Origin of the sequence: Streptomyces sp. WMMB 322 (assembly GCF_900090145.1) — a bacterium.
Classification (GTDB): Bacteria; Actinomycetota; Actinomycetes; order Streptomycetales; family Streptomycetaceae; genus Streptomyces.
Genome location: NZ_FMHI01000019.1, coordinates 52923 through 110593 on the forward strand (window position 1 = coordinate 52923; position 57671 = coordinate 110593).

Below are 57671 nucleotides of genomic sequence, written 5' to 3' on the forward strand. Positions count from 1 at the left end.
AAGGTCGCCGCTGTCGCGGCTGCCGCCGGTGGTCTGATGTTCGCGGGTGCGGGCATCGCCGCTGCCGACCAGGGCTTGCAGGGGACGACCGGGAGTTCATCCGGCCTGGTCTCCGGCAACAACATCCAGGCCCCGGTCGATGTCTCCGCGAACGTCTGCGGCAACACGGTATCCGTGCTCGGGTGGATGAACCCGGCCGCCGGCAGCGCCTGCACCGGCAACTGAGGTCATCCCTCAACGCATGAGGAAGCGAAGTCCGGCCGGCCGGGCGCGCCGTTCGGCGGCCGCGGTGCCGGCTGGGCTTTCCGGGGGGCGGATACGCGGAATCCACGAATCCAATCCCCCCTTGTGTGCCCTTGTAACACCACTGGCAGATAGCAAGGCAGGGGAATCAGAACCATGCGACAGGTCACAAGAAAAGGCCTGATCACCGTAGCCGCGGCGGGCGGCGTGCTCGCCACGTTCTCGGGAGGAACTGCGTTCGCGGACTCGGCGGTTCAGGGAACCGCCGGGAACTCGGGCGGAGTGCTTTCGGGCAACAACGTCCAGGCGCCCATCAGCGCCCCGATCAACGTGTGCGGGAACACCGTGACCGTCCTCGGGGCTCTCAATTCGGCGTCCGGCACCAGCTGCGGCGGCGGCGGGTCGACCAGCGTCAGCGGCAGCTCCGGGAACTCGGAGGGCATCGGCTCCGGCAACAACATCCAGGCGCCGATCGACGTCCCGGTCAACGTGTGCGGCAACGGCATCAACGCGGTCGGCGAGGGCAGTCCCGCATCGGCCGACTGCGGCGGCGGCGCCGAGACGACGCCGCCCGGCGACGACGGGCCCGACAACCCGGGCCCGGACGACCCGGGGCCGGACAACCCCGGTCCCGACAACCCGGGCCCGGACAACCCCGGCCCGGACAACCCCGGTCCCGACAACCCCGGGGGCTCCGGCGACGACACTCCGACCTCGGACGTGCGGACCCAGTCCGAGCCGATGAGCGAGCTGGCGCAAACCGGCGCCGGCGAGATGATCGGTATCGGCGTGCCGCTCAGCGCGGGCCTGCTGGTCGGCGGCTTCGTCCTCTACCGTCGTGCCGCGCGGCTCGCGCAGCGCTGAGTAGAGACAGCCTGAAAGACAGCGGAGCGGGCACCACACGGGTGGGGCCCGCTCCGCTGCCTTGTCCCGTCGCCTCCTCCGGCCAGGAGGCTCACCAGGTCGCGTGCAGCTGGCGGATGATCCGGCGGCGCAGCCGAACCCTGCGGCTGCCGTCGGGATAGAGCCGTGTACGGGCCAACTCCCAGTGCCCGTACTCGGCATGGTCGGTCAGAAGTCGGGTCGCGGCCTTGCGGGACACCCCGCGAGGAACGTACACATCGCGAAATTCGTATTCCGGCATCTCATCTATTGTGCGGGCAGAGGACCGATCCGGATAGCGTCTGCACTATGTCTGATGCTGAGCAGCCCACCGCTGCCGACGTACGCGCCGCCGCCGAAGCGGTGAAAGCCGCGCTGGACCGGCACCTCGAAGCGGTCGAGCGAAGGGCGGAGGGCGCTGGGAAAGACGCCGGGGACGGCGATTCCGACGGCGCCGTCTACTCCGCCTTCGACGAACTTGCCGCCGCGGGCGAGGCCTACGACGAGCTGCTCTACGAAACCTATGACGAGGTCACTCCATTCGAGATCCCCGGGGGTGACTCGATGCCCGCCTACAAGGGGCCCGAGGTCCCCAGCGCGCTGAGCGTCCTGATCCGGCGCGACTACACCGTCGTCCATCCGCAGCGGCTGCTCTCGCAGGCTCAGCGCGTCACCGACCTCGACCCGGATTCGGCGGACGAGGACACCGCCGCCGCAACGTCGGCGGGCAGCAGCGTGCCCGCCGCGCTCGGCGTCCTCTTCGGGGAGTACGAGGCCGACGAGATCGCCACACGGCACAAGGAATTCGGTCTCGAAGAAGGCGACTCGACGCTGTGGGTGGCCGCGGCAGAGGAACCGGCCGAGCCGGGGGAGTGGCTGACCGCGCCGTTCGAGCAGGCCGACCCCGAAAGGGTGATCTGCCGCTTCGACGTCAGCTCCGTCTTCGACGAGGCCGACATCGAGCTGGACGACGAAGAGTGACGGGGCGGGCGGCGCCGCGGCACGCGGAACGCCGCCGCTCCCGCAGCGCCTGCTCGTGCTGGGGGAGTCCGCGCTACGCCGGGCCGACCTGCGGCTGATCGTCCTGCATGCCGGCCGCGCCCCGTCCCGCCTGGGCGGTCCGGGCGGCTTCCGCCGCGCGGGCGGACTGTGTGAGCAGGGCCCGCAGCCGCGTGGTGCGAGCCGGGGCCGTCACCGAGGCGACGGCCTTCGGGAGCGCGTCCTCCACGCCGTGGACGACGGACAGATGCCTCTCAGCCCTCCCGAAGGCGGTGTAGACCCACTCGCGGGTGAGGTCGCCGGCCGCGTCGCCCGGCAGTACCGCCACCACGGCTGGCCAGTTCATCCCCACCGCCTGATGGGCCGTGACCGCCCAGCCGTGCCGGACCTCGTCTGCGACGCGGTCACGCGCGACGACGACGCGCTCCCCCGTGGACAGGTGCTCCAGCCGCAGCCCCTCCTCCTCTCCGGAGACGACCACTGCCGGCGTCGCACGGCCACGTGAGGGGGTGTGGACGACACGGTCACCCGGGTCGAAGCCGTCGAAGCGCCCGGGGCCGGGATGGAGCCGCTCCTTGAGAGCGGCGTTCAGCGCCCGGGTCCCCGCCGCTCCGCCGTGGCCGGTGGTGATCACCTGGGTGTCGCCGGAGGGGACACCGATCGCCCTGGGTACGGAGTCGGCGACCAGCTGGACGGTGCGGTGCACTGCCTCACCCGCATCCCGCACCGGGACGATGACGACCTCCTTGCCGGGGGCGTCGACCTGGTTCAGCTCGCCGATGCTGATGCCCGAGACGAGCTCGCCGACGGGGCCCGGGTCCGGCGTGCGCGACGCGATGTGCGGACAGGAGCCGGAGGCGAGGACGTCGGCGAAGACCTGGCCCGGCCCGGAGGAGCCGAGCACGTTCGGATCGCCGCTCAGAACCAGCCTGGCCCCGTCCGGCAGGGACTCCACGAGGGCCGCGGCGGTCTCCGCGTCGAGCTGGGGGGCGTCGCAGACGATCAGGAGATCGAGCGCCCAGGCACCCTCCCCGTCCCGGCCGGGTCCCTCGCGGCCGTCGAGCAGCCCGGCGACGGTGACGACCGGGTGGCGTGGCCGCTCGCTCGCGGCGCTCTCCGCACGGTCCGGGTCCGGCATGAGGCGTGCGAGGCGCTCGCGTCCGCCGGCGGTGTGCGCAGCGGCGCAGGCACGGAGCCCCAACTGACCGGCGGCGGTGAGCAGTGCGGCCGGTTCGGCGCGGGCCGCCTCGCCGCCGGTGTGGACGACCAGGGCGTGTCCGGCCACCGCACGGATCAGCTCCGCCGCGGACGCCGAGGGAGCACCGGCAGCGGCGCTCTCCCACTCATCGGGGCCCCTCTCACCCGGCGCGCCGGGCCGGGCCGCGGTACTGATCACTCGCCCCAGCCCGTCCGCGAGGCTCTCCTCCGCCAGCGCACAGTGGTCCAGGCCCAGCAGAATCCGCACGGGACGGGCCTCCCCTGCTTCCTGCTCGTCCTGGCCGGCGGCCGGAAGCGCCCCCTGGGGCATGGTGTCCAACGCGTCCTCGAAGACGAGGACCGCTCCCGCGTCGACGGCCGACCGCACCGCCTCGTCGGGCTCCGGAACCGCGTATCCGGAGAGGCCCTTTGCGAGGGCCGCGGGTTCCAGGGCCGTGTGCCCCGCCAGCGCCGCGCGCTCCAGCAGCCACAACACGAGCGCCCGGGTGCGCCGTTCGTCACCGGGACCGCCCGCCTCGCCCAGCAGTGCGCGGGCGAAGCCGTCCGCCTGTTCGGGCCGCACGCCCGGAACGGCGAGCAGCTGCCACGGGTCGGAGCGCAGCAGGTCGCCTGACCGGTCGCCGAGGACTTCGGCGACGCGGGGAGCCAGCGCCTCGGGTGCGCCGCCCTCTGCAAGCACCTCGCGCAGCCCGTCGGGGACGGCTGCGGGGCCGCGACGGGCGGCGACGTCCGCAGGCGCCGGCCGCGGGGCGGCGGATGGTTCCGGGCGTGGGGCGGCCTGCGGCTTCCCGGGCTCGGTGAAGAAGGACGCGGCGGAGCGCTCGCCGCTCTCCACCGCCCTTACCGCAGCGAGGAGTTCGGCTGCCTTGTCGTCCGTCACAGCTCGCTCCAGTCCTGGTCGGGGTAGCGGTGCACCGGCGCCGAGACATCGTCCAGCGCGCGGCAGATCTCGTCAGGAAGAGTAAGGGCCTCCACTGACAGCGCCTCCGTGAGCTGCGCGGCCGTGCGCGCCCCGACGACCGGCGCCGTGACGCCCGGACGGTCCCGTACCCAGGCCAGGGCGACCTGCAGGGGTGAGACGGCCAGGCCGTCCGCAGCGGTGGTGACGGCGTCGACGATCAGCCCTGCGGTCTCGTCGAGGTACGGGGCGACGAACGGCGCCAGATGCTCGGAGGCTCCGCGGGAGTCCTCCGGCGGCTCGGTGCGGCGGTACTTGCCTGTGAGCACGCCCCTCCCCAGCGGTGAGGAGGGCAGCAGGCCGAGGCCCAAGTCGAGTGCGGCGGGCAGCAGTTCACGCTCCACGCCACGCTGGAGCAGTGAGTACTCCATCTGCGTGCTCGCCAGCCGGGCACGCGCGCCGGGAACCGCGAGCTGCCAGGTGGCGGCCTTGGCGAGCTGCCATCCGCTGAAGTTGGAGATGCCCACGTAGCGGGCGCGGCCCGTGCTGACCGCGATGTCCAGGGCCTGGAGCGTTTCGTCGAGCGGCGTCGCCGGATCGAAGGCGTGCACCTGCCACAGGTCGACGTAGTCGGTGCGCAGCCTCTCCAGGGAGGCGTCGAGGGCGGCGAGCAGATGCCCGCGTGAGCAGTCGAAGCGGCGGTAGGGGTCGGGAACGCTTCCGGCCTTGGTGGCGATCACCATCTCGCGCCGCGGCACGAGCCCTTCCAGCAGCCTGCCCAGGAGATATTCGGCGCCGCCGTCCGCGTAGACGTCGGCCGTGTCGACCAGAGTGCCGCCGGCTTCCCAGAACGTCTTGAGCTGATCTGCCGCGTCCCTCTCGCCGGTGTCCCGGGCCCAGGTGAGGGTGCCGAGGCCGATGCGGGATACGCGCAGGCCGGTACGGCCGAGGTGCCTTGCCTCCATGGGCGTTGAGGTTACTTGCGGGCTCGCGCTAGAGTCCCCGGGACAGTGACGTTACTGATCAGTAAGGGGGCCCGCATGCGGCTCGGTATCAACCTCGGCTACTGGGGTGCGGGGATGGACGCGGACAACCTCGCCGTCGCGCAGGAGGCGGACCGCCTTGGCTACTCCGTGTGCTGGGCCGCCGAGGCCTACGGCTCGGACGCTCCCACCGTCCTGTCATGGGTGGCAGCCCAGACCGAACGCATCGACGTCGGCTCCGGCATCTTCCAGATCCCCGCCCGTACGCCCGCGATGACCGCCATGACGGCGGCCACCCTCGACTCGCTCTCCGGCGGGCGCTTCCGGCTGGGCCTGGGCGTCTCCGGGCCGCAGGTCTCCGAGGGCTGGTACGGCGTGAAGTTCGACAAGCCGCTCTCCCGCACCCGTGAGTACGTGGAGATCATCCGCAAGGCCATGTCCCGCGAGCGACTCAGCCACCAGGGGCGGCACTGGACCCTTCCGCTGCCCGACGGGCCGGGTAAGCCCATCAAGCTCACCGTGCACCCGGTGCGCGAGGAGATCCCGCTCTACATCGCGGCGATCGGCCCCAAGAACCTCGAGCAGACGGGCGAGATCGCCGACGGCGCGCTGCTGATCTTCTACTCGCCCGAGCACGCCGAGGAGACCACTCTGCAGTACCTGCGGGCCGGACGGGAGAAGGCCGGCAAGGGCACCGGCGGGAGCGGGGGGCTCGGGGACTTCGACGTCTGCCCGACCGTCCCGATGGCCGTGGGGGAAGACGTCCGCGCGCTGGCCGACCAGTTCCGCCCGTACACGGCGCTCTACGTCGGCGGGATGGGCAGCCGCAAGCAGAACTTCTACAACCGGCTCGCACAGCGGATGGGATACGAGAAGGAGGCCGCCGAGATCCAGGACAAGTACCTGGCGGGCGAGAAGGACGCGGCGGCAGCGGCGGTCCCGCACGAACTGATCGACTCCACCACCCTCGTGGGCCCCGTCGACCGCATCGCCGACCGGATGCGCGCCTACGCCGAGGCCGGAGTGACCACGCTCTCCCTCGCTCCCGCCGGTTTCGCACTGGAGGAGCGCATCGCGGGGCTGCGGGCGGGAGTCGAGGCGCTGGAGCGGGCGGGAGTGGCTTAGCAGCGGCCTCGTAGCGTCGCCCTGCGGGCATGCCGACGGCCGTGGAGGGGGCTCGGGGGTCTTCCCCGCCACGGCCGCTACGCAGCTCAACGCGCCGCGGGCGCAAGGGTTACGCGGGCGTTTCCTCCCGTGTGAGGGCCGGTGCCGTCCTTGCGGAGCACGAGACGCCCCCGGTCCTCACATCCAGCCGCGGCGCTTGAAGACGCGGTAGAGCAGCAGACATGCGGACAGGATCACCACCAGCACGACCGGGTAGGCCCAGGGATGGCTCAGCTCGGGCATGTGCTCGAAGTTCATCCCGTAGATCCCGGCGATGGCTGTCGGAACGGCGAACATGGCAGCCCAGGCAGAGATCTTCCGCATGTTGTCGTTCTGCCGGACGGACATCTGCGCCAGGTTCGCGTTGAGTATGTCCGACAGCAGCCGGTCGAGGCCGTCCACCTGCTCGTTGACGCGGGTCAGATGGTCGCTCACGTCCCGGAAGAAGGGCCGCGAGTCGTCGTGGACGAACGGGACGCCGGGACGCATCAGCCGCTCCAGAGGTTCGGCGAGCGGACCGGTGGCCCGGCGGAAGCCCAGGACCTGCCGTTTGAAGGTGTAGATGCGGCCGGCGGTGTCCCTGGCCGCCTGAGCCTCCGGAGCGAAGACCTCCTCCTCCAGCCCGTCGAGGCTGACCTGGAGATCGGCCCCCACCTCGACGTACTGGTCCACGATGGCGTCGCTGACCGCGTACATCACGGCGGTCGGACCGTGCTTGAGAACCTCCGGTTCGCGCTCCAGCCGCTCGCGCACCGCACCGAGCGGATTGGTCTCCCCGTGACGTACCGAAACCACGAACGAGTCGCCGACGAACAGCATGAGTTCGCCGGTGGAGAGGGTGGCGGTGGACTGGTCGTAGCGGACGGGCTTCAGAACCAGGAACAGTGAGTCCGCGTAGACCTCGAGCTTGGGGCGCTGGTGCGCGTGGAGCGCGTCCTCGACGGCGAGCGGGTGCAGTCCGAACTGGCTGCTGACGAGGTCGAATTCGGACTCGGTCGGCTCGTGCAGGCCTATCCACAGGAAGGCGTCGCCACTCGTCCTGGCCTCGTCGAGGGCGTCGGAATAGTCGGACGGCCGCTCCATGCGGCGCCCGTCCCGGTAGATGGCGCAGTCCACGATCACGACTGGTCATTGTGCCCCGAAGCCGCCGATGCAACCACCGCCCGGCTCCGTGGAACGCTCACCTACGCTGGCAGGCATGCCCACGCTCATCCTCGTACGGCACGGCCGTTCCACCGCCAACACCTCGGGACTGCTCGCGGGCCGCACCCCGGGAGTGGCCCTCGACGAGCACGGCCGGGCCCAGGCCGGAGAGCTTCCCGGGCGGCTGGACGCCCTGCCGCTGGCGGCCGTCGTCAGCTCTCCCCTGCTCCGGTGCCGCGAGACCGTCGAACCCCTGGCCGAGGCACTGCCGGACCTCCCGGTGCACATGGAGGAGCGCATCTCCGAGTGCGACTACGGAGAGTGGAGCGGCCGCAAACTGGCCGAGCTCTCCGAGGAGCCGCTGATGACGACGGTGCAGCAGCATCCCTCGGCGGCGGCCTTTCCCGGCGGCGAGTCGATGCGGGGCATGCAGGCGCGTGCCGTGGAGGCCGTACGCGAGTGGAACGTGCGCATCGAGGCCGAGCACGGGGCGGACGCGCTGTACGCGATGTGCTCCCACGGGGACATCATCAAGTCGGTCGTGGCGGACGCCCTCGGGATGCATCTGGACCTCTTCCAGCGCATCGCCGTCGGGCCGTGCTCGCTCACGGTCATCCGCTACACGCCGCTGCGGCCCTTTCTGCTGCGGCTGGGCGAGACCGGCGAACTCGGCACCCTCGTACCGCCGGAGCCGCCGTCCGAAGAGGCGGACGGGGCAGACGGGGCAGGCGGTGCCGGCGGGGAAGAAGGACCGGCGGGCCGTGCGGGTGTGCAGGAGGCGGCACCCGGCCACAGCAGCGATGCCACCGTCGGGGGCGGAGCCTGAGCAGGAAGATCGGCACGGGCAGTAGGGTGCCGTAGACCGAATAGACGTCGACGACAACGGAGCAGGACGTGTCCCGTCAGGTGTTCCTCTACGACCCGCCGGACCGATTCATCGCCGGTACCGTCGGGCTGCCAGGGCGGCGCACCTTCTATCTCCAGGCGTCGGCCTCGGGCCGGACCACCAGTGTCGCTCTGGAGAAGGCGCAGGTCGAGGCGCTGGCCGAGCGGATCGACGAACTGCTGGACGAGGTGGTGCGGCGCTCCGGCGGCAACGCACCCGTGCCGGCCGTCGCGCCCTCCGAACTCGACGACACGGAGCCCCTGGAGACCCCCGTCGAGGAAGAGTTCCGCGTCGGCACCATGGCGCTCGCATGGGACGGCGACGGCGAACGGATGGTCGTCGAGGCACAGGCCGTCGTCGAGTTGGAGGCGGACTCCGACGAGGACCTCGCAGACGCCGAGGAACGACTGCTCCAGGACGACGAGAACGGGCCGCCCATGCTGCGCGTACGACTGGAGGGCACCATGGCCCGGTCGTTCGCCAAGCGAGCGCTCGAGGTCGTCAACGCCGGCCGGCCGCCGTGCCCGCTGTGCAGCCTCCCCCTCGACCCGGAGGGCCATGTGTGCCCGCGTCAGAACGGGTACCGGCGCGGCGAATGAACCAGGCAGCCGACTGCGGTCACCCACCGCCGGACGCGGCGGCCCTCGCGCCCGCGGCCGAGGAGACGCGCGCCCTCCTGGAGTCCGGCACGCTCTTGGTGCTCGGGCAGATCCGGCAGGCGTCCAACGCGGTCCTCTTCGGCGAGGTCGAGCACGAGGGACGCCGGGTGCCGTGCGTCTACAAGCCGGTCGCGGGTGAACGCCCGCTGTGGGACTTCCCCGACGGCACGCTCGCACAGCGCGAGGTGGCCGCGTACGAGATCTCCCGCGCCACCGGATGGGACCTGATCCCGGCGACGGTGCTGCGGGAGGGCCCGTACGGAGAGGGGATGTGCCAGGCCTGGGTGGGGCCGTTGCCGGACAGCGAACCCGCCGGCGCAGCCGCGGAGGACGGGGGCGACGCGGATGACGCCGGGGACGCCGAAGCCGGCGCGGGCACCGTGGACGCAGCCGGCACCGGCCGGCCGGACGCGAGCGGCCCGGCCGGCGAGACCTCCGGCCCGGACGGCGGCCACGGCGGCGAGGAACTGCTCGCCATCGTGGACGGCGAGGAGCCTGGGGAGGGCTGGAAGCCCGTCGGGTACGTCGAAACCGGAAGTGCCCGGCCCGCGCTGCTCGTTCACGCCGACGACGACCGGCTGCGCCGCCTTGCCGTCATCGACGCCGTCATCAACAACGGCGACCGCAAGGGCGGCCATCTGCTGACTCTCCCCACCGGTGCGCTGTACGCCATCGACCACGGCGTCTCCTTCCACGTGGACGACAAGCTCCGCACCCTGCTGTGGGGTTGGGCGGGGGAGGAGCTGACTTCGGAGGCGACGGCCGCGCTGCGCGCGCTCGCCACGGCGGTGGCGGAGAGCGCGCCGCTCGCCGGGCGCCTGTCAGAACTGATCACCGCGGCCGAAGTGGAGGCGCTGCGCAAGCGGATCGACGGACTGATCAGCTCCGGCCGCCACCCGCTGCCCGGCGGCGACTGGCCTGCGATCCCGTGGCCTCCCGTCTGACGCACGACAGCACGGCGGTGACCGGTCAGGAGTGCCTGTCGGGCCGTCTCCGCAGGCAAGAGACCGGGTGCGGCAGTCCCGTCCGAACGGCGAATCCCTGGTCGGGTTAGGCTCAAGGAATGCATGCCTGGCCCGCTTCCGAGGTCCCCGCCCTGCCTGGCGAGGGTCGCGACCTCGAGATCCACGACACCGCGAGGGACGGCCGCGCCACTCTGGTCCCCGGCCCCGTCGCCCGCCTGTACGTCTGCGGGATCACCCCGTACGACGCCACCCATCTTGGGCACGCTGCCACTTACAACGCCTTCGACCTGGTGCAGCGCGTGTGGCTCGACAACAAGCGGCAGGTTCACTACATCCAGAACGTCACCGACATCGACGATCCGCTCCTGGAGCGGGCCCGGGCCACCGGCGAGGAGTGGGCGGCGCTCGCGGAGCGCGAGACCTCGCTCTTCCGGGAGGACATGACGGCTCTGCGGATTCTGCCTCCGCGTCAGTTCGTCGGTGCGGTCGAGTCGATTCCGCGCGTGGTCCCGCTCGTCGAGCAACTGCGGGAGCAGGGGGCCGCGTACGAACTGGACGGGGACATCTACTTCTCCGTCGACGCGGACACCCACTTCGGCGAGGTCTCCCGCCTCGACGCGCAGACCATGCGGCACCTGTCCGCCGAGCGCGGCGGCGACCCGGAACGCCCCGGCAAGAAGAGTCCGCTCGACCCGATGCTGTGGCGCGCCGCCCGCGAAGGCGAACCGCACTGGGACGGCGCATCGCTCGGCCCGGGCCGCCCCGGCTGGCACATCGAGTGTGTGGCCATCGCCCTGGAGCACCTGGGCATGGGCTTCGACGTGCAGGGCGGCGGCTCCGATCTGGCCTTCCCGCACCACGAGATGGGCGCCTCGCACGCGCAGGCGCTCACCGGCGAGCACCCCTTCGCGCAGACGTACGTGCACGCCGGGATGGTCGGCCTGGACGGCGAGAAGATGTCGAAGTCCAAGGGCAATCTGGTCTTCGTCTCACAGCTGCGGCGTGAGGGCGTCGACCCCGCCGCGATCCGCCTCACGCTGCTCGCCCACCACTACCGGTCGGACTGGGAGTACACGACGGCCGGTCTCGACGAGGCCCGTGCGAGGCTCGCGCGCTGGCGGGCCGCCGTCTCACGGCCCGACGGGCCGCCGGCCGACGACGTCCTGGAGGAGATCCGTGCCGCACTCGCGGACGATCTCGACTCACCGGCAGCGCTTGCCGCCGTCGACCGCTGGGCGGCTGCGCAGGAAGCCGGAGGCGGCACGGACGAGGGTGCTCCCGGCATGGTCTCGCGAGCGGTCGACGCGCTGCTGGGGGTCGCGCTGTAGGCGCCGCCCCACAGTGCGGGGCGGAAGCGAGCGGCCCGTGCCGCCGCCTCCGCCCCGGCCTTCACGCGCAAGGGCCGCCCTGCCGGATGAGCGGCGGGCGGCCCTTGCCGTGAGTCCGGCGCTCACTCCTCGCCGGTGTCCTTGCTGTTGCCGCTGTTCTTGTCGCTGTTCTCGCCGCCGCTTCTGCGGTCCTTGCCGTCGTTGCGGCTCGGGGCGTCCTTGCCGCTCGCGCCGCCGTCTCCGCTCTCGCCGCGGCCCCCGTCGGCGGACGACTCCGGCTTCCCCTTCTTCGCGTTGCCGCCTTCGCCGTCGCTCTTGGCGTTCCGCTCCTCGTCCTCGTTCCTGGAGGAGTCTGCGGCGGGCTTGCGGCTGCGGCCGGTCCGGCCGGTGCTCCGGGTGCCCTTTTCGGCGCTGGTGCCGCCGCTCCTGCCGCTCGTACTGCTCGTGCTGCTCGAACCGCCCTTGCCGGCTCCGCCCGTGCTGCCGGAGCGGGTGGAGGCGCCGCGGGTGCGCCTGGCAGGCTTCGCAGGCTTGCCGGACCCCGCGCCACCGTCGCCCCCGGCGTCCTCGTCCGTATGTGCGTCCTTGCCCGTGCGCGGGTCCTTGTCCGGATGTGCGTCCTTGTCCGCGTGTGCGTCCTCGCCCGTACCGGCCTCCCTGCCGGTCCCGGCATCCGGGTCTTCCCCGTCCCGCTCGCCCTGCTCTGCGCGCCGAGCCTTGTCGTCCTCGCCGTCGTCCTTCGGGCCCCCGGCGGCGCCGCCCTTGGCAGAGGGCTTTGCCGGGCGGGAGCGTCCGCCGCCCGGACCGCGCCTCGGGGACTCGCCTCCGAAGGCGGGGGGCGAACCCGCCCCGGATTCCCGGGCGCTGCCGCCCAGCCCGGTCCCCGGGCCGTCGTCACGCCGCCGCAGATACCGCTCGAACTCCTTCGCGATGGCCTCTCCGGAGGCCTCCGGCAGCTCGGCCGTGTCCCGTGCCTCCTCCAGCGACTGCACGTACTCCGCCACTTCGCTGTCCTCGGCGGCGAGCTGGTCCACGCCCAGCTGCCAGGCCCGCGCGTCCTCCTGGAGTTCGCCCAGCGGCACGTTCAGACCGAGCAGGTCCTCGAGCCGGTTGATCAGGGCCAGCGTGGCCTTCGGGTTGGGCGGCTGGGAGACGTAGTGCGGCACGGACGCCCACAGGCTCACCGCCGGCACACCGGCGTGGGTGCACGCCTCCTGGAGGATGCCGACGATGCCCGTCGGCCCTTCGTACCTCGACTCCTCGAGGTTCATGGTGCGGGCCAGGTCCGGATCGGACGTCACGCCCGTCACCGGGACGGGCCTGGTGTGCGGGGTGTCGCCCAGCAACGCTCCCAGGACCACCACCATCTCGACGCCCAACTCGTGCGCGAAGCCCAGGATCTCGTTGCAGAAGGAGCGCCAGCGCATGCTCGGCTCGATCCCGCGGACCAGCACCAGGTCACGTGGTCTTCCCTTGCCGCCCGCGTCGTCGACGCGTACGACGGCCAGCCGGGTCGTGGGCCATGTGATCTTGCGCGAGCCGCCGTCCAGCCACACCTGCGGCCGGTTGACCTGGAAGTCGTAGTAGTCCTCCGCGTCCAGCGCCGCGAAGACCTCGCCCTTCCACTCCCGCTCCATGTGCCCGACCGCGGTGGAGGCTGCGTCGCCGGCGTCGTTCCAGCCTTCGAACGCGGCCACCATGACCGGGTCGACCAGCTCGGGAACTCCCTCGAGCTCGATCACCCAGCGCCTCCTTCCGGCCGGGTGGTGTGCGTGGACGCGCACCCGGCTGCCGTTCCGTTCCGTGCGGCAACCAGCCTACGGCGTGAGCCCGCGCGGACCGCAGCCCCGGCCGCACCCGTACGCCCCGAATCAGCGGAAACCCGCCGCTGCGCGGGCCCTCTCCTCGACCTGCGCGGCATTCCTCACGGGGCCGGAGGCGGCAGCCGCCTCGGGCGGACGGCGGCGGTGTACGTACAGTGCCCGTCGGCATGGTCCGCATCCGGACGGACGGGCGGGCCGCCGACTGCGCCGCTTCGTGAGAGGACAACGTGACAGCCCGCACGCTCCGAGAGCCCATCGCAACGACCGACGACTGGTGGCGCGACGCCGTCGTCTACCAGATCTACGTGCCCAGCTTCGCGGACTCCGACGGCGACGGAATGGGCGACCTGCGCGGTGCCGCCGACCGGCTGGGTCACCTGGCGGAGCTCGGCGTCGACGCGGTCTGGCTGACGCCGTTCTACCCCTCGCCGTGGGCGGACGGAGGCTACGACGTCTCCGACTACCGCGGTGTCGACCCGCGGCACGGAACCCTCGACGATTTCCGTGACCTCCTCTCGCGCGCCCACGGGCACGGCCTGAAGGTCATCATCGACATCGTCCCGAACCACTGCTCCGACCAACACCCGTGGTTCGCAGAGGCGTTGGCGTCCCCGCCCGGTTCACCCGCCCGCGACCGCTTCCACTTCCGTGACGGAAGCCGGCCCGACGGCAGTGAGCCGCCCGCGGACTGGCAGTCCAAGTTCGGCGGCCCCGCCTGGACCAGGACCCCGGACGGGCAGTGGTACATGCACATATTCGCCGCCGAACAGCCCGACCTGAACTGGGAGAACCCGGAGGTCGCCGCGGACTTCGAGCGCACACTGCGCTTCTGGCTGGACCTCGGCGTCGACGGCTTCCGCGTCGATGTGGCGCACGGCCTGCGCAAGGACCTCGCACCGCCTCTGCGCCACACCTTCGGCAACGACGCCGCCCCCCTGAACTCCCCGCCGCAGGGCGACGATCACCCCTTCTGGGACCGCGACGAGGTCCACGAGGTCTACCGCTCCTGGCGGAAGATCCTCGACAGCTACGAGCCGCCCCGCATCGCCGTCGCCGAAGCGGGCGTCAGCGCCGCACGGCTGCCGCTCTACACCCGCCCCGACGAACTCCACCAGGCCTTCAACTTCTTCCATCTGCGCTGCCCCTGGGACGCGGAGTCCTTCCGCAGCGTCATCGACGAGTCCCTCCGGGGCGCACGCTCCGTCGGCACTCTGCCGACCTGGGTCCTCTCCAACCACGACGTGGTGCGTCACGCCACCCGTTACGGCCTGCCGGAGGGCACCGACTTCGCCGAGTGGCTGGCCCGTGACGGGCGCGCGCCCGCTGCCGACGTGGAACTCGGCCGGCGCCGCGCCCGCGCGGCCGCCCTGCTCACCCTGGCCCTGCCCGGCACGGCATACCTGTACCAGGGCGAGGAGCTGGGGCTGCCGGAGGTCGCGGACCTGCCCGCCGAAGCGCTGCGCGACCCCATGTGGGAACGCACCGGGCGCACGCAGAAGGGCCGGGACGGCTGCCGCGTACCGCTGCCGTGGTGCCAGGAGGGCCCCTCCTACGGCTTCGGCCCCGGCGGCAGCTGGCTCCCGCAGCCCGAGGGGTGGGGAGCCCACTCGGCCGAGGCGCAGAGCGGCGTGGAGGGCTCCTTCCTCGAGCTGTACCGCACCGCGCTGGAACTGCGCCGCGGCTTCCGCGGCCGGCCGGGTGGCGACCGCCTGGAGTGGCTGGACGCGGCCGAGGGCGAACTCGCCTTCCGCAGGGGCAGGTTGTTCGAGTGCCGGGTCAACCTCTCGGGCCGGCCCGTACCGCTGCCGGAGGGCGCCGTGCCGCTGCTCGCGAGCGACGGCACGGCGGGCGCTCCCGGCCGAGAGGGCCCCCTCCCGCACACCGGCCTGCTCGAACCCGACACCGCGGTCTGGCTCGGACCCGGCGGCGCCGAGGGCTGACCTGCCGGGAAGGGAAGAACGGGAAGGGACGGGCGGGAAGGGACGAGCGGGGGCCGGGCCCGGGGCCGGGGAAGTACGGCGGGCGGGCCCCGCCCTCGGCGTGACCCGCCCGCGTGCGTCCCCGTGCGGTCCCGTCACGGCCGCACGAGGGCGCGCTCCGCCCCCTCTCGCGTGCGGCCCGGTGGCCGCCCCGTCCCGGAGGGTCAGCTGCCGCGCTGCGCGAGCAGCTCCCCGACGCGCTCACGCACCTCTTCGGTGTCCAGACCGCGGATCGTGAGGGTGGTGCGCCGCCGCAGCACGTCGTCCAGGGTCTCCGCCCATTCCCGGTCCCGCGCGTGCACGACCTGGGCCCAGATCTCCGGCCCGTCCGGGTGGATGCGCTCGCCCAGCGACGGGTCCTCGTTGACCCGCCGTGCGATGTCGAAGGAGAGCGAGCCGTAGTGGGTGGCCAGATGACGAGCCGTCATCGGGTCCATGCGCGGCCCCGGTTCACGTTCGCGGTCGACCAGCAGCCGGTGGGCGACCGCGTTCGGGTTGGAGATGCCGGGAAGCGGAGTGCGGCGTACCAGCTCCCGCACCGGTTCCATGTCCTGCCCGATGGAACCTCCGGGCAGCTTTGCCAGCTTGTCCATCACGGCGCGTCCGATGTGCCGGTACGTCGTCCACTTGCCGCCGGCGACCGAGAGCATCCCTCCGATGCCCTCGCTGACGACCGTCTCCCGCTTCGCCGCCGTCACGCCGCCGGGGCCGCCCGGCAGCACGCGCAGACCCGCGAAGGCGTAGCTGATCAGGTCGCGGGAGAGGTGCTCGCCCCGCACCGAGAAGGCGGCCTCGTCGAGGATCTGCTGGATGTCGGCCTCGGTGGCGGCGACGTCACCCGGGTCACCCTCGTAGACCTCGTCGGTGGTGCCCAGCAGCAGCTGGTCCTCCCACGGGAGCGCGAAGGTGATGCGGTACTTGTCGATCGGCGTCGCCATCGCCGCCCGCCAGGGCGCCTTGCGGCGCAGCACCAGGTGCGCGCCCTTGGAGAGCCGGACGCTGGGAGCGGCGCCCTTGTCCTCCAGCCTGCGCAGGTGGTCCACCCACGGGCCGGTCGCGTTGAGGACCAGCCGGGCGTCGACCCCGAACTCGCTGCCGTCGATGCGGTCGCGCAGCTCGGCGCCGGTGACGCGGCCGCAGGTGCGGCGCAGATCCGTGACCTCCGCGTGGTTGAGCACCACGGCACCCGAGTCGACGGCGGCGCGCACCGTCATGACGGCCATGCGGGAGTCGTTCATCTGGTGGTCGCCGTAGACCGCGACCGCCCGCAGGTTCTCCGTGCGCAGCCCGGGATTGTCCGCCGCCGCACGGGACGGCGACACCAGGCGCCCGACGCCGTCACCGAACGCGGAGAGCGCGCTGTAGGCGAAGACGCCGGCGCCCAGCTTCGCCGCACCGTGCGGCCCGCCCTTGTAGACGGGCAGATAGAACTTGAGCGGGTTGACCAGGTGCGGGGCCACGTCCTTGGCCAGCACCCGCCGCTCGTGGTGGTTCTCCGCCACCAGCTTCACCGCTCCGGTCTGCAGATAGCGCAGCCCGCCGTGCACCAGCTTGGAGGAGGCGGAGGAGGTGGCGCCGGCGAAGTCGCCGGCGTCCACCATCGCCACCCGCAGTCCCGACTGCGCGGCGTGCCAGGCCACCGAGGTTCCGAGGATGCCGCCGCCGATCACGAGCAGGTCGTACGTTGCTCCCGCGAGCAGCTCCCTGGTCTCGGCACGGCTGGGATTGCCGCCGGCAGCCGGGTGCGTCCCGAGGGTGGGGACGCTCTGCAGGGTGTTCATGTGGTTCAGTTCTCCTCTTCGATCCAGCCCATGGTCCGCTGGACGGCCTTGAGCCAGTTCTTGTACTCGCGGTCGCGATCGGCCGCTTCCATGTCGGGCGTCCATTCCGCCGCCCGCTTCCAGTTGGCGCGCAGCTCTTCGGTGTCGGACCAGAATCCGACGGCGAGCCCTGCCGCGTACGCCGCGCCGAGGCAGGTGGTCTCCGCGACCATCGGCCGCACGACCGGTGCGTCGAGGAAGTCCGACATCGTCTGCATCAGCAGGTTGTTGGACGTCATGCCGCCGTCGACCTTCAGCGCCGTCAGCTCGACCCCGGAGTCCTTCTGCATCGCGTCGACGATCTCGCGCGTCTGCCATGCGGTCGCCTCCAGGACCGCGCGGGCGAGGTGCGCCTTGGTCACGTACCGGGTGAGGCCGGCGATCACGCCGCGCGCGTCGTCGCGCCAGTACGGTGCGAACAGGCCGGAGAACGCCGGTACGAAGTAGGCGCCGCCGTTGTCCTCGACGGAGCTCGCGAGGGTCTCGATCTCCGCCGCGGTGCTGATGAGGCCCATCTGGTCGCGCATCCACTGCACCAGTGAACCGGTGACGGCGATGGCGCCTTCCAGGGCGTAGACGGGCTGTTCGTCACCGATGCGGTAACCGACCGTCGTCAGCAGCCCGTTGTACGAATTGACCGCCTCGTGGCCGGTGTTGAGCAGGAGGAACGTTCCGGTGCCGTAGGTGGACTTCGCCTCGCCCTCCGAGAAGCAGGTCTGGCCGAACAGCGCTGCCTGCTGGTCGCCGAGGGCCGAGGCCACCGGCACTCCGGCGAGCGCTCCCGTCGCCTCCCCGTACACCTCGGCGGAGGAACGGATTTCGGGCAGCAGCGACATGGGGACACCCATGGAGTCGCAGATCTTCTCGTCCCACTTCATGGAGCGCAGGTTCATCAGCATGGTGCGCGAGGCGTTCGTCACGTCGGTGACGTGACGCCCGCCGTCCGGCCCGCCGGTGAGGTTCCAGATGACCCAGGAATCCATGGTTCCGAAGAGGAGTTCGCCGCGCTCGGCCCGCTCACGCAGTCCGTCGACGTTGTCGAGCAGCCAGCGGATCTTCGGGCCGGAGAAGTAGGAGGCGAGCGGCAGGCCCGTCTCGCGGCGGAAGCGGTCCTGGCCGACGTTGCGGCCCAGTTCGCGGCAGAGCGCGTCCGTGCGGGTGTCCTGCCAGACCAGCGCGTTGTGCACCGGCTCGCCGGTCGCCTTGTCCCACAGCAGCGTCGTCTCGCGCTGGTTGGTGATGCCGAGGGCCACCACGTCGGACTTGGTGATGCCGGCCTGGTCGAGGGCGCCCGTGACCACCTGCTGGACGTTGGTCCAGATCTCGGCGGCGTCGTGCTCGACCCAGCCCGGCTTCGGGAATATCTGCTCGTGTTCCTTCTGGTCGACGGCGACGATGCGGCCGTCCTTGTCGAAGACGATGCAGCGGCTGGAGGTCGTGCCCTGGTCGATGGCGGCGATGAAGGGGCCCTCGCCGTGCGTGGAAGCGCCCGCGGACTGGTTCTCGGTCTCACTCATGTCCTGCTCCAAGGTGTTCTGGGTGGGTTGGGGCTCTCGGCCATCGGGCCGGGGACGTCCCGGGCCGTGCCCGCAGGCTGCCGGGCCGGGCGGCCCGGCAGCAACGGGCTCAGGCGAACGCGACCTGGTGCAGGCCGGCGGCCAGCGCGGCGCCGAGCAGCGGGGCCACGACCGGTATCCAGGAGTAGGACCAGCCGGAGCCGCCCTTGTTGGGCAGCGGCAGCAGGGCGTGCACGATTCGGGGACCGAGGTCACGTGCGGGGTTGATGGCGTATCCCGTCGGCCCGCCGAGCGACAGGCCGATGCCCACGACGACGAGTGCCACGATCAGCACACCCGTGCCGCTGACCCCGACGCCCTTGGTGAGTCCGAGGTTGAGGACCGCGATGACGAGGGCGAACGTGGCGATGGTCTCGGTGACGACGTTCTGCCAGGTGTTCCGGATCTCGGGGGAGGTGAAGAAGACGCCGTGCACTGGGCCGGGGTTCTCACCCTTGCGCTCGGCCATCTCCGGTTCCTTGAGGTCCGCGTGGAACTGGCCGTAGTACGCGAGCCACACCAGCACCGCGCCGATCATGGCGCCGAGCGTCTCGCTGAACCAGTAGAGGGGGACGTCGCCCCACGGGGTCGTTCCCTCGATCGCGAGGGCCAGCGTGACCGCCGGATTGAGGTGGGCACCGGAGACCTGGGCCACGTAGCCGCCGGTCAGGACGCCGAAGCCCCAGCCGAAGGCGATGGCGACCCAGCCGGCGTTGAATGCCTTTGAGCGCTTGAAGGTCACGGCGGCGCAGACGCCGCCGCCGAGCAGGATCAGCAGAGCGGTACCTGTGACTTCGCTGAAGAAGATGTCGGAGCTGGACACCCGCGACTCCTTTGTCTTGTCCAGATGGGGAGGGCGGGTCGGTTCCGTCCATCGTTCGACAATGCCGACCGCCGACTCGGCAGTTTTGTCCCTGGTCGTCGTCCCGTCAAGGGGTGTGACCGAGGACTCCCGCAGTCCCTCTGTGCTGGGGAGATCAACTCCGGGCAGGGGGTGGCGCCGGGTGCCGCGCCGAGACTCCTCGCGGCGCCCGGCGAGCCGGTGCCACCGGACGGGGAGCGCCGCTCAGAACCGGCGGGCGCCCAGATCCCTGGAGACGGCACGGGCGCAGTCGCGTACGGCGGCGACGAGCAGCGGCCTCAGCTCCGGCTCGCCGGCGGGATCGCCGTTTCCGTTGGCGGCGGTCGCGCCCACGCCGACCGCCGCGGCCGTGACGTCCTCGCAGACCCGCTCCACCGCGCCCGTGACGCCGACCGCGCCGACCGGCATGCGGCGGCGGTCGAGGATCGGCGCCGCGATGGACGCCAGTCCCTCCCACGTCTCCTCCACGTCGGCGGCCCAGCCGCGCGCCCGCGTCACCTCCAGTACGCCCTCGAACTCCTCGAGGGAGGTGACCGTGCGCTCCGTGAAGCGCCGTCGCTCGCCGTCCACCGCCTCGCTGTGCGCCACGGGGTCGAACGCGGAGAGCACCTTGCCCAGCGCCGTGCTGTGCAGCGGCTGCATCGCACCCACCTCCAGCACCTGGCGGCTGTTGTCCGGCCGGAAGACGTGATGCACGATCAGCACGCCCTGCTGGTGCAGAACGCCGAGGTAGACGCTCTCCCCGCTGGACCGCGCCAGGTCGTCCGCCCACACCAGGGCCCGGGAGCGCAGCTCGTGCACGTCCAGATAGCTGGTGCCGAGCCGCAGGAGCTCGGCGCCGAGCTGGTACTTGCCGGTGGCCTCGTCCTGCTCGACGAAGCCCTCCTGCTGGAGGGTGCGCAGCAGGCCGTGGGCGGTGCCCTTCGGAAGATCCATGGACGAGGCGACGTCGGACAGGCCGAGCCTGCGTTCACCGCCCGCCAGGAGACGCAGCACGGCTGCAGCGCGCTCGAGGGACTGGATGGTCCGGGCCACCGGGCACCTCCCTGACCTGCTCGCAACGGGCCGCTCTGAATTGGGTTCGACAATGCCGAACGGTATCGCTTGATGTCGACGGACGGTAGCCCGGTCCCACTGCTGGGTGAGCGCTCCGGATGGTCTTCGCGCCCCCGCCAGGCGCTCAGGCCCAGGTAAGGGCCGGTGCCGCCCGGCGTCTCACCGGCCCTTTCGTTCCCGGTCCCCGCCGGCCCCCTCCGGTTGCTGGAAACCGCGTCCCCCGCCCCTTCTCGCCACGTGGAAGGCGCCCCGTCCCGTCCCGCTGCGTGGAATGCCCGGCTGCGCACTTGTGCTCGCCCGATACCCTGATCAGGTGCGCCGCCCTCAGCGGAGTGGCGGGACGCATAGCCGACAGCCGTCGCACTCTAGGGAGAACCCTTCATGGCCTCGCCGAGCAGTACGCCCGAATCCGCCTTCCCGCGGGGAGCAGCTCTTCGCAAGGCGCTCACGGAGCGCGTGATCGTCGCAGACGGCGCGATGGGCACCATGATTCAGGCGCAGGACCCGTCGCTCGACGACTTCCAGCAGCTCGAAGGCTGCAACGAGATCCTCAACGTGACCCGCCCCGACATCGTGCGGTCCGTCCACACCGAGTACTTCGAAGCCGGCGTGGACTGCGTCGAGACCAACACCTTCGGCGCCAACCACGCCGCCCTGGGCGAGTACGACATCACCGACCGCGTCTTCGAGCTGTCCGAGACGGGCGCCCGCATCGCCCGCGACGTCGCGGACAAGTTCGAGGCCGACGGCCGCCCGCGCTGGGTGCTGGGCTCGATGGGCCCCGGCACCAAGCTGCCGACGCTGGGCCACGCCCCCTACGCCACGCTGCGCGACGCATACCAGCAGAACGCCGAAGGCATGATCGCCGGCGGTGCCGACGCACTCCTCGTGGAGACCACGCAGGACCTGCTGCAGACCAAGGCGGCCGTCATCGGCGCCCGCCGTGCCATGGACGTCGCAGGGGCCCACGACCTGCCGCTGATCTGCTCCGTGACCGTCGAGACCACCGGCACGATGCTGCTGGGCTCCGAGATCGGCGCGGCCCTCACGGCGCTGGAGCCGCTGGGCATCGACATGATCGGCCTCAACTGCGCCACCGGTCCCGCCGAGATGAGCGAGCACCTGCGCTACCTCGCGCAGCACGCCCAGGTGCCGATCTCCTGCATGCCCAACGCCGGCCTGCCCGTACTGGGCAAGGACGGCGCCCACTACCCGCTCACGCCCGAAGAGCTGTGCGACGCCCACGAGGGCTTCGTCCGTGACTACGGCCTCTCCCTCGTCGGCGGCTGCTGCGGCACCACGCCCGAACACCTGCGCCAGCTGGTCGAGCGGGTGCGTGGCAAGGAACCCGCGCCGCGCACGCCCCAGCCCGAGCCGGCCGCCGCATCCCTCTACCAGATGATCCCCTTCCGCCAGGACACCTCGTACCTGGCGATCGGTGAGCGTACGAACGCCAACGGTTCGAAGAAGTTCCGCGAGGCGATGCTCGACGGACGCTGGGACGACTGCGTCGAGATGGCCAGGGACCAGATCCGCGAGGGCGCCCACATGCTCGACCTCTGCGTCGACTACGTGGGCCGCGACGGCGTCGCCGACATGCAGGAACTCGCCGGGCGCTTCGCGACGTCCTCCACCCTGCCGCTCGTGCTCGACTCCACCGAAGTCCCGGTGATCCAGGCCGGGTTGGAGAAGCTCGGCGGCCGCGCCGTGATCAACTCCGTCAACTACGAGGACGGGGACGGCCCCGAGTCCCGCTTCGCCCGCGTCGCCACCCTGGCCCGAGAGCACGGCGCGGCCCTGATGGCCCTGACCATCGACGAGGAGGGCCAGGCCCGCACCGCCGAGAACAAGGTCGCCATCGCCGAGCGCATCATCGACGACCTGACCACGAACTACGGCATCGCCGAGTCGAGCATCCTCATCGACTGCCTGACGTTCACCATCTGCACGGGCCAGGAAGAGTCCCGCAAGGACGGCATCAACACCATCGAGGCCATCCGGGAGCTCAAGAAGCGCCGCCCGGACGTGCAGACGACGCTCGGCCTCTCCAACATCTCCTTCGGGCTCAACCCGGCGGCGCGCATCGTCCTCAACTCCGTCTTCCTCGACGAATGCGTCAAGGCGGGCCTGGACTCGGCGATCGTGCACGCCAGCAAGATCCTGCCGATCGCACGTCTGGAGGAGGAGCAGGTCACCACCGCCCTCGACCTGATCTACGACCGGCGCAGCGAGGGCTACGACCCGTTGCAGAAGCTCCTGGAGCTCTTCGAGGGCGTCGACACCAAGGCGATGAAGGCCGGGAAGGCCGAGGAACTGGCCGCCCTGCCCCTGGACGAGCGTCTCCAGCGGCGCATCATCGACGGCGAACGCAACGGCCTGGAAGACGACTTGAACGCGGCGCTGGAGGAGCGGCCCGCACTCGACATCGTCAACGACACGCTCCTCGCCGGAATGAAGGTCGTCGGTGAACTCTTCGGCGCGGGCAAGATGCAGCTGCCGTTCGTGCTCCAGTCGGCAGAGGTGATGAAGACCGCGGTCGCCCATCTCGAACCGCACATGGAGAAGACCGACGACGAGGGCAAGGGCACCATCGTCCTGGCCACGGTCCGCGGCGACGTGCACGACATCGGCAAGAACCTCGTCGACATCATCCTGTCCAACAACGGCTACAACGTGGTCAATCTGGGCATCAAGCAGCCCGTCGGCGCCATCCTCGACGCGGCCGAGGAGAACAAGGCCGACGTCATCGGCATGTCCGGCCTGCTGGTGAAGTCCACGGTGATCATGAAGGAGAACCTGGAGGAGCTGAACCAGCGCCGGATGGCCTCGGACTTCCCGGTCATCCTCGGCGGTGCCGCGCTCACGCGCGCCTACGTCGAGCAGGACCTGCACGAGATCTACGAGGGCGAGGTCCGCTACGCGCGCGATGCCTTCGAGGGCCTTCGTCTGATGGACGCGCTCATCGGCGTCAAACGCGGCGTCCCCGGAGCGGAGCTGCCGCCGCTGAAGCAGCGCCGCGTGCCCAAGCGCCCCTCGTCCGCCGCCGGTGAGGTGCCGGAGGAGGAGGTCAACGACGGGTCGGTGCGCTCCGACGTCGCCACCGACAACCCGGTGCCGACGCCGCCCTTCTGGGGCAGCCGCGTCGTGAAGGGCATCGGTCTGAAGGACTACGCGTCCTGGATCGACGAGGGCGCGCTCTTCAAGGGCCAGTGGGGCCTGAAGGAATCCCGCACCGGCGACGGCCCCTCCTACGAGGAGCTGGTGGAGACCGACGGACGCCCCCGCCTGCGCGGCCTGCTGGACCGGCTGCACACGGACAACATGCTGGAGGCGGCCGTCGTCTACGGCTACTACCCGTGCGTCTCCAAGGGTGACGACCTGATCCTGCTGGGCGAGGACGGCAGCGAGCGCACCCGCTTCACCTTCCCGCGGCAGCGGCGGGGGAGGCGGCTGTGCCTGGCGGACTTCTTCCGCCCGGAGGAGTCCGGCGAGCAGGACGTCGTCGGGCTGCAGGTCGTCACCGTCGGCTCGAAGATCGGCGAGGTCACGGCCGAGCTCTTCGCGAACGACTCCTACCGGGACTACCTGGAGCTGCACGGCCTGTCCGTCCAGCTCGCGGAGGCCCTCGCCGAGTACTGGCACGCCCGTGTCCGTGCCGAGCTGGACATCGCCGCGGAGGACCCGGCCGCGATGGCCGACATGTTCGCCCTGAAGTACCGCGGCGCCCGCTTCAGCCTCGGTTACGGCGCCTGCCCCAATCTGGAGGACCGGGCGAAGATCGCGGACCTGCTGCAGCCCGAGCGCATCGGCGTGGAGCTGTCGGAGGAGTTCCAGCTGCACCCCGAGCAGTCCACGGACGCCATCGTCATCCACCATCCGGAGGCCAAGTACTTCAACGCCCGATAACGGGTCCGGCCGGACCGTCGTAGAATGGTCGATCCGGTACAGGCCGGTCGTTCGCTCCTGTGGGGCGGGCGGCCGGCCTTGTTGTCCCTCACGGAGGTGTACGCGGATGACCAGCTCCATCCCCGCACTCGGCACTCTTACGGCCGAAGGCTCGTCGCTGCAGGCGGTGCTCCTCGACATGGACGGCACCCTGGTCGACACGGAAGGCTTCTGGTGGGACGCCGAGAGTGAGGCATTCGCGGAGCTGGGACACGTACTGAAGGACGAATGGCGTGAGGTCGTCGTGGGCGGCCCGATGACCCGCAGCGCGGGCTTCCTCATCGAGGCGACGAAGGCCGACATCACGGTCGAGGAGCTGACCGTCCTGCTCAACGAGAAGTTCATCGAGCGGCTGCGGCGCGGCGTTCAGCTGGCACCGGGCGCCCGGCGGCTCCTCGCCGAGCTGTCGCTGCACGGTGTGCCCACCGCGCTGGTCTCCGCGTCGCACCGCGAAGTCGTCGACGAAATGCTCGTCTCCCTCGGCAGCGAGCACTTCCACCTCACCGTCGCCGGGGACGAGCTGACCCGAACGAAACCGCACCCCGACCCCTATCTGACGGCTGCGGCGCGCCTGGGCGCCGACCCGGCGCGCTGCGCCGTCATCGAGGACACGGTGACGGGAGTTGCCTCGGCGGAGGCCGCCGGGTGCCGGGTGGTGGCGGTGCCCTCCGTGACCCCGATCGAGGCCGCCGCAGGGCGCACCGTCGTGGAATCGCTCGAAGAAGTGAACCTCGCCTTCCTGCGTTCCCTGGTCCTGATGGCCCACCAGAGCGTCTCCTGAGGCTTCCCGCACGTTCGCGGCCCCAGGGGGCGCGGGCTCGCCCCGCGGCGCCTGTGCGGGGCTTGTGCCGCCGCAGCAACGGAGGTGCAGGTGGCTGCTGTTGATGAATACGTGGCTCCACCCTCTTGACGCGGCGTTACCGGCGCTGTGACATTCACGAGCACTTCGCGTCGGTGCCGGACCACCGGCCTCTGCGGTATGCGGCGGTCTCCGCCGCAGTGCCGTGGCTGCCGCTCCGGCCGCGTCCCCCGGCATCAGGGCCCGGGGGCGCGCCGCGCCGCGCGGTCCGTACGGCGAAACACCGGAGGTGATCCTCATCGGGCTCCAAGTCCGTTGTGGAGGGGGCACGTTCAGGAACTACCGGCCGAGTCCGTTAACGGCCTGTCATTTCCTCCGTGCCGCAACCGGTGCGGCCGGCCGAGAGGACCGTGCCCGATGAAGTTCAGACCCTTGGCGGTGACGGCCGCGGCCGGACTCCTGGCATCCCTGCTCACCGCGTGCGGAGAGGTCACCGGAAGCGACGCCCCGGCCGTCGTCGTCGGCACCACCGACACGTTCACCCTCTCGAAGGGATCGCCCGCGCCGCTGGACCCGGCGGCGGCGTACGACGTCACCTCCTGGAACGTCATGCGCAACGCGTTCCAGACGCTGCTGCGGATGCCGCGCTCCGGCACACGGCCCGTCAGGGACGCGGCGGAGAGCTGCGGATTCACCGACGCGCAGAACGAGCAGTACCGCTGCACCCTGCGCAAGGACCTGACCTTCTCCAACGGGCACAAACTCGACGCCAGGGACGTCGAGTTCTCCATCGCCCGGACCCTGCGCATCCGCTTCGCCAACGGACCCGCCTCGCTGCTCAGCGGGATATCCAAGGTCAAGGCCACCAGCGACCGCGAGATCGTCTTCCAGCTGCGCAAGCCGGACGCCACCTTCCCGTTCAAGATCGCCACCCCGGCCGCCTCGATCGTCGACGAGCAGAGCTATCCCGAGAACGGCCTTGCGAAGGGCTTCAAGACGGTCGGTTCCGGCCCGTTCACGCTCGAAGTCGACGCGGACGCGGGCAAGACCGTCTTCACCCGCAATCCCGACTACAAGGGCGGGCTCAAGGTCCGCAGCGAAAAGGTCGAACTGCGCTCATTCCGCGATTCCGGCGCCATGGAGAAGGCGCTGCGCGCGGGAGACATCGACGTGATGAACCGCACCATCTCCCCGAAGCAGGTGGACAGGCTCGAATCCGCGCCCGAGGACAACATCAGCCTCGTGCAGCAACCGGGCCAGGAGATCCGCTATCTCGTCTTCAACACCGACGACGAGACGGCGGGCCGCCTCGCGGTGCGGCGGGCGATGGCGAAGGTCATCGACCGCGAGTCCCTGGTGCGCGACGTCTACGAACGGACCGCCGAGCCGCTCTACTCCCTGGTGCCCTCGGGCGTGCCCGGGCACCGCAACTCCTTCTTCAACAAGTACGGCGAGGCCGGCACCGACTCCGCACGGCGCACCCTGCGCAACGCGGGCCTCGTGCCGCCGGTGAAGGTCGAGCTCGCCTACACCACCGACCACTACGGCAGCGTCACCGCCAAGGAGTTCCGCCAGCTGAAGAAGCAGCTCGAGGACAGCGGCCTGTTCGCCGTCGAGATGCGGGGCCTTCCGTGGGACACCTACCGGACGGACGCGCTCAAGGGGAAGTACCAGATCTACGGCTACGGCTGGTTCCCCGACTTCCCGGACGCCGACAACTACATTGCGCCCTTCTTCGAACGGAACAACTTCCTCAACACCCCGTACGTCAGTTCCGAGATACGGAACAAGGTGATCCCGCAGACCCGGCAGAAGACCGACCGCATCCGCACCGAGGCCGGCTTCGCCCGCGCGCAGGACATCGTGGCCGACGAGGTGCCGGTGCTGCCGCTGTGGCAGGGCAAGCAGTACATCGCGGCACGGGACGACATCACGGGCGCGGAGTGGGCGCTCAACTCCTCGTCGGTGCTGCAGCTGTGGGAACTGGGCCGCAACGCCGACAGCTGACGGCGATGGGACCGCGGGTGCGGCCCCGCGCGTGAGGTGCCCGCCCCGAGGAGGCGGTGCCCGCCCCGGAGGGGGGCGTGGCGTTCACGCGCCGGGCCGCACCAGCCCGCTCTCGTACGCGTACACCGCGGCCTGCACGCGGTCGCGCAGACCCAGCTTGGTCAGCACGTGCCCGACGTGCGTCTTGACCGTCGTCTCGCTGACGAAGAGATCGGCGGCGATCTCCGAGTTCGACAGGCCGCGCGCCACCAGCTTCAGCACCTCCACCTCACGCTCCGTCAGCTGGTGGAGGGCATCCGGCACGGGCTCCTCGCCCGAGGGGAGCTTCCCCGCGTACTTGTCCAGCAGGCGGCGCGTGACACTCGGAGCCAGCATTGCCTCGCCGGCGGCGACCACGCGGATCGCCTGCACGAGCTCCGGGGCCGGCGCGTCCTTCAGCAGGAAGCCGCTCGCTCCGGCACGCAACGCCTCGACCACGTACTCGTCGAGGTCGAAGGTGGTCAGCACGAGCACCTTCGCGGGCCCGTCCTTCGCCGGTCCGGTGATGCGGCGAGTGGCCTCCACCCCGTCCATCCGCGGCATGCGGATGTCCATCAGCACCACATCGGGCTGCAACGCCCGCACCTGGTCCAGCGCCTGAAGCCCGTCGCCCGCCTCACCGACCACGGCGAGGTCCGCTTCCGCCTCGAGGATCATGCGGAAGCCGGTGCGCAGCAGCGGCTGGTCGTCGACCAACAGGACGCGGATAGCCACGGGATCTCCTCGGACGGGTGGCACGGACAGGCCCCATTCTTGCCTAGTCCCCGGCTGCGGAGCCCCCTGCCCCGTCCTCGCGCTGCTCGGGCAGCCGCGGTTGCACAGTGAGCGGGTAGGGCGGGGGAGAGCCGCCGAATTCCGGGCAGTGCGCCTGGTGGTCGCACCAACCGCAGAGCCTGCCCGGGCTGGGCCGCCAGTCGCCCGTCTCCGTCGCCCTCGTGATGGCCTCCCACAGAGCCAGCAGCTTGCGTTCGACGCGGAGCAGGTCCTCCTCGCCGGGGTCGTAGGTCAGCACGTCTCCGCTGCCCAGGAAGACCAGTTGGAGACGGCGGGGGACGATGCCGCGCAGCCGCCACACCACCAGTGCGTAGAACTTCATCTGGAAGAGCGGCCCGTCGGAGAACTGCGGGGGCGGGGCCTTGCCCGTCTTGTAGTCGACGATCCGCACCTCGCCGGTCGGTGCGACGTCGACGCGGTCGATGATGCCGCGGAGCCGCAGCCCCGAATCCAGCCGTGCCTCGACCATCAACTCCCGCTCCGCGGGCTCCAGACGAGTGGGATCCTCCAGCGAGAACCACCGCTCGACCAGCGCCTCGGCCTCCGCGAGCCAGGCAGCGAGCCGGGTGCCGTCCGGCGCCTCCTGCCCGTCCTCCGCGAACAGCTCCTTCAGCTCCGGCCTCTTGGCCAGCAGGCGCTCCCACTCGCGGGTGACGAGCGACCGGGCGCGCGGCAGGCTGCGCTGATCCGCGGGGGAGTCGAACAGCCGCTCAAGGACGGCGTGTACGACCGTTCCGCGCGTGGCGGCCGCAGAAGGTTTCTCCGGCAGTTTGTCGATCACCCGGAAGCGGTAGAGCAGCGGGCACTGCATGAAGTCGCTGGCGCGGGACGGCGAGAGGGAGTTCGGCGGCGATGCGACGCGGGTGGTCATGACGTACGACCCTAGGGCCCCGCACCGACAACGGACGCATACCATCGAAGACGGCGCACCCGCCCTGCACGCCATCCGGGGAAACGGCAGCGCAGCGGAGTGCGAAGCAGCAGCAGAGGGGAACCCGTGGCGGAGACGGAAAACGGCGGCAGGCCGCGTTGGAGCGGCTCCGGTGATTCCGGAACGGCAGGGGAGGGCACGGCACCTCTCCCGGACCGTCCGGACGCCTCGCCGTACCCGGACGGTCCGCCGGCGGACACCTCCACGCCGGGCGGGACGGAGGACGGCACGCGGACGAAGCCGCAGGACACGACGGACCCCGGACCCGGACAGGAGGCCGGGACGGCCGCCGCCGAGTCGCCCGCACCCGCACCCGGACCTGCAACCAGCGGTGAAGCGGCACCCGCGGACCGTTCCTCCCCCGGCCCCGCCGCGCAGGCGGAGCCCGAGCCGCGCCCCGCCCCCGCCCCCGCCCCCGCGTCCGGCACCGCGGCCGGCGGCGGCCAGGCACCCGACCCGCCCTACGACGCGGCCCCTGACGCCGACTCCGCTCAGGGCCGTGCGCGTACCGGCGTCGCATCCCCCGGTCCGCGCGCCCTGGGCCCCGACAAGCCCCGGCGCGCACGCCCGTTCGGAGGCGGCATCCTGATGGGCCGCCCGTTCGGCGTCCCCGTCTACGTGGCGCCGAGCTGGTTCCTCGTCGCCGCCCTCATCACCTGGGTCTTCGGCGGCCAGCTCGACCGACTCCTGCCTCATCTCGGAGCTGTGCGCTACCTCATCGCGCTCTTCTTCGCCGTCGCCTTCTACGCCTCGGTCCTCGTCCACGAACTCGCCCACACGATCGCCGCGCTGCGCTTCAAGCTGCCCGTGCGGCGCATCCAGCTCCAGTTCTTCGGTGGCGTCTCCGAGATCGAGAAGGAGGCCGAGACCCCCGGCCGTGAGTTCGTCCTCGCCTTCGTCGGGCCGCTGCTCTCCCTCGCGCTCGCCGGGGTCTTCTACGGGGGCATGCAGGCCGTGCAGCCCGGCACCGTTCCGGGGGTGCTGCTGGCCGGGCTGATGTTCTCCAACCTGATCGTGGCGGCCTTCAACCTTCTCCCCGGACTGCCCCTGGACGGCGGCCGGATGCTGCGCGCTCTCGTGTGGAAGCTGAGCGGCCGTCCGATGACGGGCACCGTCTTCGCCGCCTGGATCGGCCGGGCCCTGGCGATCGCCGTCCTGATCGGGCTGCCGCTCGCCACGCATGCGGGCGGATTCACGCAGGAGACGATCGGCGGCGTCGACTCGATCATGGACGCGCTGCTCGCCGCGATCCTTGCCGCCATCATCTGGACCGGCGCCGGCAACAGCCTCCGCATGGCGCGGCTGCGCGAACACCTCCCCGACCTGCGGGCACGCAAGCTCACCAGGCGCGCCGTCCCCGTACCCACCGACACCCCGCTCTCGGAGGCGCTGCGCCGCGCCAACGACGCCGGAGCCCGCGCCCTGGTCGTGGTCGACGGCGCCGGCGGTCCCGTCTCACTCGTGCGCGAGGCCGCCATCGCCGGAGTCCCCTCGCACCGCCGCCCGTGGGTCGCGGTCTCCAGCCTCGCCCAGGAGCTGAGGGAGGGGATGCGCGTCCCCGCGGAGCTGGCGGGCGAGGAGCTGCTGGAGTATCTGCGTGCCACGCCGGCGACGGAGTACCTGGTGGTCGAGGAGACCGGCGAGATCTACGGAGTGCTCTCCGCCGGCGACGTCGAGCGTGCCTTCGTCGCGGCGATGGCCAAGCCCTCGGCGTGAGGCCCTGACCAGACCCGTTAGTCTGTGCACATGTCCGAACCGACCGGTGCAGCCCGCCGTCGCGGGCCCTTCAAGGTCGGGGACCAGGTCCAGCTCACCGATCCCAAGGGACGCCACTACACGTTCACGCTCGAAGAGGGAAAGAGCTTCCACACCCACAAGGGAGCCTTCCCCCACGACGAGCTGATCGGCGCTCCCGAGGGCAGTGTCGTCCGTACCACGGGAAACGTCGCCTACCTCGCGCTGCGCCCCCTGCTCCCCGACTACGTCCTGTCCATGCCGCGCGGCGCCGCCGTCGTCTATCCCAAGGACGCGGGCCAAGTCCTCGCCATGGCCGACATCTTCCCCGGCGCGCGGGTCGTGGAGGCGGGTGTCGGGTCCGGGTCGCTGAGCATGTTCCTGCTGCGCGCCGTCGGCGACAGCGGCATGCTGCACAGCTACGAGCGGCGCGCGGACTTCGCGGACATCGCCCGGCAGAACGTCGAGCGCTACTTCGGACAACCGCACCCCGCCTGGACGCTCACCGTCGGAGACCTCCAGGACCAGCTCACGGACAGCGACGTCGACCGCGTCATCCTCGACATGCTCGCCCCGTGGGAGTGTCTGGAGGCCGTTTCCAAGGCGCTCGTGCCCGGCGGCATCATGTGCAGCTACGTCGCCACCACGACGCAACTGGCCCGCATGGTCGAGTCGATCCGCGAACACGGCACGTTCAACGAGCCGCAGGCGTGGGAGACGATGGTGCGCAACTGGCATGTGGAGGGCCTTGCCGTGCGCCCCGACCACCGCATGATCGGGCACACCGGCTTCCTGCTCACCGCACGCCGGCTCGCGGACGGCGTCGAGCCGCCTCTGCGCCGGCGCCGTCCCGCCAAGGGCGCGTACGGGGAGGACTACACGGGCCCCGGCAGCACCTCGGGCCGTTCCTGAACCGCCCGTTGGGGCCGCCGCGGTCCCGCGCCGCCGCTGTGCGGCATCCGGCCCGAACATGCGCGCAAGGTGCCCGCCCCGTCAGGTACGCCTCAACACCCTGACGGGGCACGCGCGTTGGAGAGTCTTCGCTGACGCCTCGTCAGCGGCCGTGCGCACAACCGCAGTCCCGCCCGTTCCGGTGCGGTGTGACGTGTGGCACCATGCTGGGCACCCCCAAGCACACTTCTCACAGGAGTCACCCGGCGTGACGGAACTGCCGCACACCCGTACCCGCATGGTGCACTGGCTGAGCACCGCCGTGGCCCTCGCCGCCGTCGTCGGAGCCTCGGCCCTCGTCCAGCCCACGGACGCCAGCGCACAGCCCACATCCACCACGGCCGCCCCGGGCCCTGCGCCGGACCCGAAGAAGGCCGACTTCCCCGTCGATTGCGGCAGTCCGTCCGTGCCGGTCGAGGTCGTCGACAAGGGCTCCGCCGACTTCGACGGCGACGGACGCCAGGAGACCGTCGCGTCGGTGCGCTGCCACTCCGGTACGGGCTCTCCGCCCAACGCGCTCTTCGTGCTGGCCTCCGGGGCCCGCCCCGGCCAGGCGCCCCGCGTGGTCGCAACCATGCTGCGCACCAAGGAGCGGATGACCGTCCAGGATCTCCGAGTCAGCGGCCGTACGGTCTCGGCCAAGCTGCTGGGCTATTCCTCACCGTCGGTTCCGAGCTGCTGCCCGGACAGGCAGCGGAAGGTGAAGTGGGAGTGGAAGGACGGCAAGTTCGCGCTCAGTGCGGCGCCTGTGCCGGGCAGCCCGAAGAGCATCTGAGCCGTAACGGACCGTCTCCCGTCCCGCCCTTCGGGAACTCAGCGTGAGCGTCTGTCACTCACCGCGCTATTCGGCATCGGGGCCGTAGACTTCGACACTGTCCGAAACACGGCGGACATGGATGCAGTCCCCGGGGCACTCCTTGGCCGAGTCCACGACGTCGTCGAGGAGCGGAAGGGGCACGGGAGTCGTCGCTCCCTTGTCCTGGAGAAGCTCGTCGTCGGCGCTCTTCACATAGGCCAAGCCGTCGATGTCCAGCTCGAACACCTCAGGTGCGTACTGCGCGCAGATACCGTCTCCGGTGCACAGATCCTGGTCGATCCAGACCTCGAGTGCCTCGTTGCCGGTGCTCATCCTGTCGCCTGCCGTTCCTGCGTTCGTGATGGAAAGCTGCTGTCCATGTTGGGGTGTTGACCGTTCCGACCCTACAACCGGCCGCTTTCGGATGGTCATGGGTGGGTATTCCCCTGGCGTGAGGGAGTGCGCAAGGGTGAAGATCAGACACACCGTGACCGTCTTTGTGATCTAGGGTTTCAACCTGTACCCGCCCAGGTAGGGTCAGGAAGCGTCCAGCTCCCCCTGGAGGAGGTGAGGACCGTGGCAGCCCACGACGACGACATCAACCGCGGCATCCGGCCCGGTCGGGGTTCCGAAGACCCGTCGGGCCAGGTGGCGTACCTGGAGCAGGAGATCGCCGTCCTGCGCCGCAAGCTCGCCGACTCCCCGCGGCACACCCGGATTCTTGAAGAGCGGATCGTCGAGCTTCAGACGAATCTGGCCGGGGTCTCAGCACAGAACGAGCGGCTCTCCAACACTCTCCGTGAAGCGCGCGATCAGATCGTGGCGCTCAAGGAAGAGGTCGACCGGCTCGCGCAGCCGCCGGCCGGCTTCGGAGTGTTCCTCAAGGCGAACGAGGACAGCACAGCCGACATCTTCACCGGCGGACGCAAGCTCCGCGTGAACGTCAGCCCCAGCGTCGAGCTCGAGGAGCTCCGGCGCGGCCAGGAGCTGATGCTCAACGAGGCGCTGAACGTGGTCGAGGCCATGGAGTTCGAGAGCGCCGGCGACATCGTCATGCTCAAGGAGGTCCTCGAGGACGGAGAGCGCGCCCTGGTCGTCGGTCACACCGACGAGGAACGGGTCGTGCGCCTCGCCGAGCCCCTGCTGGAGACCACGCTCCGCGCGGGCGACGCCCTGCTGCTGGAGCCGCGCTCCGGCTACGTCTTCGAGGTCGTGCCCAAGAGCGAGGTCGAGGAGCTCGTCCTCGAAGAGGTCCCCGACATCGACTACCAGAAGATCGGTGGCCTGCGCGGTCAGATCGAGCAGATCCGCGACGCCGTGGAACTGCCCTACCTGCACCCGGATCTCTTCAAGGAGCACGAACTGCGCCCGCCCAAGGGCGTGCTGCTCTACGGGCCGCCCGGCTGCGGCAAAACCTTGATCGCCAAGGCCGTCGCCAACTCGCTGGCCAAGAAGGTGGCCGAAGTCACGGGCAAGCCCCAGGGCAAGAGCTACTTCCTCAACATCAAGGGCCCGGAGCTGCTCAACAAGTACGTGGGCGAGACGGAGCGGCACATCCGCCTCGTCTTCCAGCGGGCCAGGGAGAAGGCGAGCGAGGGCACGCCCGTCATCGTCTTCTTCGACGAGATGGATTCCCTCTTCCGCACCCGCGGCTCGGGTGTCAGCTCGGACGTGGAGAACACGATCGTCCCGCAGCTGCTCTCCGAGATCGACGGTGTGGAGGGCCTGGAGAACGTCATCGTCATCGGTGCCTCCAACCGCGAGGACATGATCGACCCGGCGATCCTCCGCCCCGGCCGTCTCGACGTGAAGATCAAGATCGAGCGTCCGGACGCCGAGGCCGCCAAGGACATCTTCTCGAAGTACCTCACCGCGAACCTCCCGCTGCACGCGGACGACGTCGCGGAGCACGGCGGCAACGCCAATGCCGCGTGCGACGCCATGATCCAGTCCGTCGTGGAGCAGATGTACGCGGAGTCCGAGGAGAACCGCTTCCTGGAGGTCACCTACGCCAACGGTGACAAGGAAGTGCTCTACTTCAAGGACTTCAACTCCGGCGCCATGATCGAGAACATCGTGGGCCGGGCGAAGAAGATGGCGATCAAGGCCTACCTGGACCAGAACCAGAAGGGCCTGCGTGTCTCCCACCTGCTCGCCGCGTGCGTGGACGAGTTCAAGGAGAACGAGGACCTGCCGAACACCACCAACCCCGACGACTGGGCCCGCATCTCCGGCAAGAAGGGCGAGCGGATCGTCTACATCCGCACGCTGGTCACCGGAAAGCAGGGTGCGGACACGGGCCGTTCCATCGACACAGTGGCCAACACCGGTCAGTACCTGTAAGCAGACAGCGATCCGGCTGCGGACGCCCCAGGTGGACCCCCGCCGAAGGCAGGGGAGGGCGTCCGTGGCCGGATCCTTTTTGAGTAGTCCTAGGAAGTCCGCTGAGTGATCTCCCGACTTCAGCCCGTGGGTTCTAGGCTCGTCCGTAGTGCCGCTGTGCGCAGTGCTGAGGGAAGGACCGCAGACGGGGCGGATGCGCAGCGGGACTTGAGTGGCGGCCCACAGGCGGGAAGCCACCGGGCAAGGAGGGCCGCATGACCGTACGGCGAGTGATGGGAATCGAGACGGAGTACGGGATCTCCGTACCCGGTCACCCCAACGCCAATGCCATGCTCACCTCGTCCCAGATCGTCAACGCCTACGCCGCGGCGATGCACAGGGCACGCCGTGCCCGCTGGGACTTCGAGGAGGAGAACCCGCTGCGGGACGCCCGCGGCTTCGACCTGGCACGGGAGTCCGCCGACGCCAGCCAGCTCACCGACGAGGACATCGGCCTGGCCAATGTGATCCTCACCAACGGCGCCCGTCTCTATGTCGACCATGCCCACCCCGAGTACAGCGCGCCCGAGGTGACCAGCCCCATGGACGCCGTCCTGTGGGACAAGGCAGGGGAGCGCATCATGGCGGAGGCCGCCGAACGCGCGGCCGAGGTCCCCGGCACACAGCCGATCCACCTCTACAAGAACAACACCGACAACAAGGGCGCCTCCTACGGCACGCACGAGAACTACCTGATGAAGCGGGAGACGCCGTTCTCCGACATCGTGCGCCATCTGACGCCCTTCTTCGTCTCCCGCCAGGTGGTCTGCGGCGCCGGCCGCGTCGGCCTGGGGCAGGACGGCAGCGAGCACGGGTTCCAGCTCTCCCAGAGAGCCGATTACTTCGAGGTCGAGGTCGGCCTCGAGACGACACTGAAGCGGCCGATCATCAACACCAGGGACGAGCCGCACGCGGACGCCGAGAAGTACCGCCGCCTGCACGTGATCATCGGCGATGCGAACCTCTCGGAGGTCTCCACGTACCTCAAGCTCGGCACGACGGCACTCGTGCTGTCGATGATCGAGGACAACTTCATCGCGGTGGACCTCGCCGTCGACCAGCCCGTCCGTACGCTGCACCAGGTCTCGCACGACCCGACGCTGGGGCGGCTGATCACGCTGCGCAGCGGCCGCACCCTCACCGGCGTGCAGCTCCAGATGGAGTACTGCGAGCTTGCGCGCAAGTACGTCGAGGAGCGCTGGGGCGCCGACGCCGACGAGCAGACCCAGGACGTGCTGACCCGCTGGGAAGACGTCCTGACGAGGCTGGAGCAGGACCCGATGAGCCTCTCGAAGGAGCTGGACTGGGTCGCCAAGCGCGAGCTCATGGAGGGCTACCGCCGTCGTGACCGGCTCGGCTGGGACGCGGCACGGCTGCACCTTGTGGACCTGCAGTACGCGGACGTACGTCCCGACAAGGGTCTCTACAACCGCCTGGCGAACCGCGGCAGCATCCAGCGGCTGCTCGAGGAGGAAGACATCCAGCGCGCCGTCGGCAAGCCGCCGGAGGACACCCGCGCCTACTTCCGCGGCCGCTGCCTGGAGCAGTACGCGGACGACGTGGCCGCCGCATCCTGGGACTCGGTCATCTTCGACCTGCCGGGGCGTGACTCTCTGCAACGAGTGCCCACTCTGGAGCCCCTGCGCGGCACCCGGGACCACGTCAAGGAGCTCCTGGACCGCTGCCGCAGCGCGGAGGAGCTGGTGAGAGTGCTTTCCGGAGGCTGAGATACGGCTATTCGGTGCCGCATGCGGGAATCACCGAGGTGGTACTCCGACGTTGGAGAAGTGAAGGGCCGATGTCAGTCCCTGCTTGTAGGGTCTGATCTTGTACGTCACGCGTACACCGAACCGAGCGGGGTGAGGATATGGCGACCAAGGACACCGGCGGCGGACAGCAGAAGGCCACCCGCCAGACCGAGGAAACCGAGGAACAGACTGACGAGGCACAGGTCTCCGAGGACCTCAAGGAGCGCCAGGAAGCACTCTCGGACGATGTGGACTCCGTCCTGGACGAGATCGACGACGTCCTCGAGGAGAACGCCGAGGACTTCGTGCGGTCCTTCGTTCAGAAGGGCGGAGAGTAATCGCGTGATCACCGTCCTGCGTCCCCGGGTCTCGGGGGCGCAGGACGGATGACTTCCGGGCCTGAGGGTATGGTCCGTGCAGTATTCCAAGATCTCTTCTGAACCGACTTCCGATCCGTGGAAGGAAACGTGTGGAAGCCAACACTCGTGACACAGGGCGTCTGCCCGCTGCCTTCCTGACGCCCGGCTCGTCCTCGTTCATGGACTTCCTGTCCGAGCACGCTCCTGAGGTGCTGCCCGGCAGCCGGCGCCTGCCCGCCCTCGAGGGTCCCGTCCAGGCTCCGCACGGGACGACCATCGTCGCGGCGACGTACTCGGGCGGTGTGGTGCTCGCGGGCGACCGCCGCGCAACGATGGGCAACGTCATCGCGCAGAGGGACATCGAGAAGGTCTTCCCGGCCGACGAGTACTCGGCCGTCGGCATCGCGGGCACAGCAGGGCTCGCGGTGGAGATGGTGAAGCTCTTCCAGCTGGAGCTGGAGCACTTCGAGAAGGTCGAGGGCTCGTCGCTGTCGCTGGAGGGCAAGGCCAACCGCCTTTCCACCATGATCCGCAGCAATCTCGGCATGGCACTGCAGGGCCTCGCCGTCGTCCCGGTCTTCGCGGGCTACGACGTGGACCGGGAGAAGGGCCGCATCTTCTCCTACGACGTCACGGGCGGCCGCTCCGAGGAGGTGGGCTTCACCGCCGTCGGTTCCGGCTCGGTCTTCGCGCGCGGCTCCTTGAAGAAGCTGCACCGGGAGGACCTGACGGAGGAGCAGGTCTCCACGGTGGCGCTGCAGGCTCTCTACGACGCCGCCGACGACGACTCGGCGACGGGCGGCCCGGACATGACGCGCAAGATCTATCCGACGCTCACGGTCATCTCCGACGAGGGCTGCCGGAGGCTGTCCGAGGAGGAAGTCTCCGGGCTCGTACGCACGATGCACGAGGGCCGGCTCCAGCAGCCCAACGGGCCGCAGGCCCCGCTCACCTGACGAAGGCCACGGGGCCTTCGGTGCCCTCTGACAGGAGAAGGAAGGGACGGATAGCCGGTGTCGACGCCGTTCTACGTCTCACCACAGCAGGCCATGGCGGACCGCGCCGAGTATGCCCGCAAGGGCATCGCCCGGGGCCGCAGCGTGGTCGTGCTGCAGTACACCGACGGCATCGTGTTCGTCGCGGAGAATCCCTCGCGTTCTCTCCACAAGATCAGCGAGATCTACGACCGCATCGCGTTCGCTGCGGTGGGCAAGTACAACGAGTTCGAGAATCTGCGCATCGGCGGCGTCCGTTACGCGGATCTTCGCGGATTCACCTACGACCGCGCCGATGTGACGGCCCGTGGTCTCGCGAACGTCTATGCGCAGACGCTCGGGACGATCTTCTCCAGTGCGGCGGAGAAGCCGTACGAGGTAGAGCTGATCGTCGCCGAGGTCGGCGCCGCTCCTGAGGACGACCAGATCTACCGGCTTCCCCACGACGGCTCCATCGTGGACGAGCACGGTTCGCTCGCGGTGGGCGGGAATTCGGACCAGATCAACAGCTACCTGGAACAGCGCCACCGCGACGACATGACGCTGGCCGAGGCCGTCAAGCTCGGCAAGGAGTCCCTGGCGCGTGACAACAACGGCGGGGAACGCGAGGTGACCGCCGATCAGCTGGAGGTCGCGCTCCTCGACCGAACCCGGGTCCAGCAGCGCAAGTTCAAGCGAGTGCTGGGAAGTCAGCTGCGGCGTCTGCTGGGGGAGGACGAGAGCACGAGCGGTTCCAGCTCGTCCTCGTCCGGCGGTGACGCGGAGGAACCCTCCGAGGGCGACCCGGAGGAGTAGCGCGAAGGGACTCAGTCCTCTCAAGTGCGTGCCCCGCAGGGTCAACACCCTGCGGGGCACGCGCTGTTGGGGCCGCCCTCGGCGCCCGGGGCTGGCATCCGTGGGCAGGCGCCCCGGTGAGGTCAACGCCGTTGACCGCTCACCGGTGGCACGGTCGGACGCCGGTGGGCGGCTCCGCCGTGGAACCGCGGCGTACCAGCTGTACGGGGAGCACGGCTGTGCCGGCCTCCCGGCCCGCAAGAACGTCCAGGAGCGCGCGCATGCCGGCCGCGCCGACTTCCTCGGCCGGCAGCCGCACAGTCGTCAACTCCGGTTCCAGGGCGGTCGCCAGGCTCAGATCGTCGAAGCCCGTCACGGACACGTCCTCCGGCACGCGCAGCCCCAGGCGCCGGGCCGCTTTGCACGCGCCGGCAGCCAGCACGTCGTCGTCACAGATCACCGCGGTGGGCCGCGGGACTGCCGTGAGGGCGCGGGTGGCTGCGCTCAGGGCGTCCTCGATGGTGAGGTCGCCGGCCTCGGTCAGCAGTTCGGCCCCTGGCGTCCGGGCCACCGCCTGCGCCAGCGTGCGGGCCCGCACACCGAACGTCCAGCTGTCCACCGCCGCCGCAAGGTGCGCGAGCCGCCTGTGACCGAGGCCGAGGAGATGCCCGGCCACCTGCCGCATGCCGTCGGCGACGTCGAAGTTGACGGTGGCCGCGGCGCGGTCGCCCTCCGGGTCGGTGTCCAGCATCACCAGCGGCAGTCCTCCCTCGTGCAGTGCCGCCAGTGCGTCGGGAGCCATCGAGGAGGCGATCACGCCGTCCAGTGCGGCGCGGGCGGAGCCGAACGGATCGACAGCGGGGCCCGTGCCCTCGGGGGAGGGGTAGAGGACCACGCCGAAGTCGTGTTCGGCGGCGGTTCGCGCGGCACCGGCGTGGACGCGTGCGAAGTAGTCGCCGGTGAGGGCGGGCACCACGAGGAGGGCCGTGCGGGCCCGGCCCAGCCGGAGGCTGCGTGCGGACAGGTTGGGGCGGTAGCCGAGTGCCTGTGCGGCGGCCCTGACGGTTTCGGCGGTGCGGGGCGAGACCCGTCCCTGCCACTTGCCTCCCAGCACGAGGGAGACCGTCGCCTGCGAGACGTCCGCACGCCGGGCGACGTCACGGCTGGTGGGACGCCCGTCGGACGTGCCGGTGGGCGGCCGGCCCGCAGTGCCGGGCCGCCGGGTGCTCGCCATCCGTACCGCTCCTTCGCAGCCCGTGGCAGGTGCCCGGGGTGGACCGTGGGTCAGCGACATGGTACGTATGACTCCGGAAGTTATACGTACAACGTGTATGACTGGACCGGCGGGCCGCCGGAAGGAGTGGGAGCCGTGGCGATGGGCTATGCCGAACTGCTGCGGGCCCGGCACGCGATGCGGCTGCTCGCGGGCACGCTGACGGGCAGGCTTCCCAACGCCACGGGCCCGCTGGCGATCGTGCTCTTCACCCGCGCCGAGGGCGGGAGCTACACGCTCGCCGGTGTCCTCTCCGCCGTCTACGGGCTGGCGACCGCCGTCGGCCAGCCGATGCTGGGACGTCTCGTGGACCTGCACGGCCAGCCGCGTGTGATGTTCCCCGCGGCCGTCTTCTCGGCACTGGGCATGCTGCTGCTCACGGCAGCCGGCACGGACCCCGTGTGGGCCGCCGCCGCGGGCGTGCTCGTCGCCGGCGTGTGCACACCCCCGCTCGAGGGCGGCCTGCGTGCCCTGTGGCCCAGCGTGCTCAAGGGCCCGGACAAGGTGCACAGGGCGTACGCGCTGGACGCCGTCGCCCAGGAAGTGATGTTCGCCGTCGGGCCGTTGCTCGTGACGGTGTTCGTCGCCCTCTGGAACGAGGCCGCCGCGCTGCTGGTCATCAACGCGCTGGGCGTCCTCGGCGCTCTCTCGGTCGTCGTCTCGCCGCCCTCGCGGGCGTGGAAGTCGGCTCCACGCGAACCCCACTGGCTGGGGGCGCTGCGCTCGCCGGGGCTGCTGGCCCTGCTTGCCACCTTCTTCTTCGTCGGCTTGGCGCTCGGCGCCGTCGCGGTCGCGTCCGTGAGTTACGCCGACGAGCACGGCGAGGCCCTGATCTCCAGCTATCTGCTGTCGGCGCTGGGCTTCGGCGCACTCGCGGGCGGCCTGATCTACGGAGCGCGGCACTGGGCAGGCCTCCCGGAACGCAGACTGGTATGGCTTGTTCTCGCCCTCGCCGCGGGTTACATGCCGCTGGTCCTCGTCCCGGGAGTGATCGCGATGACGGCCCTGGCAGGCCTGTCCGGGGTCTTTCTCGCTCCGGCGCTCGCCTGCGCGTTCGTGGTCGTGGACCGTCACGCTCCCGCCGGCACGGTCACCGAGGCCTTCTCCTGGCTGGTCACGACATTCGGCGTCGGGGCTGCGGCCGGTACGGGGCTGGTGGGCCCCGTCATCGAGTGGGGCGGCGCGTCCGCGGGCTTCGCCGTCGTGGGCGGGGGAGGGCTGGCGGCGTTCCTCGTGCTGCTGCTGACCGGACGGGCGTTTTCGGCCGTGCCGGGGGGTTTCCGCAGTGCCCCCGTGATGGGCCCGGCAGCAGGCCCGGAGCACGCGTCGCCCCCGGTCACGGAGGCGGAAAATGATCGCAATGCTGCCCCCGAACCCGGTTTCAGAACAGGCCGTCAGGCGTAATGTTCAGTCATGGACCGCCGAATCTTCGGGCTCGAGAACGAGTACGGCGTCACGTGTACGTTCCGGGGCCAGCGCCGCCTGTCCCCCGACGAGGTGGCGCGGTACCTCTTCCGCCGTGTCGTGTCATGGGGCCGCAGCAGCAACGTCTTCCTGCGCAACGGCGCCCGCCTCTACCTGGACGTGGGTTCCCACCCCGAATACGCGACCCCCGAGTGCGACAACGTGACCGAACTGGTCACCCACGACAAGGCCGGCGAGCGCATCCTCGAGGGGCTCCTCGTCGATGCCGAACGGCGCCTGCACGAGGAAGGAATCGCGGGCGACGTCTTTCTCTTCAAGAACAACACCGACTCGGCGGGAAACTCCTACGGATGTCACGAGAACTATCTCGTGGCCCGGCACGGAGAGTTCTCGCGCCTTGCCGACGTGCTGATCCCCTTCCTCGTCACGCGTCAGCTCGTGTGCGGCGCGGGCAAGGTACTGCAGACGCCCCGGGGGGCCGTCTACTGCGTGAGCCAGCGCGCGGAACACATCTGGGAGGGCGTCAGTTCCGCGACCACCCGGTCCCGTCCGATCATCAACACCCGTGATGAGCCGCACGCCGACGCGGAGCGCTACCGGCGCCTCCACGTCATCGTGGGTGACTCCAACATGTCCGAGACGACCATGCTGCTCAAGGTCGGCGCCACCGACCTCGTGCTGCGCATGATCGAGGCCGGCACAGTGATGCGGGATCTGACGCTGGAGAACCCGATCAGGGCCATCCGGGAGGTCAGCCACGACATCACCGGCCAGCGCAAGGTGCGCCTGGCGAGCGGCCGCGAGGCCTCGGCGCTCGAGGTGCAGCAGGAGTACTTCGAGAAGGCGCTGGACTTCTGCGACCGGCGCGGCATCCGTACGGGCCGTGTGGAGCGCGTTCTGGAGCTGTGGGGGCGTTCTCTCGACGCGATCCGCACCCAGGAGCTCGACAAGATCAACACGGAGATCGACTGGGTCATGAAGTACCAGCTGATCGAGCGTTACCGGGCGAAGAACAACCTCACGATGTCGCACCCGCGCATCGCTCAGATAGACCTCGCGTACCACGACATCCACCGCCGCCGAGGGCTCTACTACCTGCTGGAACGCAACGGCCAGGCCGCCCGTATCTGCAACGATCTGAAGATCTTCGAGGGCAAGTCGGTGCCGCCGCAGACCACGCGGGCGCGGCTGCGTGGCGACTTCATCCGGCGGGCCCAGGAACAGCGCCGGGACTTCACCGTCGACTGGGTCCACCTCAAGCTCAACGACCAGGCGCAGCGCACCGTCCTGTGCAAGGACCCTTTCCGTTCGGTCGACGAGCGTGTGGAGAAGCTCATCGCCGGTATGTGAGACGTGTCAACGGGGGACGGGATGTCCGGGCGGGGCCGTAGGGTTGCTCCCGTCCGGACATCCCTATACCGCGAGTTGGACACCATGCTGCAGACCCCCCGGGGAACGACCCCCCGCCTCAGGAAGATTTCCGTGCGCCGCTTCGCCGCGGCTCTGGTCGTGCCGGCGCTGATCGCCTCGGTCGCCGCCTGCGGCAGTGACGAGGACCAGAACGGGCAGCCCCCGAAGGTCACCGGTGCCGCGGACAAGAAGCCGAAGGTGGCCAAGGGGAAGGGCAAGCCCCCGAAGGACCTCAAGGTCAAGGTCCTCAAGGAGGGCAAGGGGCAGAAGGTCAAGAAGGGCGACTCGCTCAACGCCGACTACCTCGGGCAGCTGTGGAAGGGCAAGGAGTTCGACAGCAGCTGGAAGCGGGGTCAGCCGGCCACGTTCCAGATCGGCACGGGCAAGGTCATCAAGGGCTGGGACGAGGCCCTGGTGGGCAAGAAGATCGGCAGCCGCGTCGAGATGGTGGTGCCTCCGGAGAAGGGTTACGGCAAGCAGGGGCAGCCCCCGACGATCCCGAAGAACTCCACGCTGGTCTTCGTCGTGGACCTCAAGAAGATCATGCCGAGCGAGATCGACGGCAAGCCGGTGAAGGGCGAGCGCAACCCCGAGCTGCCCGAGGTGAGCACCAAGATCGAGAAGAACAAGGCCCCTGAGATCACCATGCCCAAGGGCGTGGACAAGGCCCCGGACAAGCTGCTCGACGAGACGATCATCGAGGGCGACGGCAAGAAGGTCACCGAGAAGAGCACCGTCCTGACCCAGTTCACGGCCAAGCTGTGGAAGGGCGGCAAGCAGCTCGACGACACCTGGGCGCAGGGCGGGCCGCAGGAGATCCCGGTGGCCAAGATCCCGGGCTGGGCCGACGCGCTCAAGGGCAAGAAGGCCGGCAGCCGTGTCGTGGTCTCCGTGCCGAAGAGCGAGTTCCCGAAGGAGCAGCAGAAGCAGTTCTCCTCCGGCGTGGTCTTCTCGGTGGACGTGCTGGACGTCAACTGAGTCCACGCGCCGTGACAGACTGGCGCGGTTGTCCGAATGAATCGTTGCTAGGAGCCATTTCGTGAGCATCGACAAGCCCGAGGTCGACTTCCCCGAGGGTGCGCCGCCTGCCGATCTGGAGATCGTGGATCTCTGGGAGGGCGACGGGCCCGAGGCCAAGGCCGGTGACAACGTCTCCGTGCACTACGTGGGCGTCTCCTTCTCCAGCGGCGAGGAGTTCGACGCCAGCTGGAACCGCGGCAAGCCGCTGCAGTTCCAGCTCGGGGCGGGCCAGGTCATCCCCGGCTGGGACCGCGGTGTGCAGGGCATGAAGGTCGGCGGGCGCCGCCGGCTGACCATTCCCGCGCACCTCGCCTACGGGGAGCAGGGTGCGGGCGGTGGCCGTATCAAGCCGAACGAGACGCTGATCTTCGTCTGCGACCTCGTCTCCGTCTGAGCCGGCCGCGTCGCGGCTTCTTCCGGGGGTCCCGCCTGCGGGCGGGGCCCCCGGTCTTGCTTTTGCGGGGAACCCCGCTAGCGGTACGGTCAATTGCCGAGAAGAGCACAGAGCAGTACGAGAAGTACGGGGAGCACGAGGGAGCCCATGGCGATTGCCAAGGCCGAGCGGCTGATGAATCTGGCGCTGTGCCTGCTCGGGACCCGGCGCCCGCTGACGAAGCGCGAGCTGCGTACCTCGATCGAGGCATACCTCGAAGCCGCGGGCGACGAGGCCTTCAACAGGATGTTCGAGCGCGACAAGGACGACCTGCGCGAGCTCGGCCTTGTGATCGACACCGTGGAGGGCCTGGACGGTGACATCGGCTACCGCGCCCAGCGAGACAGCAACCGGCTCCCGCCCATCGCCCTCGACGCCGAGGAGGCGACCGCCCTCGGCCTCGCCGCCCGCGTCTGGCAGCAGGCGCGTCTCGCGGGCGCCGCGAGCGGTGCGCTGCAGAAGCTGCGGGCGGCCGGCGGCATGCCCCAGCACGACGACGGCGGGAGAGGGGACGGACCGGCCGTCGCACACAGCACGCTCGAGCCCCACATCCCCGTCCGGGAGGCCGCGTTCGAGCCGTTGATGCTGGCCTGCCGGGACCGCCGTCCCGTCGTCTTCGACTACCGCAAGTCCAACGCGGCCCGCCCCGAGCGACGTCAGGTCGAGCCCTGGACGCTGGAGTGCTGGCGCGGCCACTGGTATCTCGCGGGTTTCGACCGCGAGCGGCAGGCCGAGCGGGTCTTCCGCCTCTCCCGCATCACGGGGCCCGTACGCTCCCGGGCCGCCGCGTTCACCGCCCCGGTGCCCGACCAGGTGACCGTACGGGAGACGGTCGAGCGGTGGGCCGGGGAGAGCGCTTCGCGCAGCGCGCGCATCCGGCTGCGCGCGGGCGCCGGTTACCCGCTGCGGTCACGCGCCACCGAGGTCCGGGAACTGCCGGACGGGTGGGAGGAGTTGGAGATTCCGTACGGTCACGGACTGGACGCCTGGCTGGTGGAGTTCGGGCCGGACGTGATCGTGCTGGAGCCGGCGGAACTACGGGCCGAAGTGGTCGACCGTCTTCGCGCCGTCGCCAAGGGCTGAGGGGGAGCACGGACCATGGCACCGAACGCCATCGACCAGACCCGCCGGATGCTGTCCCTGGTCACGTATCTCCGGGACCGCCCGGGTGCCCGGATCGACGAGGTGGCCCGCGCCTTCGGCATCACGGCCGACGAGCTGATCTCCGATCTCGACGTCCTGCCCATGTGCGGCACCAGTTTCCGCGGCGGCGACCTTCTGGAGATCGACACGGACGGCGAGCGCATCTGGTGGCGCAACGCCGACGCCCTCGGCAGCGACACCGCGCAGCCGCTCCGCCTCGCCTCCGACGAGGCGACCGCTCTGCTCGTCGCAGCCCGCGCCGTGGCCACCCTGCCGGGGCTGCGGGAGAGCGACCGGGACGCGCTGCAGCGCGCCACCGCGAAGCTGGAGGAGGCGGCGGGGGAGAGCGCGGGCGCCAGTTCGCGGCTGTCGGTGACGTTCGAATCGGAGGGCGGGGTCTTCGCCGACGTGGACCGCGCCATCGCCGAGCGGCGCCGGCTGTGGCTGCGCTACTACTCGCCGGCGCGGGACGAACTCACGGAGCGCGAAGTCGACCCCATCCGTCTGTTCGCCGTCGGGCACACCTACCTGGAGGCCTGGTGCCGTCTCTCGGAGGCGCGGCGCACCTTCCGTCTGGACAGGGTCGCCGAGATCCGTCTGCTGGAGGAACCGGCGGACCCGCCTCCGGTGGAGCTGCGTGATCTGAGCGAAGGACTCGTCCAGCCCTCGGCGGAGGACCCCGAGGTGGTCGTCGAGGTCGGACCGGGAGGCCGCTGGGTCGCCGAGTACTACCCGTACGACAGCGCCGAGGAACTGCCGGACGGGGGGCTGCGCGTCACCCTTCGCACGCCCGACCCGGCTTCGCTGCGGCGGCTGGCGCTGCGGCTGGGCCGGGACGGGAGGATCGTGGCTCCGCGCGAACTCGCCGAGAGCGCACGCGAGGTCGCGCGCACGGCGCTGGCGGCGTACGGGGAGTGAGAGGCCGCACGGGGTGTGCTCTGCGATCCCACTAAGCTCGGCGCATGCTCTGGCCCATGTTCTTTCTCGCGCTCGCCTTCTGCGGAATCGTCGTCCTCGGTGTGCTGGCCGTCCGGGTCGGGCTGGAGGTGCGCCGGTTCTCCCGTGCCGTGGGCGACTGCTCGGAGCGCATCACCCTCGCAACCGAAGACCTCGAACGCGCCGCGGTACCGCTGGCGGAACGGGCGGGGCGGGCGCGTGACGTGCACGGAGACCCGATCGGGGAGGCCCGGGGACGACGCGAGCGCTGACCTGCCGGTGACGGGGTGGCCGCAGCACCGCGAGGGGACCGGCGACGGCCGTGAGGTGCGGGGCGCCGCAGGCACCCTGCCTGGCCCGTACCTTTGAGCGGTAAGCTGCACGGAGCCGCGTCACGGCGGCCGGTGAGCGCAACCTCATGGCAGTACGGGCATTGCCCGTGGTTCACGGCCCAGGGTTACGATCGCTGGAGCGCTCGCTTGACGCAGTCCGTCCGATCCACACGGCAGGCACGAACACACGCCGGCCCCGGCGAGAAGGTAGTGGCACATGATCGGCAATCTGAAGCCCCTGGAGATCGTTCTGATCGTCCTGGTCATCCTGCTGCTGTTCGGCGCCAAGAAGCTTCCGGACATGGCCCGTTCGCTGGGCAAGTCTGCCCGCATCCTCAAGAGCGAGGCCAAGCAGATGAAGAAGGACGGCGGCGACGACAGCGACGCCGGCACCTCCGACTCCCAGCAGGCACCGAAGACGATCCAGGCCGCCCCCGGGGACGTCGCCAGCTCACGGCCCGTCACCGAGCCGACCAAGAACCAGCAGCAGAGCCAGTCCTGACCGCCGCGTGACGCGGCCGTGCGCCAGCCGCACGGCACAACCGGCATTCCAGATATTCCGGACACTTCACACAACGAGGACCTGGGTTGCTCAAGTCGGCCCGTAGACAGGGCAGCAAGAGGGAGAAGGACCCCGAGGGGCGGATGCCCCTCGCGGAGCATTTGCGGGAGCTGCGCAACCGGCTGATGAAGGCGGTGCTGGCGATCCTCGCCGTCACCGTCGTCGCGATGATCTATTACAAGCCCATCGCCGGTTTCCTGACCGATCCGGTGCGCGAGTCCGTGGGCTGCACGGAGGGCTTCGGCCGTGCTGCCGAGAACGGCGAGACGTGTGCCGAGATCACCATCAACGGTCTGATTGCCCCCTTCACGATCATGCTCAAGGTCGCGCTGACCGTCGGTGTGGTCGCGGCCTCCCCGGTCTGGCTGCACCAGCTGTGGGCCTTCCTCGCCCCCGGTCTGCACAGGCACGAGAAGAGGTACGCCCGCGCGTTCGTCGGCGCCGGTGCCCCGCTCTTCCTCGGCGGTGCCTATCTCGCGTACCTGGTCCTGCCCAAGGCCGCCGCGACGCTCCTCGACTTCAGCCCCGACGGAACGGGCAACCTGATCCCGCTGGACGACTTCCTCGACATCGTCACCCGGCTCGTGATCGTCTTCGGCCTCGCCTTCGAACTCCCGCTGCTGCTGGTGATGCTCAACCTCACCGGCATCCTCAGCGGACGCCGGCTGCTGGGCTGGTGGCGGGCGATGGTCCTGTGCATCACGGTCTTCTCCGCCGTCGCGACGCCCACGGGCGATCCGCTCACCATGGCGGCGCTGGCGGCGCCCATCGTGCTGCTCTACTTCGGGGCCGTGGGGATCTGTCTCCTCAACGACCGCCGCCGCGGGCGCAACGATCCCTACGCGGGACTGGACGACGACGAGGCGGCCCGGATCGACGCCCCCGACGCCATCGAGGAGGGCGAGAGCGTCCCCGCGCCGCGCGCGCTTCCGGAGTCCGAGACCGGCAGCGGCCCGGGCGCGAACGGAAGCGGTCCGCAGGGACGGGACGGTTACGACGACGCGACCTGAGCGGGTATGGTCCGCGCGTGACCAGCGAGATCACCCTTTTCGTCAACCCCACCGCGGGGCGCGGCCGTGGCGCAGGCGCCGCACAGCCCGCCGCTGACGCCCTGCGCCGGGCCGGATTCGCCGTACGCACCGTCGTCGGCAACGACGCCGACGACGCACTCGCGAGAGCGCGCGATGCGGTACAGGCGGGCACCGGAGCTCTGATAGCTGTCGGCGGCGACGGCATGTCCTCCCTGGCGCTCCAGGCGGTCGCCGGTACGGACACCCCGCTCGGCGTCGTCGCCGTGGGCACGGGCAACGACTTCGCGCGCGCCAACGGCCTGCCGGTGCGGGAGCCCGCCAAGGCCGGGCGTCTCGCCGCCGAGGCTCTCAAGGCCGGGCACGAACGCCGCATCGACCTGGGCAGAGCCGGTGAGCGCTGGTTCGGATCGGTGCTTGCCTCGGGTTTCGATTCGCGCGTCAACGACCGCGGCAACCGGATGCGGTGGCCCGCGGGAAAGATCAAGTACGACCTGGCGATCGTCGCCGAACTTGCCGCCTTCAAGCCCGTCCCGTACCGGATCACGCTCGACGACGGCGAGCCGTCGGAGATCGCGGCCACACTCGTTGCGGTGGGAAACGGCCCCTCGTACGGGGGCGGCATGCGCATCTGCCACGGTGCGGAGATGGACGACGGACTCCTCGACGTCACGGTCGTGGGGGAGTGCAGCCGCGCGACGCTGCTGCGCGTCTTCCCCCGCGTCTACAAGGGCACCCACCTGTCGCATCCCGCCGTCACGACGTACCGCGCCCGGAGCGTGCGGCTGGAGGCCCCGGATGTGACGGGGTACGCGGACGGCGAACCGCTCGGCCCGCTGCCGCTGACGGCGAGGGTGGTCCCGGGAGCGGTCCGGCTGCTCGTGGGGGAGTAATGATCGTGAGCGGTGTCGGGGGTGGCCGGTAGGCTCGTAGTCACGATGACCGAGGACCTGTCCCCCGCAGAGCGGTATGCACTGGCGCGGCTGCGCGCCGCCGAGCAGGCCACCGCTCTCGCCCCGTTCCGTGACCTGTACGACTTCGATCTCGACGAGTTCCAGATCGAGGCGTGCCGAGCCCTCGAAGCCGGAAAGGGAGTGCTGGTCGCGGCGCCGACCGGCTCCGGCAAGACGATCGTCGGCGAGTTCGCCGTGCATCTCGCCCTCACGCAGGGCCGCAAGTGCTTCTACACGACGCCGATCAAGGCCCTGTCCAACCAGAAGTACAACGACCTGGCCAAACGGCACGGTGCGGACCGTGTGGGCCTGCTGACCGGGGACAACAGCGTCAACGCCGACGCCCCCGTCATCGTCATGACGACCGAGGTCCTGCGGAACATGCTCTACGCGGGATCGCAGGCGCTCTCCGGGCTCGGATACGTGGTCATGGACGAGGTGCACTACCTCTCCGACCGGTTCCGTGGCGCGGTCTGGGAAGAGGTGATCATCCACCTGCCCGAGTCGGTCACCCTTGTCTCGCTCTCGGCCACGGTCTCCAACGCCGAGGAGTTCGGGGACTGGCTCGACACGGTCCGCGGCCACACCGAGGTGATCGTCTCCGAGCACCGCCCGGTGCCTCTTTGGCAGCATGTGCTGGCCGGCCGGCGCATGTACGACCTGTTCGAGGAGAAGGGCGACAAGCGCGAGGTCAACCCGGACCTGGTGCGCATGGCCCGCATGGAGAACAGCCGCCTGTCCGGCCCCCGGGACCGCCGCCGCGGCAGCCCGCGCCGGGAAGCGGACCGCGAACGGGAGCGGCGGCAGCGCTCCCGCGTCTGGACGCCGGGCCGCCCCGAGGTCATCGACAGGCTCGACTCGGAGGGGCTGCTGCCCGCCATCACCTTCATCTTCAGCCGCGCGGGCTGCGAGGCCGCTGTGCAGCAGTGCCTCTACGCGGGGCTGCGGCTCAACGACAGCGCCGCGCGGGCGCGGGTCCGCGAGATCGTGGAGGAGCGCACGGCCGACATCCCCGACACCGACCTTCACGTCCTGGGGTACTTCGAGTGGCTCGAGGGTCTGGAGAGGGGCATCGCCGCGCACCACGCGGGCATGCTCCCCACCTTCAAGGAGGTCGTCGAGGAACTGTTCGTGCGGGGCCTGGTCAAGGCCGTCTTCGCGACGGAGACCCTCGCCCTCGGGATCAACATGCCGGCGCGGTCGGTGGTGCTGGAGAAGCTCGTCAAGTGGAACGGAGAGCAGCACGCCGACATCACACCCGGCGAGTTCACGCAGCTGACGGGCAGGGCCGGGCGCCGCGGCATCGACATCGAGGGCCACGCGGTGGTGCTGTGGCAGCGCGGCATGGACCCGGCCGCGCTGGCCGGCCTGGCCGGCACCCGTACGTATCCGCTGCGCTCCTCCTTCAAGCCCTCGTACAACATGGCGGTCAATCTCGTCGGGCAGTTCGGGCGGCACACCTCGCGTGAGCTGCTGGAGACGTCCTTCGCCCAATTCCAGGCCGACCGCTCCGTGGTGGGCATCTCCCGGCAGGTCCAGCGCAACGAGGAGGGCCTGGAGGGCTACCGGGAGTCCATGACGTGCCACCTCGGCGACTTCGAGGAGTACTCGCGGCTGCGCCGGCGCCTGAAGGACCGTGAGACGGAACTCGCCAAGCAGGGCGCGGTGCAGCGCAGGGCACAGGCTGCCGCGGCGCTGGAGAAGCTGAAGCCCGGTGACGTCATCCATGTGCCGACGGGCAAGTTCGCGGGGCTGGCGCTCGTTCTCGACCCGGGGACGGGCGCGGGGGGCCGGGGCCCGGCCGAGCGCCGGGGCTGGCACCAAGACGGGCCGCGTCCGCTCGTACTGACGGCGCAGCGGCAGGTGAAGCGGCTGGGCTCCATCGACTTTCCCGTGCCCGTGGAGCCGCTGGAGCGGATGCGCATCCCGAGGTCGTTCAACGCCCGCAGCCCCGAGTCGCGCCGCGATCTGGCCTCCGCGCTGCGTACGAAGGCCGGGCACCACGCGTCCCCGCGGCACCGCAAGCAGCGCGCGGCCGCCGCCGACGACGAAGAGATCGCACAGCTGCGCACCGAGATCCGCCGCCACCCGTGCCACGGCTGCGACGAGCGCGAGAACCATGCCCGCTGGGCCGAGCGGTACCACCGTCTCAAGCGGGACACGCGGCAGCTGGAGCGCAAGATCGAGGGCCGTACCAACACCATCGCCCGCACTTTCGACCGTGTCTCCGCGCTGCTGACGGAACTGGGTTATCTCCGCGGTGACGAGGTGACGCAGGACGGGCGGCGCCTGGCGCGGCTCTACGGCGAGCTGGACCTGCTGGCGAGCGAATGTCTCCGTGACGGCGTGTGGGAGGGCCTGCCGCCTTCCGAACTGGCCGCCTGCGTCTCGGCGTTGGTGTACGAGTCGCGTGCTGCCGACGATGCGCTGCCACCGAAGCTGCCGGGCGGCGGGGCCCGTGGAGCGCTCCAGGAGATGGTGCGCATCTGGGGCCGCCTGGACGCCCTTGAGGAGGAGCACCGCATCAACCAGACCGAGGGCGTCGGCCAGCGCGAGCCGGACCTCGGCTTCGCGTGGGCCGCCTTCCGGTGGGCCGAGGGCGACAGCCTGGACTCGGTGCTCCGCGACGCCGACATGCCGGCCGGTGACTTCGTGCGCTGGTGCAAGCAGTGCATCGACGTGCTGGGGCAGATCGCGGTCGCGGCGCCCGAAGGCGGCGATGTGGCGAAGAACGCGCACAGGGCGCTGGAGTCGATGCGGCGCGGGGTCGTCGCGTACACAAGCGTGGGCTGACGGCCGGAGCCGCGTTGCGGGGCCGGCAGCGCTCCCGGCCCGTAACGCACCGGCTTCACCGCTCAACGCCCGTTCCTGCACGGCGTGTTGGCTTCGGCGCCGCGTGGGCATGTACAGCGCGCCGACGTATCCATGCCCGCGGGAGGCCGATGTGCGCACCACGTCCGGATCCGCTGCCAGAACCCGTCCCGGCTCCGTCTCACCCCCCGGCGCGAAGGCCCGGCGATGGATGGCGTCCGCCGCCGCCCTCGCAGCGTCCGTCGCCCTGTCGTCGGCGGCGCCCGCCCCTGCGCCCGCCGAGGTGCGGTCCGCGGCGGACGGGCTGCGTGTCACCCAGATCCAGGCGATGGCGACCCACAACAGCTACCACCGAGAAGCGCCGTTCGCCGAGCAGCAGTTGATGGCGAAGCACGACCCGAACTTCCGTACGCTCCTCTACAGCCACGCGTCGCTGCCCGTGCAGTTCTCCCGCCAGCAGGCGCGCGGCATCGAACTGGACGTCTTCCCCGACCCGGACGGTGGTCTGTACGCGGATCCGCTGATTCGCACGGGCGCCGGTCTGCCGCCGCAGGACGATCCGGATCTGCGCGAGCCGGGCTTCAAGGTGCTGCACTGGGCCGACTTCGACTACCGCAGCAGCTGCGTCACGCTCAAGCGCTGCCTGACGCAGGTGAAGACGTGGTCCGAGCGGCACCCCGGCCATGCGCCGCTCCCCGTCCTCCTCGAACTGAAGGAGACGGACCCGGACATGGAGGCCCGCGGCGGCGCGAAGAGCCCGCCCTGGGACACCGCGATGCTGGACGCCCTGGACGCGGAGATCCGGACCGTCTTCCCCGACGAGGCGACCGTCACGGCCGACGACATCCGCCGGCCCGGCGAGACGCTGGGGGAGTCCGTACGCAAGCACGGCTGGCCGCGGCTGTCCGCCGCCCGCGGCAAGGCGATGTTCCTGATGGACAACGACGACCAGGAGCTCCAGGACGCCTACCGGGCGGGCGGCAGGGAGAGCCTCCAGGGCCGGGTGCTCTTCACCGATTCCGCACCGGGCCGCGCGGACGCCGCGTTCATGAAGGTCAACGACCCGACCGGGGCCAACAGGACCGTCATCCGGAACCTGGTGAAGCAGGGATACTTCGTTCGGACCCGCTCCGACGTGCCCCTCGACCAGGCGTCGAGCGGCGATGCGGGAATGCTCCGCGACGCTCTCGCCTCCGGAGCGCAGATGGTCTCGACGGACTTCCCCGCCCCGGGGCTCGCGGCCCGCTACGGATCCGACTACGTGGCCGAACTCCCGCGCGGCAGCGGCCCGGTGAGGTGCAACCCGGTCACCGCGCCGGGACCGGAGTGCCCGCGCGGTCCGTTGGAGCGCTGACGTCTCGCTGTCCGGCAAATTCGGGGGCGACGGTGCAGCGGGGGAGCCGGGTGTGCGTACCGCTCCGAGCGGCCGTCCGCGAGGGACCGCGTCCCGCGTCCCGTACCTTCACCTGCGGCCCGAGTGCCGGGGCCGCAGGTGAACCTCTTCTCTGCGGCCCCCGGCGCGGAGGGAGGCGGTCGCCCGGGTCAGGGCCGCAGGCCGGTGGCGGCCTCCTGCTCGGCCTCGACCTGCGCCTTCCAGTCCTTCTTCGACGCCTGCCAGCCGTCCTCGTCGTGGCCGAGCCGCCAGTAGCCGGAGACGGACAACTGCTCGCGTTCCAGGCCGCGTTCGAGACGCAGATGACGGCGGAGATCCTTCACGAAGCCGGCCTCGCCGTGCACGAACGCCTGCGGCGTCCCCGGCGGGAACTCCAGTGCCTTCACGGCCTCGACGAGTTTCACGCCGACCCGTGCCGGCCCGCGGTGCAGCCATGTCACGCCGGCTGTGTCCGGCACGCTCAGCTTCTGCTCCTCCTGGGGACCCTCGACCTCGATCAGCGCCCGCACGGTGGCTTCGGCGGGCATGCTCTCGAGCGCCGCGGCGATGGCGGGCAGGGCGCTCTCGTCGCCGGCGAGCAGATGCCAGTCGGCCTGCGGGGAGGGGGCGTAGGCGCCGCCCGGACCGAGGAAGCGGATCTCGTCGCCCGGCCGGGCGGCGCGCGCCCACGGCCCGGCCAGGCCCTCGTCACCGTGCACGACGAAGTCGAGCGTCAGCTCCCGCGCCGAGGGTGTCCAGGAGCGCACCGTGTAGGTACGGGTTACGGGCCACTGGTCGCGCGGGAAGTCCGCGCGCACGGCGGCGATGTCGAACGGCTCGGGGTACTGCACGCCGGGGACGGGGAAGAGCAGCTTGACGTAGTGATCGGTGTACTCGCCGGCCTCGAATCCGGCCAGACCGGGACCGCCGAGCACGACGCGCACCATGTGGGGGGTCAGCTGCTCGGTTCGGACCACGTGCGCGTGGTGGACCTGGTTCTTGGTGCGGGCCGTGCGGTCTGCCACGTGGGACTCCAGAAGATGCGCGGAAGCAGTGGGGGACAGGGCAGTTAGGGTGGCCTAAGTTGTCAACGTACCACTCCGGCCCGCGCGCGGCACCGCTCGGCCCGCTCACCAGGGCCTTCAAGACTCCTGCGCCCGCACCGCCCCTGCCGCGGTCAGCCTTCCCGTTCCGCCAGCACGTTCAGCAGCCGCTCCAGGGAGCCGCCGAGACCCCACCGCTCGGCAAGGGCGTCGAGGGCCTGCGGGGCGCGCGGGCGGGTGGGCACGGAGGCGTCGAACTCCGGCAGGGCCACATCGCCCGCGACCCGGACCACCTTCGGTGCCACCGCGAGATACGGACGGGCTTCGGACAGACGCTTGCGCTGCGCCGGTGTGATCGCCGACCCCGGGTCCTCTGCGGCGGCGATGATTCCGGCCAGGTCTCCGTAGCGCTCCAGCAGCTTCGCGGCGGTCTTCTCGCCGATGCCCTGCACTCCGGGGAGCCCGTCGCTCGGGTCGCCGCGTAGCGTGGCCAGGTCGGCGTAGCCGGAGCCGTCCACGCCGTACTTGGAGCGCAGGGCGGAGCCGTCGTAGACGTCGAGCGTGCCCACGCCCTTGACCGGATACAGCACCCGTACACCCCGGTCGTCGTCGATCAGCTGGAACAGGTCACGGTCGCCGGTGACGATGTCGACGGGCGAGCCGGCGCGGGCCGTGAGGGTGCCGATGATGTCGTCCGCCTCGAATCCGGCCGCGCCGACGCGGGCGATGCCGACCGCGTCGAGCACCTCGTCGATGACCGGTACCTGCGGGCTGAGCGTGTCCGGGATCTCCTCGGCGTCCGGACCTGCGGCGACCTCTTCGGCGACGCGGTGCGCCTTGTAGGAGGGGATGAGGTCGACGCGCCACTGGGGACGCCAGTCGAAGTCCATGCAGGCCACCAGCGAGTCCGGATGGCGGTTGCTCACCAGGCGGGCGATGAAGTCGAGCAGTCCGCGCACCGCGTTGACGGGGGTGCCGTCGGGGGCCTTCACCGAATCCGGCACGCCGAAGTACGCACGGAAGTAGAGGGACGAGGTGTCCAGAAGCATCAGGCGTCGTGCCGTCGTCGTAGTCACGCCCCGATGATGCCGTACGCCTCCGACAGCGGACGCGGAAGACAACGCAGGGCGGGCACCGGGGCCGTTTCGTACGGGGAGGGCGCTGCGGCCGGGGCGCACCGCCCGCAGATCACGGCGACGGGTGGCGCAAATTGGCCTGCCTTCATCGGCCGAGCCCGGTCTACTCTCTTCTCCGTACGAGGAACGCGCCTCCGGCCCGTCGGTGAACACCCGGCGGACGACCACCGGTTGGCGTGGCCGCCGTACGGGGCAGCGGCACCTTGAGCCGCACGGGGGGCGTACGGTGCCGGTATGGCGCACAGACGTACCGGCACCGTGCGACGCGTCGTCTCGCTCGTTCCCTCCCTGACCGAGGCGCTGGCGGCGACGGAACCCGGAATCCTTGTAGGCGCCACCGACTGGTGCAGCCACCCGTCCGGGCTGGACGTGGCCCGCGTCCGCGGTACCAAGAACCCGGACGTGGAGCGGATCGTCTCCCTCGCGCCCGACCTCGTCGTCGCCAACGAGGAGGAGAACCGTGAGGCCGACCTCGCCGCGCTGCGCGCCGCGGGTCTGGACGTCCTCGTCACCGAAGTGCGCACGCTGCCGCAGGCGTTCGCCGAACTGGACCGGGTACTGACCGGAGGCTGCGGACTCGCGCGCCCCGGCTGGCTGGACGAGGCGGAGACCGCCTGGCGCGGGGTGCGCGCGGAGTTCGACGCGCGCGCCGTCGTGCCGGTGTGGCGCAGGCCGTGGATGGTGCTCGGCCGCGACACCTTCGCGGGTGCGCTGCTGACTCATCTCGGGGTGCACAACGTCTACGGGCAGCACGGCGAGCGCTACCCACGCGTGCCGATCGGCGAGCTGAACGAGCCCGGCCGCGCGGATCTGGTCGTACTGCCGGACGAGCCCTATCGCTTCACCGCGCAGGACGGCCCGGAGGCGTTTCCAGGACTGCCCGCCGCGCTCGTCGGCGGGCGGTTCCTGACCTGGTACGGCCCCTCGCTCACCGAAGCACCTGCCGCACTGGCGGGGGCACTGCGGACCGCGCTCGGCTGACGGGCGGCCCGCGCCGGGCGCACCGGCGGGGACGGCACGGGTCGCGTTCAGCCTGCCGCCGGCGCCGCCCGCTCCACCGGCGCCGCCCGGGCCGCCGCCACCAGGGCGCGCATCACACGCACGTCGCGGCCCTCTTCGGGGTGCCACTGGACGGCGAGGACGAACGGGTGCTCACCGCGTGGCAGTTCGAGCGCCTCGACGGTGCCGTCCTCGGCATGCGCGCCCGGGACGAGCCCGTCGCCCAGCCGTGCCACAGCCTGGTGGTGGTACGTCGGGACGGACACCGGCTCGGGCAGCACCTCCGCGAGCCGTGTACCGCCCACCGGCAGGACCGTGTGCTCGGCGAAGGTGCCCGGGCTGCCGCGGTGGCCCTCCATGTGCTGGACGAGCGTGCCGCCCAGCGAAACGTTGAGGACCTGCATGCCCCGGCAGATCCCCAGCAGCGGCACGCCCTGCTCCAGCGCGGCCCGGGTCAGGGCGAGTTCCCAGGCGTCGCGCTCGGGGTCGGCCGGGCCGCAGTCGGGGCCGCGCTCCGCCCCGTACCTGGCGGGGTCGACGTCGGGCCCGCCGGAGACCACCAGCCCGTCCAGCCTGCTCACGATCCGGTGGGCCTGCTCGTCCGCGTCGGGCGGCAGCAGCAGCGCGCATCCGCCCGCCCGCTGCACGAGCCGGTGGTACCCGGCCGGCAGCACCGCGGCCCGGTGCTGCCAGACGCCCCAGCGGACGTCGTTCTCCATGTACGTGCTGACGCCGATCAGCGGGTTCTGCATGGCGTAAGGCCTCCGGCTGCGGATCTCGTCGTCTCGGGGCGTCCCGTCTGCCGGGGTGCCCGGCATCGGGGCCTGGGGCCCAGGTCCTGTCCGGTCCTCCAGCCTACGGGCGTGACGTCCGCGTGCCCGCCCGGCGCCCGGGGCGAGGGCGCCGGGCGGGCACGAGCCGGAGGGGTACGGCCGGCGGCCGCCGGGGACGGGAGCGGGCCCGGGGGCCCGGGACCTGTGTCAGGAGTGTGCGTGGGGTGCGGGGGCCGGGTCGCCGCCGTCGGTGCCCCGCTCCAGCTCCGCCTCGGCGGCGGCGAGCGCCGCGAACTCCTCCTCGGGGGCAGCGGCCACCAGGCG

Annotated in this window: 49 protein-coding genes and 1 pseudogene (2 of these 50 cut by a window edge); 33 read left to right on the forward strand and 17 right to left on the reverse strand. The window is 70.8% G+C overall.

The annotated features are described in order from the left end of the window. Together H180DRAFT_RS24410 and H180DRAFT_RS24415 are read left to right on the forward strand one after the other, a co-directional pair. Window positions 1-225, forward strand: the 3' portion of a protein-coding gene (locus H180DRAFT_RS24410) for a chaplin (RefSeq protein WP_055488293.1). It extends 9 nt beyond the left edge of the window; the window shows 225 of its 234 coding nt (coding positions 10-234); its start codon lies off the left edge, out of view; the stop codon is at window positions 223-225. Window positions 226-399: 174 nt separating this feature from the next. After that, complete coding sequence (locus tag H180DRAFT_RS24415; RefSeq protein ID WP_055488294.1) at window positions 400-1107, forward strand: chaplin; 708 nt, start codon at window positions 400-402, stop codon at window positions 1105-1107. A gap of 91 nt (window positions 1108-1198) precedes the next feature. On the opposite strand, the gene H180DRAFT_RS24420 is transcribed toward H180DRAFT_RS24415, so the two are convergent. Continuing rightward, entirely contained in the window at window positions 1199-1387 is a 189-nt protein-coding gene (locus H180DRAFT_RS24420; protein WP_037976561.1) for a DUF5703 family protein, read from the reverse strand. A 47-nt stretch (window positions 1388-1434) separates the two neighbouring features. Between H180DRAFT_RS24420 and H180DRAFT_RS24425 the strand changes: the two genes are divergently transcribed. Further along, window positions 1435-2106 carry a hypothetical protein gene (locus tag H180DRAFT_RS24425; RefSeq protein ID WP_055488295.1) on the forward strand — a complete coding sequence of 224 codons (672 nt, stop codon included), beginning with the start codon at window positions 1435-1437 and terminating at the stop codon, window positions 2104-2106. 73 nt (window positions 2107-2179) lie between these two features. Here the strand turns inward: H180DRAFT_RS24425 and H180DRAFT_RS24430 are convergent, their stop codons facing one another. Continuing rightward, complete coding sequence (locus H180DRAFT_RS24430; RefSeq protein WP_055488296.1) at window positions 2180-4222, reverse strand: helix-hairpin-helix domain-containing protein; 2043 nt, start codon at window positions 4220-4222, stop codon at window positions 2180-2182. Continuing rightward, window positions 4219-5205, reverse strand: coding sequence for an aldo/keto reductase (locus tag H180DRAFT_RS24435; RefSeq protein WP_055488297.1), 987 nt, complete (start codon window positions 5203-5205; stop codon window positions 4219-4221). The genes H180DRAFT_RS24430 and H180DRAFT_RS24435 overlap by 4 nt, the downstream gene beginning before the upstream one ends. Before the next feature lie 75 nt (window positions 5206-5280). On the opposite strand from H180DRAFT_RS24435, the gene H180DRAFT_RS24440 reads away from it, so the two are divergent. Next, entirely contained in the window at window positions 5281-6348 is a 1068-nt protein-coding gene (locus H180DRAFT_RS24440) for an LLM class F420-dependent oxidoreductase (RefSeq protein WP_055488298.1), read from the forward strand. Window positions 6349-6525: 177 nt separating this feature from the next. Here the strand turns inward: H180DRAFT_RS24440 and corA are convergent, their stop codons facing one another. Next, complete coding sequence (gene corA, locus H180DRAFT_RS24445) at window positions 6526-7470, reverse strand: magnesium/cobalt transporter CorA (protein ID WP_175437822.1); 945 nt, start codon at window positions 7468-7470, stop codon at window positions 6526-6528. Between the two features lie 115 nt (window positions 7471-7585). Between corA and H180DRAFT_RS24450 the strand changes: the two genes are divergently transcribed. From H180DRAFT_RS24450 to mshC, 4 genes are all read left to right on the forward strand, one after another. Continuing rightward, window positions 7586-8356, forward strand: a complete 771-nt coding sequence (locus tag H180DRAFT_RS24450; protein ID WP_055488300.1) for a histidine phosphatase family protein — start codon at window positions 7586-7588, stop codon at window positions 8354-8356. Window positions 8357-8424: 68 nt separating this feature from the next. Next, window positions 8425-9015, forward strand: a complete 591-nt coding sequence (locus H180DRAFT_RS24455) for a DUF3090 domain-containing protein (protein WP_055488301.1) — start codon at window positions 8425-8427, stop codon at window positions 9013-9015. Beyond that, window positions 9012-10019, forward strand: coding sequence for an SCO1664 family protein (locus tag H180DRAFT_RS24460; RefSeq protein ID WP_055488302.1), 1008 nt, complete (start codon window positions 9012-9014; stop codon window positions 10017-10019). Before H180DRAFT_RS24455 ends, H180DRAFT_RS24460 begins: the two co-directional genes overlap by 4 nt. Window positions 10020-10138: 119 nt before the next feature. Continuing rightward, on the forward strand, window positions 10139-11368 hold the full coding sequence (mshC, locus tag H180DRAFT_RS24465) for a cysteine--1-D-myo-inosityl 2-amino-2-deoxy-alpha-D-glucopyranoside ligase (RefSeq protein WP_055488303.1): 1230 nt from the start codon (window positions 10139-10141) through the stop codon (window positions 11366-11368). Between the two features lie 893 nt (window positions 11369-12261). Here the strand turns inward: mshC and H180DRAFT_RS24470 are convergent. Continuing rightward, window positions 12262-13110 (reverse strand): annotated as a pseudogene (locus H180DRAFT_RS24470) (PAC2 family protein); the annotation flags it as partial. A gap of 308 nt (window positions 13111-13418) precedes the next feature. Between H180DRAFT_RS24470 and H180DRAFT_RS24475 the strand changes: the two are divergent. Further along, complete coding sequence (locus H180DRAFT_RS24475) at window positions 13419-15131, forward strand: glycoside hydrolase family 13 protein (protein ID WP_055488304.1); 1713 nt, start codon at window positions 13419-13421, stop codon at window positions 15129-15131. Between the two features lie 203 nt (window positions 15132-15334). Here H180DRAFT_RS24475 and H180DRAFT_RS24480 read toward each other — a convergent pair whose 3' ends face one another. The 4 genes from H180DRAFT_RS24480 to H180DRAFT_RS24495 all read right to left on the reverse strand — a co-directional run bounded on the left by H180DRAFT_RS24480 (window position 15335) and on the right by H180DRAFT_RS24495 (window position 20443). Beyond that, window positions 15335-16951, reverse strand: a complete 1617-nt coding sequence (locus H180DRAFT_RS24480; RefSeq protein ID WP_055488305.1) for a glycerol-3-phosphate dehydrogenase/oxidase — start codon at window positions 16949-16951, stop codon at window positions 15335-15337. A gap of 5 nt (window positions 16952-16956) precedes the next feature. Beyond that, entirely contained in the window at window positions 16957-18507 is a 1551-nt protein-coding gene (glpK, locus tag H180DRAFT_RS24485) for a glycerol kinase GlpK (RefSeq protein WP_055488306.1), read from the reverse strand. 109 nt (window positions 18508-18616) lie between these two features. Further along, window positions 18617-19369, reverse strand: a complete 753-nt coding sequence (locus H180DRAFT_RS24490) for an MIP/aquaporin family protein (protein ID WP_055488307.1) — start codon at window positions 19367-19369, stop codon at window positions 18617-18619. A gap of 243 nt (window positions 19370-19612) precedes the next feature. Beyond that, window positions 19613-20443, reverse strand: a complete 831-nt coding sequence (locus H180DRAFT_RS24495) for an IclR family transcriptional regulator (RefSeq protein WP_055488308.1) — start codon at window positions 20441-20443, stop codon at window positions 19613-19615. A 402-nt stretch (window positions 20444-20845) separates the two neighbouring features. Here H180DRAFT_RS24495 and metH point away from each other — a divergent pair, with 402 nt between their 5' ends. From metH to H180DRAFT_RS24510, 3 genes are all read left to right on the forward strand, one after another. Further along, window positions 20846-24370 carry a methionine synthase gene (metH, locus tag H180DRAFT_RS24500; RefSeq protein ID WP_055488309.1) on the forward strand — a complete coding sequence of 1175 codons (3525 nt, stop codon included), beginning with the start codon at window positions 20846-20848 and terminating at the stop codon, window positions 24368-24370. A gap of 106 nt (window positions 24371-24476) precedes the next feature. Then, window positions 24477-25190, forward strand: coding sequence for an HAD family hydrolase (locus H180DRAFT_RS24505; protein WP_055488310.1), 714 nt, complete (start codon window positions 24477-24479; stop codon window positions 25188-25190). A 435-nt stretch (window positions 25191-25625) separates the two neighbouring features. Continuing rightward, window positions 25626-27215, forward strand: a complete 1590-nt coding sequence (locus H180DRAFT_RS24510; RefSeq protein WP_055488311.1) for an ABC transporter substrate-binding protein — start codon at window positions 25626-25628, stop codon at window positions 27213-27215. An 84-nt stretch (window positions 27216-27299) separates the two neighbouring features. Here H180DRAFT_RS24510 and H180DRAFT_RS24515 read toward each other — a convergent pair whose 3' ends face one another. After that, on the reverse strand, window positions 27300-27968 hold the full coding sequence (locus tag H180DRAFT_RS24515; protein WP_055488312.1) for a response regulator: 669 nt from the start codon (window positions 27966-27968) through the stop codon (window positions 27300-27302). 43 nt (window positions 27969-28011) lie between these two features. Further along, window positions 28012-28899, reverse strand: coding sequence for a RecB family exonuclease (locus H180DRAFT_RS24520; RefSeq protein ID WP_055488313.1), 888 nt, complete (start codon window positions 28897-28899; stop codon window positions 28012-28014). A 126-nt stretch (window positions 28900-29025) separates the two neighbouring features. On the opposite strand from H180DRAFT_RS24520, the gene H180DRAFT_RS24525 reads away from it, so the two are divergent. From H180DRAFT_RS24525 to H180DRAFT_RS24535, 3 genes are all read left to right on the forward strand, one after another. Next, entirely contained in the window at window positions 29026-30675 is a 1650-nt protein-coding gene (locus tag H180DRAFT_RS24525) for a site-2 protease family protein (RefSeq protein WP_055488314.1), read from the forward strand. Between the two features lie 30 nt (window positions 30676-30705). Then, on the forward strand, window positions 30706-31605 hold the full coding sequence (locus tag H180DRAFT_RS24530; RefSeq protein ID WP_055488315.1) for a tRNA (adenine-N1)-methyltransferase: 900 nt from the start codon (window positions 30706-30708) through the stop codon (window positions 31603-31605). A gap of 247 nt (window positions 31606-31852) precedes the next feature. Continuing rightward, window positions 31853-32419, forward strand: a complete 567-nt coding sequence (locus tag H180DRAFT_RS24535; RefSeq protein WP_254666169.1) for a hypothetical protein — start codon at window positions 31853-31855, stop codon at window positions 32417-32419. Window positions 32420-32485: 66 nt separating this feature from the next. On the opposite strand, the gene H180DRAFT_RS24540 is transcribed toward H180DRAFT_RS24535, so the two are convergent. Further along, window positions 32486-32773 (reverse strand): ferredoxin, encoded by a 288-nt coding sequence (locus H180DRAFT_RS24540; protein WP_055488316.1) that lies wholly within the window; start codon window positions 32771-32773, stop codon window positions 32486-32488. Window positions 32774-33016: 243 nt separating this feature from the next. Here H180DRAFT_RS24540 and arc point away from each other — a divergent pair, with 243 nt between their 5' ends. The 5 genes from arc (at window position 33017) to prcA (ending at window position 38719) form a co-directional block, all read left to right on the forward strand. Beyond that, window positions 33017-34783, forward strand: a complete 1767-nt coding sequence (gene arc, locus H180DRAFT_RS24545) for a proteasome ATPase (RefSeq protein ID WP_055488317.1) — start codon at window positions 33017-33019, stop codon at window positions 34781-34783. A gap of 254 nt (window positions 34784-35037) precedes the next feature. Further along, window positions 35038-36549: a depupylase/deamidase Dop gene (gene dop / locus H180DRAFT_RS24550; protein WP_055488318.1), complete on the forward strand. Its 1512-nt coding sequence runs from the start codon at window positions 35038-35040 to the stop codon at window positions 36547-36549. A 140-nt stretch (window positions 36550-36689) separates the two neighbouring features. Continuing rightward, on the forward strand, window positions 36690-36908 hold the full coding sequence (locus tag H180DRAFT_RS24555) for a ubiquitin-like protein Pup (RefSeq protein WP_055488319.1): 219 nt from the start codon (window positions 36690-36692) through the stop codon (window positions 36906-36908). Between the two features lie 131 nt (window positions 36909-37039). Then, a complete protein-coding gene (prcB, locus tag H180DRAFT_RS24560) occupies window positions 37040-37885 on the forward strand; it encodes a proteasome subunit beta (protein ID WP_055488320.1) in 846 nt (281 codons plus the stop codon). Window positions 37886-37942: 57 nt separating this feature from the next. Further along, on the forward strand, window positions 37943-38719 hold the full coding sequence (gene prcA, locus H180DRAFT_RS24565; RefSeq protein WP_055488321.1) for a proteasome subunit alpha: 777 nt from the start codon (window positions 37943-37945) through the stop codon (window positions 38717-38719). A gap of 139 nt (window positions 38720-38858) precedes the next feature. On the opposite strand, the gene H180DRAFT_RS24570 is transcribed toward prcA, so the two are convergent. Continuing rightward, window positions 38859-39932 carry a LacI family DNA-binding transcriptional regulator gene (locus H180DRAFT_RS24570; RefSeq protein ID WP_055488322.1) on the reverse strand — a complete coding sequence of 358 codons (1074 nt, stop codon included), beginning with the start codon at window positions 39930-39932 and terminating at the stop codon, window positions 38859-38861. Window positions 39933-40067: 135 nt separating this feature from the next. On the opposite strand from H180DRAFT_RS24570, the gene H180DRAFT_RS24575 reads away from it, so the two are divergent. From H180DRAFT_RS24575 to H180DRAFT_RS24630, 12 genes are all read left to right on the forward strand, one after another. Continuing rightward, the gene (locus tag H180DRAFT_RS24575; RefSeq protein ID WP_055488323.1) at window positions 40068-41375 is read left to right on the forward strand and encodes an MFS transporter; all 1308 of its coding nucleotides are present in this window, start codon (window positions 40068-40070) and stop codon (window positions 41373-41375) included. A gap of 9 nt (window positions 41376-41384) precedes the next feature. Beyond that, window positions 41385-42746, forward strand: a complete 1362-nt coding sequence (gene pafA / locus H180DRAFT_RS24580) for a Pup--protein ligase (RefSeq protein ID WP_055488324.1) — start codon at window positions 41385-41387, stop codon at window positions 42744-42746. 132 nt (window positions 42747-42878) lie between these two features. Next, window positions 42879-43784: an FKBP-type peptidyl-prolyl cis-trans isomerase gene (locus H180DRAFT_RS24585; RefSeq protein WP_074466975.1), complete on the forward strand. Its 906-nt coding sequence runs from the start codon at window positions 42879-42881 to the stop codon at window positions 43782-43784. Window positions 43785-43845: 61 nt separating this feature from the next. Then, window positions 43846-44220: an FKBP-type peptidyl-prolyl cis-trans isomerase gene (locus tag H180DRAFT_RS24590; RefSeq protein WP_055488325.1), complete on the forward strand. Its 375-nt coding sequence runs from the start codon at window positions 43846-43848 to the stop codon at window positions 44218-44220. Window positions 44221-44367: 147 nt separating this feature from the next. Further along, complete coding sequence (locus H180DRAFT_RS24595) at window positions 44368-45342, forward strand: helix-turn-helix transcriptional regulator (protein ID WP_055488326.1); 975 nt, start codon at window positions 44368-44370, stop codon at window positions 45340-45342. A 15-nt stretch (window positions 45343-45357) separates the two neighbouring features. Further along, complete coding sequence (locus H180DRAFT_RS24600; protein ID WP_055488327.1) at window positions 45358-46320, forward strand: helix-turn-helix transcriptional regulator; 963 nt, start codon at window positions 45358-45360, stop codon at window positions 46318-46320. 44 nt (window positions 46321-46364) lie between these two features. After that, window positions 46365-46610, forward strand: coding sequence for a hypothetical protein (locus H180DRAFT_RS24605; protein WP_055488328.1), 246 nt, complete (start codon window positions 46365-46367; stop codon window positions 46608-46610). A 277-nt stretch (window positions 46611-46887) separates the two neighbouring features. Continuing rightward, window positions 46888-47172, forward strand: coding sequence for a Sec-independent protein translocase subunit TatA (gene tatA / locus H180DRAFT_RS24610; protein ID WP_055488329.1), 285 nt, complete (start codon window positions 46888-46890; stop codon window positions 47170-47172). 86 nt (window positions 47173-47258) lie between these two features. Continuing rightward, a complete protein-coding gene (tatC, locus tag H180DRAFT_RS24615) occupies window positions 47259-48242 on the forward strand; it encodes a twin-arginine translocase subunit TatC (RefSeq protein WP_074466976.1) in 984 nt (327 codons plus the stop codon). Between the two features lie 17 nt (window positions 48243-48259). Then, complete coding sequence (locus tag H180DRAFT_RS24620; protein ID WP_055488331.1) at window positions 48260-49153, forward strand: diacylglycerol kinase; 894 nt, start codon at window positions 48260-48262, stop codon at window positions 49151-49153. Window positions 49154-49198: 45 nt separating this feature from the next. Next, on the forward strand, window positions 49199-52006 hold the full coding sequence (locus H180DRAFT_RS24625) for a DEAD/DEAH box helicase (RefSeq protein WP_055488332.1): 2808 nt from the start codon (window positions 49199-49201) through the stop codon (window positions 52004-52006). 229 nt (window positions 52007-52235) lie between these two features. Next, window positions 52236-53378: a phosphatidylinositol-specific phospholipase C1-like protein gene (locus H180DRAFT_RS24630; RefSeq protein WP_055488379.1), complete on the forward strand. Its 1143-nt coding sequence runs from the start codon at window positions 52236-52238 to the stop codon at window positions 53376-53378. A gap of 188 nt (window positions 53379-53566) precedes the next feature. Here the strand turns inward: H180DRAFT_RS24630 and H180DRAFT_RS24635 are convergent, their stop codons facing one another. Both H180DRAFT_RS24635 and H180DRAFT_RS24640 read right to left on the reverse strand, forming a co-directional pair. Continuing rightward, window positions 53567-54421: a siderophore-interacting protein gene (locus tag H180DRAFT_RS24635; protein WP_055488333.1), complete on the reverse strand. Its 855-nt coding sequence runs from the start codon at window positions 54419-54421 to the stop codon at window positions 53567-53569. Window positions 54422-54573: 152 nt separating this feature from the next. Then, the gene (locus H180DRAFT_RS24640; RefSeq protein ID WP_055488334.1) at window positions 54574-55488 is read right to left on the reverse strand and encodes a 5'-3' exonuclease; all 915 of its coding nucleotides are present in this window, start codon (window positions 55486-55488) and stop codon (window positions 54574-54576) included. Window positions 55489-55809: 321 nt separating this feature from the next. Here H180DRAFT_RS24640 and H180DRAFT_RS24645 point away from each other — a divergent pair, with 321 nt between their 5' ends. Beyond that, entirely contained in the window at window positions 55810-56556 is a 747-nt protein-coding gene (locus H180DRAFT_RS24645; RefSeq protein WP_055488335.1) for a helical backbone metal receptor, read from the forward strand. Window positions 56557-56603: 47 nt separating this feature from the next. Here H180DRAFT_RS24645 and H180DRAFT_RS24650 read toward each other — a convergent pair whose 3' ends face one another. Then, complete coding sequence (locus H180DRAFT_RS24650) at window positions 56604-57326, reverse strand: gamma-glutamyl-gamma-aminobutyrate hydrolase family protein (RefSeq protein ID WP_055488336.1); 723 nt, start codon at window positions 57324-57326, stop codon at window positions 56604-56606. A gap of 228 nt (window positions 57327-57554) precedes the next feature. Next, a protein-coding gene (gene eat / locus H180DRAFT_RS24655; protein ID WP_055488337.1) for an ethanolamine permease crosses the window boundary here: on the reverse strand, window positions 57555-57671 show its end. 1392 nt of this gene lie beyond the right edge of the window; only the last 117 of its 1509 coding nucleotides appear in the window; its start codon lies off the right edge, out of view; the stop codon is at window positions 57555-57557.

What these genes read in the sequence shown, in the direction of transcription:
- H180DRAFT_RS24415 (WP_055488294.1), top strand. Translation starts at nt 400, where the DNA reads ATGCGACAGGTCACAAGAAAAGGCCTGATCACCGTAGCCGCGGCGGGC.
- H180DRAFT_RS24420 (WP_037976561.1), bottom strand. Translation starts at nt 1,387, where the DNA reads ATGCCGGAATACGAATTTCGCGATGTGTACGTTCCTCGCGGGGTGTCC.
- H180DRAFT_RS24425 (WP_055488295.1), top strand. Translation starts at nt 1,435, where the DNA reads ATGTCTGATGCTGAGCAGCCCACCGCTGCCGACGTACGCGCCGCCGCC.
- H180DRAFT_RS24435 (WP_055488297.1), bottom strand. Translation starts at nt 5,205, where the DNA reads ATGGAGGCAAGGCACCTCGGCCGTACCGGCCTGCGCGTATCCCGCATC.
- H180DRAFT_RS24440 (WP_055488298.1), top strand. Translation starts at nt 5,281, where the DNA reads ATGCGGCTCGGTATCAACCTCGGCTACTGGGGTGCGGGGATGGACGCG.
- corA (WP_175437822.1), bottom strand. Translation starts at nt 7,470, where the DNA reads ATGGAGCGGCCGTCCGACTATTCCGACGCCCTCGACGAGGCCAGGACG.
- H180DRAFT_RS24450 (WP_055488300.1), top strand. Translation starts at nt 7,586, where the DNA reads ATGCCCACGCTCATCCTCGTACGGCACGGCCGTTCCACCGCCAACACC.
- H180DRAFT_RS24460 (WP_055488302.1), top strand. Translation starts at nt 9,012, where the DNA reads ATGAACCAGGCAGCCGACTGCGGTCACCCACCGCCGGACGCGGCGGCC.
- mshC (WP_055488303.1), top strand. Translation starts at nt 10,139, where the DNA reads ATGCATGCCTGGCCCGCTTCCGAGGTCCCCGCCCTGCCTGGCGAGGGT.
- H180DRAFT_RS24480 (WP_055488305.1), bottom strand. Translation starts at nt 16,951, where the DNA reads ATGAACACCCTGCAGAGCGTCCCCACCCTCGGGACGCACCCGGCTGCC.
- glpK (WP_055488306.1), bottom strand. Translation starts at nt 18,507, where the DNA reads ATGAGTGAGACCGAGAACCAGTCCGCGGGCGCTTCCACGCACGGCGAG.
- metH (WP_055488309.1), top strand. Translation starts at nt 20,846, where the DNA reads ATGGCCTCGCCGAGCAGTACGCCCGAATCCGCCTTCCCGCGGGGAGCA.
- H180DRAFT_RS24505 (WP_055488310.1), top strand. Translation starts at nt 24,477, where the DNA reads ATGACCAGCTCCATCCCCGCACTCGGCACTCTTACGGCCGAAGGCTCG.
- H180DRAFT_RS24510 (WP_055488311.1), top strand. Translation starts at nt 25,626, where the DNA reads ATGAAGTTCAGACCCTTGGCGGTGACGGCCGCGGCCGGACTCCTGGCA.
- H180DRAFT_RS24520 (WP_055488313.1), bottom strand. Translation starts at nt 28,899, where the DNA reads ATGACCACCCGCGTCGCATCGCCGCCGAACTCCCTCTCGCCGTCCCGC.
- H180DRAFT_RS24530 (WP_055488315.1), top strand. Translation starts at nt 30,706, where the DNA reads ATGTCCGAACCGACCGGTGCAGCCCGCCGTCGCGGGCCCTTCAAGGTC.
- H180DRAFT_RS24540 (WP_055488316.1), bottom strand. Translation starts at nt 32,773, where the DNA reads ATGAGCACCGGCAACGAGGCACTCGAGGTCTGGATCGACCAGGATCTG.
- dop (WP_055488318.1), top strand. Translation starts at nt 35,038, where the DNA reads ATGACCGTACGGCGAGTGATGGGAATCGAGACGGAGTACGGGATCTCC.
- H180DRAFT_RS24555 (WP_055488319.1), top strand. Translation starts at nt 36,690, where the DNA reads ATGGCGACCAAGGACACCGGCGGCGGACAGCAGAAGGCCACCCGCCAG.
- H180DRAFT_RS24570 (WP_055488322.1), bottom strand. Translation starts at nt 39,932, where the DNA reads ATGGCGAGCACCCGGCGGCCCGGCACTGCGGGCCGGCCGCCCACCGGC.
- pafA (WP_055488324.1), top strand. Translation starts at nt 41,385, where the DNA reads ATGGACCGCCGAATCTTCGGGCTCGAGAACGAGTACGGCGTCACGTGT.
- H180DRAFT_RS24595 (WP_055488326.1), top strand. Translation starts at nt 44,368, where the DNA reads ATGGCGATTGCCAAGGCCGAGCGGCTGATGAATCTGGCGCTGTGCCTG.
- H180DRAFT_RS24600 (WP_055488327.1), top strand. Translation starts at nt 45,358, where the DNA reads ATGGCACCGAACGCCATCGACCAGACCCGCCGGATGCTGTCCCTGGTC.
- H180DRAFT_RS24605 (WP_055488328.1), top strand. Translation starts at nt 46,365, where the DNA reads ATGCTCTGGCCCATGTTCTTTCTCGCGCTCGCCTTCTGCGGAATCGTC.
- tatA (WP_055488329.1), top strand. Translation starts at nt 46,888, where the DNA reads ATGATCGGCAATCTGAAGCCCCTGGAGATCGTTCTGATCGTCCTGGTC.
- H180DRAFT_RS24625 (WP_055488332.1), top strand. Translation starts at nt 49,199, where the DNA reads ATGACCGAGGACCTGTCCCCCGCAGAGCGGTATGCACTGGCGCGGCTG.
- H180DRAFT_RS24630 (WP_055488379.1), top strand. Translation starts at nt 52,236, where the DNA reads ATGGCGTCCGCCGCCGCCCTCGCAGCGTCCGTCGCCCTGTCGTCGGCG.
- H180DRAFT_RS24640 (WP_055488334.1), bottom strand. Translation starts at nt 55,488, where the DNA reads ATGCTTCTGGACACCTCGTCCCTCTACTTCCGTGCGTACTTCGGCGTG.
- H180DRAFT_RS24645 (WP_055488335.1), top strand. Translation starts at nt 55,810, where the DNA reads ATGGCGCACAGACGTACCGGCACCGTGCGACGCGTCGTCTCGCTCGTT.
- H180DRAFT_RS24650 (WP_055488336.1), bottom strand. Translation starts at nt 57,326, where the DNA reads ATGCAGAACCCGCTGATCGGCGTCAGCACGTACATGGAGAACGACGTC.